We start from the raw sequence: 55869 nt of genomic DNA, 5'->3' as shown, positions 1-55869 counted from the left end.
GGTCCATGGCCTGCAGATGTGCAAAGCCCGGCGCGCGGATCTTGCACTTGTAGGGCTTGTTGGTGCCGTCGGCGACGAGATAGACGCCGAACTCGCCCTTGGGCGCCTCGACCGCAGCATAGACCTCGCCGGCCGGCACGTGGACGCCTTCGGTGTAGAGCTTGAAGTGGTGGATCAGCGCTTCCATCGAGCGCTTCATCTCGCCACGGCGCGGCGGCGCGACCTTGTTGTCTTCGACGACGACCGGGCCCTTGCCGTCAGGCGCGTTCAGCTTCTGGATGCACTGTTTCATGATGTGCACGGACTGGCGCATCTCTTCCATGCGGATCAAATAGCGATCGTAGCAGTCGCCGTTCTTGCCGATCGGAATGTCGAAATCCATCTCGGCGTAGCACTCATAGGGCTGCGACTTGCGCAAGTCCCAGGCCGCGCCCGAGCCGCGCACCATCACACCCGAGAAACCCCATTCCCAGGCTTCCTTGAGCGGCACCACGCCGATGTCGACGTTGCGCTGCTTGAAGATGCGATTGGCGGTGAGCAGACGGTCGAGATCGTCCACAACCTTGAGGAACGGATCGCACCAGGCCTCGATGTCGTCGACCAGCTTCTGCGGCAGGTCCTGGTGCACGCCGCCGATACGGAAATAGGCCGCATGCATGCGGCTGCCCGAGGCGCGCTCGTAGAACACCATCAGCTTCTCGCGCTCTTCGAAGCCCCACAGCGGCGGGGTCAGCGCGCCGACGTCCATCGCCTGCGTGGTGACGTTGAGCAGATGCGAGAGGATGCGGCCGATCTCGCAATAGAGCACGCGGATCAGCTGGCCGCGGCGCGGCACCTCGATGCCGAGCAGCTTCTCGGCGGCGAGGCAGAAGGCATGCTCCTGGTTCATCGGCGCGACGTAGTCGAGCCGGTCGAAATAAGGGATCGCCTGCAGATAAGTCTTCTGCTCGATCAGCTTCTCAGTGCCGCGGTGAAGCAGGCCGATATGCGGATCGACGCGCTCGACCACTTCGCCGTCGAGTTCGAGCACGAGGCGCAAAACGCCGTGCGCCGCCGGGTGCTGCGGTCCGAAATTGATTGTGAAGTTACGGAGATTCTGCGGTTGCTCGTTCATGATCAGACCTTCGGCCCCGCTTTTTCATCGCCCGGAAGCACCGGATAGTCGGCCCCTTCCCAAGGGGATAAAAAGTCGAACTTGCGGAATTCCTGGTTGAGGCGGACCGGCTCGTACACCACCCGCTTCTCCTGGTCGTCGTAGCGGACCTCGACGAAGCCGGTGAGCGGGAAATCCTTGCGCAGCGGATGGCCCTCGAAGCCGTAGTCGGTGAGGATGCGGCGCATGTCGGGATGGCCGACGAAGAACACGCCGTAGAGGTCGTAGGCTTCGCGCTCGAACCAGTCCGCGCCGGGGAAGACGTCGATCAGCGAGGGCACCTGCGTGGTCTCGTCGGCTTGCGCCTTGAGCCGGATGCGCGCGTTCAAGGTCGGCGACAGGAAGTGATAGATGACGTCGAAGCGCTTCTCGCGATCCGGGTAGTCCACCGCCGTGATGTCGGTGATGTTGACGAACCGGCAGTTCGGGTCATCGCGGAGGTACTTGACCACCTCGACGATCCTGGCGGCCTCGACGTCCACGGTGAGCTGGTTGAAGGCCAACGAGTGACCGGTCGCGGCGCCCGGAAGCGCGCTAACGATCGTCTGCCCCAGGGCGTCGAGCTTGGCGTCGTCCATGACGTAAAACCTTAGCGTTCGATGGTGCCGGTGCGCCGGATCTTCTTCTGCAGCAGCAGCACGCCGTAGAGCAGCGCCTCCGCCGTGGGCGGGCAGCCCGGCACGTAGATGTCGATCGGCACGATGCGGTCGCAGCCGCGCACGACCGAGTAGGAATAGTGATAATAGCCGCCGCCATTGGCGCAGGAGCCCATCGAGATGACGTAGCGCGGCTCGGGCATCTGGTCGTAGACCTTGCGCAGCGCCGGCGCCATCTTGTTGGTCAGCGTTCCCGCCACGATCATCACGTCGGACTGACGCGGCGAGGCACGCGGGGCGAAGCCGAAGCGCTCGACGTCGTAGCGCGGCATCGAGACCTGCATCATCTCGACCGCGCAGCAGGCGAGACCGAAGGTCATCCACATCAAAGAGCCGGTACGCGCCCAGGTGATGAGGTCGTCGGTCGCGGCCACGAAGAAGCCCTTGTCGGACAGCTCGGAATTGACCTCGAGGAAGAACGGATCATTGGCCCCGACCGGCTTGCCGGTCGAAGGATCCAGAATGCCCTTCGGGGCCGGTGCGATCACCGGACCTGCGGACTGTGTAGACGGGTTCAATCCCATTCGAGGGCCCCTTTCTTCCATTCATAGGCGAACCCGACCGTCAGCACGGCGAGGAACACCACCATGGACCAGAAGCCGGTCGCGCCAAGCTTGCCAAACGCCACCGCCCAGGGAAACAGAAACGCCACCTCGAGATCGAAGATGATGAAGAGGATGGCGACAAGATAGAAGCGGACGTCGAACTTCATGCGGGCGTCGTCGAAGGCGTTGAAGCCGCACTCATAGGCCGACAGCTTTTCGGGATCCGGCTGCTGGAACGCCACGATGAACGGCGCGATCAGCAGCACGAGGCCGATCAGGCCCGCTACCCCTATAAAGACGACGAGTGGAAGATAGTTCTGCAGAATGCCGCTCATTGGCGAGCCCTTTTCCCGCAGCCTCGGGACAGCCACGGATTCGTCCGATTTGGAATTATTCTGAGCCTTAGCGCAGTGCACCAATGGGCGCAAGACACGCTCTTTTCAGGCCCTTTGCCGCCCCCAGAACGGTGAAAATCCCGGAATCACCCCGCGGCTGGTATGGAGCAGATCGCCCCACCCAGCAAGGGCTGCCACGGTCTCGCAGGTCAGCCGTTCTGAGATTGCGGCGCTCGGGCCGAGCCAGCTATTCGCTGCGCGCTAATCGACCGAATGCTCCGGTTTTTGGTGCGGCAGCGCAGCGCCGCAGGGGCAACTTCCCCCCGTTATCGCGGCGACCGATTTGCCGATCGGCGCGGCCAGGACACCATGCTGGTGCGGCCGCCTCAGGTGCAGGAAAGACCTGTCCACAGCCCAGAGTAATCGGAGGAGCCATGCGTCATCACAGGACCAGGGCTCGTCCGGCGAATGTGCCCGCGATTGGCTCCAAGCCGGTCGCGGGCGCGGCGGCGACCTGCCGGTCGCTCGCGCCGCGCCCGGATGAGCTTTGGGCCGGGGGGCATGGCCCGCGAGCTCATCGTAACCGCAGATCAGCGGACGCCCAGGTGGAGCCGAGCGAACGTCACGATCGGTTGCGCTTCGTCCCAGAGCCTTCCGGCCCTGCCCTCGCCTGTCCTCACCATTTGTAGGAGACGCTGGCGGTGACGCGCCGACGGTCGCCGTAGAAGCAGGACGTGGACGACGCGCAGCTTGCGACATAGATCTTGTCGGTCAGGTTGATCACGTTCAGCGCCGTCCGCCAGTTCTGCCATTCATAGTGGAGCGTGAGATCGCCGAGCACGACCGCGGGAACCTCGAGCGTGTTGGCGGTATCGGCCCAGGACGAGCCGATGTAACGTACGCCGCCGCCGAAGCCGAAGCCCGCGAGCGGTCCGTCCTTGAAGGTGTAGTCGGCCCAGCCGGACACCAGGAGTTCGGGCGTGTTGGTCGGCGTCTTGCCGACGAGCGTCGGATCGAGATCCTTGCTCACAAAGAGATTATAGGCCGTGAAGGCACCGATGAACTTCAGCTCCTTCGTGGCATTGGCCACCGCCTCGAGCTCGATGCCGCGCGAGGTCACCTCGCCAGTCTGGTTCTGCAGGAGCGGAACGCTGCCCGGCACCGTTGTCGGGACATTCTGACGGACAAGGTCGAACGCCGAAACGGTGAAATAGCCGTCGAATCCGACCGGCGCGACCTTCACGCCGATTTCGGCCTGCTTACCGGTCTCCGGCAGGAAAAGCTGGTTCGACGCATTAAGGCCGATGATTGGATTGTAGCTCGTTGAATAGGAGACGTAAGGCGAGATGCCGTTGTCGAAATTGTAGATCAACCCGGCGCGGCCGCTGAACCTGCTGTCGTCGCGGCTGGCGACGGTGGCGCCGGTGTCCCGGGCTTCCTGCGTCGTCTCGACCCAGTCATTGCGGCCGCTCAGCACCAGCGTGAAATTGCCGAGCTTCATCTGGTCCTGAACGTAAGTACCAGCCTGTTTCTGCGTGATGAGGAAGTTGCGGAACGGCGAGCCGGGTAGCGGAACCTCAGCTCCTCCGTAGGCCGGATTGAAGACGTTGATCGAGGGCACACCGAACCCGAAGGCCTGGTAATCGTCGATTTGATAGCCCCGCAGATCGACACCGAACAGCATCGTGTGCCTGACGGCGCCGGTGTTGAAACGATACTCCAGCTGGTTGTCGAGATTGGCCTGGTTCGCGGTGTTTTTCGCATACCAGTTATAGCGGCCCATCGTCGCCGTGTTGATGTTGTCCCAGCCGTTGCCGACATAGCCGCGGTAGCTGATATCGACATGCGCGAAGCGAGCGTTCTGCCGGAACGTCACATCGTCGGTGAGATGACGCTCGAACTGGTAGCCGAGCATCTCCTGCTCGCGCGTGAACTTGTCGACACTGGGATCGCCGACGAAGAAGCTGGTCGGGATCTTGCCGAACGGCGCGCTGGTCACCGTGCCCTGATAGGGCAGGAAGTTGATGCCGCGGGTATCCTGCTTCGAGGCCGACGCCAGCACCGTGAAAGTCGTGTCGGCATCGGGCTTCCACGTGACGGACGGCGCGATGAAGTAGTTGTTGTCAGATATAAAGTTGACCTGCGTGCCGCCGTTCTGGACCTGGCCGACCACGCGCGCGAACAGCTTGCCGTTATCAGGACTGGTCGCAACCGGACCGCCCATGTCGAAGCTGACATAGGCGTTGCCGAAATTGTTGACGCCGGTCTCGATGTAACGGATCGGTTCGGCCGGCGGCATCTTGCTGATGACGTTGACGATGCCGCTCGGGCTCGATCCGCCATACAGCACCGCCGACGGACCGCGCAGCACCTCCACACGCTCCATGTTGGGCGTCTGCAGCTTCCAGCTCGCATAGGACGTGTAGAACAGCTGCATGCCGTCGAGGAACAGCCCAATGTCCTCGGACTTGAAGCCGCGGATCAGCCACCAATCGTTGCGCGTGTCCGTACCGAAAGTCCCTGCCCGCACGCCGGCGGTGTAGCGCAGAACCTCGTCGAGCTTGTTCGGCTTCTGGTCGCGGATCTGCTCGGCACCGATGACGGACACCGCCTGCGGCGTCTCCATGATCGGCGTGTTGGTCTTGGTGCCCGACGAGCTGCGGCCGGCGACATAGCCATTCACCGGCCCGCGCGGCGTCTCGACGAAGCCGACGTCGCGCCGTGGCTGCGGCCTGTTCGAGGCAGGGGTCTGCGCCGAGATCCGCGTCGCGCGGCGCTGAGGCGTCGCCGCGGTGCGGCGGCGCGCTTCCGGCGCCGTGACCGTCACCGGCGGAATGTTCTGCGCGCCACTCTGCGCGGAAGATTGTGCAAGCGATGCCTGAGGCATCAAAACCCAAGCGGATGCGGTCGCCAACACGGCCGACCGCAGCATTCCAAGACTGTTCAACGCGCCACCCCAAAGCTGCATGTTTCGATGCGTCGTGCCGCCTGTCCCCGGAACGGCATGCGCTCGCGACGACGCTTATGTGAGGGCGCGGGAATTCCCTAATTGAATGCTTCTTAGAAAGACTCTTAGAAGCACTCCAACACTTTGGCCGCTTGAGATGAGCTTAGCCTCCGCCGCCTCGGAGACGTCCTCACTGAGGATCGACATGCCGGGCCTCGGAAGGGCGCTACCCCCCGCCCCGGACGAGCCCCGCCAAGCCGGAGATGAAACCATTTTGCGGAACCCGCGAAACCATCCGGAAACAGACGGCGCTTAGAAGATGAGCCCGTAGACGACGGCAAAGCCCGTCGGGAGGCTCAGATGAACCACTCAATTCATTCTGCTGATCGTGCGACCCACCTGAAGATCGTGGTGGTGGCGCTGGTGGCCGGCATTGCCGTGGCCGGCTTCGGGATTGCGGCCCGCACCCATGCCGATTACAGCCAGACCGCCCAGTCCACCCAGGTCATCAAGGCCGGCAAGCCGGTGGTGGTGACCAGCGCGGGCACGTCCGAGATTCGCTGAACAACCGAAAAGATCCGGTTTGATGCCAAACGGCCGCCTTCAGGCGGCCTTTTCGTTCGGTTTCACCCATGCGACGGCGCCGCGGGGGATGTTGCCTCCGCCAGGCGCGAGAGGAGCGCAATAAGATGCCCGCCGGGCACGGCGGGCATCCGTCTTCGAGATCACTCTACCAGGTATAGCGAAGGCCGGCCTGAGTACCCGCGATCGAGGTTCCGAATCCGCCAACCCCAGGCAGCAGGGGGTCCGGCAAGGTGATGCTGCTGCCATGAACTTCGAGGTAGGACGACAGCTGCGGCGTCCAGAGCACGTTGACCTTTGCGGAACCGCGAAGACCATTAGTACCGATCACGCCGGCCGCAACGGGGACCGCACCTCCAACGGCGCCGGCGCCGCTCGCGTCAACGATCCTGTAGTACTGACCCGAGATCGACGGCTGGATCTTAAAGCCCAGCCAGTCCGTCTCGAAGCCGGCGCGCATGCCACCGTGAAATTCGGTTGAATCGCCCGTCTTGCTGCCGAAATTGGCGGTATAGCCCTCCGAATAGGTTACGCCGACCGTGGGCTCGAACCACACGGTGTAGGGGAAGTCGAACCGGTATTGGCCGTTCCAGGTATAGGCGATGCCGCTGCCGTCCGCGGTCGCGGCAAGGGGAAGATTGGATGTGCTGCGAGTCCAGCTCGCGAGCGCGGTGAAGTCAGTCGAGAGACCGCCGTTGAGATACGACAGGGTGCCGGAAGTCGATGGAATTGAACCGTCGGTAGTCAGTCCGCCATTCGTGAAGGTGTGCGCCCACGAGTGCGAGCCAGTCCCGATGAAGGTCAGCGCGTCGGTTGCAGTGAAGATACCGATCTTGGTCACATCGACTGCGCCGGTCACCGTCGCAACGCTGACCTGGACCCCGCTCGATTGCGCACTGTCGCCACTGCCGACGAGGTTCGCGCCGTAAAGCCAGGTCGCCGGGGGCGGCGCTGCAAGTGCCGGAGCCTTGGCGTAGGCCAGGGCACCGAACGGATTGCTGACACCCCTTGCGGCGAACGGATCACGACGGTCGAAATCCGACTCCTCGCCGCTGAAGCGCAGCATTCCAGGAGGAGTAACGACCCTGCGATGCTGAATCTGGTCGCGGACGTTCTGGATGATGTTCTGAACGGTGTTGTTGATGACTTGCTGCGGAACATTGACCTCCTGTGCGGAGACCGGTCGCGTCGCAAACAGACTAAGCAAAAAAGGTACGGCCACGACAAAGCCGCGGCGGAAAATTCCTGCCCTCATAGTATTCGATCAGCCCCCTGCTGGTTCAGCCCCGAGCCTTGGCGGGAGGTAAATTCCCGCAAGCTTCAGGCGCCGAATTTATTTGCAAAGCACCCGCGGCGTCTTCACCTGATTGGCTGAATTGGGGGTTCGGCTCCATCAAGCGCGCCCAGCTGATGCTCATTTGCAACACTTTCCCAGGCCGCGCTGCACGCCGAGCAACACGCCCAGATACGAGAAGCAACCCAACGCAGGGCGCGCGCCGATATCCCACTACTCCACCGTCGAGCGGTTTCGCTTCTTCGTGGCACCACGCTGCGTTGCCGTCTTGCTCAGCTCCGGACTTTTCTTAGGCTTGCCTGCTTCCCGTGCCCGGATGTGCCGCCGCACGTCCTCTCGAACGTTCTGGATGATGGAGTCGCGTGACGACTCGGCCGGATCATTGCAGCGGGCCACGCTGCACAAAGCGACGAGCAGCGGCAGGGCCAAAATCGGCGCACGGGCGAACTTGACTGTCCTGGTCATCCGCAGTCTCCGAAGATGTCGCCGGCCTCGGCCGCCTGCGCCATCAACACCAGCGCAGCGCGACTGGTTTCACCGCTCGCGATGTGCAGCCTCTTGGTCGAAGCATCGCCACTCCCGGTTCACGAAATCCTGAACACGGAGGCCTTTGATGTCGTCATCCAGCATCCCTTGATGTAGAATCCACGAACAAGCCGCCTTAGCCCGTTTCTGCGATTTTTCATTTTCTGAGTTTCTGCCGATGCCTGCCCATTTGGGGATTTTCGTTCTCGCAAGCTCGCGTCCCGTCTTCATGTTGCAGGATCTGGCACGCCGGATCGCCGTTCTCAGCTGCGTAGCATTGTCGATGCTCGTTTCGACAATACTGCAGGCGACCGCCGGAGACAGGATCGCGCTCGTTGTCGGCAACAGCAACTATCGCAAGGTCCCAAAACTCATCAACCCGGCCAACGACGCCGCCGACATGGCGACGTCGCTGGGTCGTCTGGGATATTCCGTCAGACACCTCGCCGACCTCGACTACAATCATTTCCGGCAGGCCCTCATCGAATTCGGCAATGCGGCGAAGACGGCCGACAAGGCGGTGATCTTCTTCGCAGGCCATGGCGTCGAAATGGACGGAAAGAACTGGCTGATTCCGGTCGATGCCGAAATCAAGTCCGAGATCGATGTCTATGCCGAGGCGATCAATCTCGAGACCCTGATCGATATCTCCGTGATGCCGAAGATCATCGGCCTCGTGGTTCTCGACGCCTGCCGCAACGACCCGTTCGAAACGACGAAGGTCGCCGCCGCGGGACGCGCGCTGTCGTCGCGGCCATCCAAGGCGGCCGCGCCAGTGTCCGGCACACCCCGTTCCCCGACGCCTTTCGCGGCCGACACGCGCGGTCTTGCCCCTGTCGAGGTGAGCGACAACGTGCTCGTTGCCTTTGCGGCCGCTGCCGGCACGACGGCGAGCGACGGGGCCGGGCGGAATAGCCCCTACTCCGGCTCGCTCCTGCGCCATGTCGAAACGCCGCAACTCGAGATCAACTATCTCTTCCGGATCGTGCACGACGAAGTCTGGAAGGAGACCGGGACACAAGAGCCGGCAATCTACGGGACGCTGCCGAAGGGCGACATCTATCTCAACGGCGACGCTGTCGTCGCAAACGGCGATGGTGGAGCAGATGCCGAGCAGCTCGCCTGGGAGTTCGTCCGCTCGACCAACGAGATCGCGACCTTGCGCCGTTTCGCCCAGCAATTCCCGGCGAGCGCGCATACGGCCGAGATCGACCAGCGCATTGCGCAGTTGCAGACGGCTGAAACGAACGCCTGGAAGATCGTCGAGCGACAGAAGTCGCTCGCGGCCTACCGCGCCTATCTGGATCTCTATCCGTTTGGCCAGCATGTCGAGAGCGCCCGGGTCGCGCTGGCTTCGCTCGAGAAATCGGCTAAGCCGGGCCAAGCCACCGGGCAGATCGACATGCCCGGTCCGCCACCGGCGAGCTATCAGCTCGCCTCGGCCGAGACGACCACCGGCAATTCGGAGGCAGTCGAGAAGGCATGGGACGTCCTGAAGGAATCACGCGATAAGAGCGTGGTTGGCCGGTTTGCCGAGCGCTATCCGAGCTCGCGCCATAACCGCCTGCCGCCGGGCAGCGACCTTGCCCTGCGACCGGTCAATTCCACCGAACTGATGCTGCAATCAGCGCACGATAGCGACGTGAACGCCTGCTTCGACGGCGATTCCGGGGCGTGCGCCAGATCGATCAAAAAATACCCCGACTACGTCCAGCTTCAATTCCAGCTTTGCCGGACCAAGGGCAACCCCAAGGGATGCATGATCAACGCGGTGAACGAGGCGCGCAGGCGCGGGCTCCTGGTTTCCGCCTACACCCGCTCGGAAGAGGAAAAGGTTCGCAATCGCGAATATCGGCGAGTGGTTGCACGCGTGAACCAGAATGTCGGCAATGTGGTCAGCGGCGTCGTCAGCAACGTCGTCGGCAACGTTGTCAGCAATGCCGTTTCGACTGCGGTCAGCAATGCCGCGTCGAGCGCAGCAAGCCGGGCGGCATCGCAGGCGGCATCAGCCGCAGCGTCGAGCGCTGCCAGCCGATCAGCCTCGAGCGCTGCATCAAGCGCGGCCAGCAGAGCGGCCTCGACTGCCGCTTCGAATGCCGCGAGCCGCGTCACCATTCCATCGGACATCCGCCTCAAGGAGGACATTACGGCACTCGGCTGGACCGATACTGGCCTCCGCCTCTACCGCTATCGATACAAGGGCGATGCGAGGTTCTATGTCGGCGTGATGGCGCAGGAGGTCGCGCGGCAGACTCCCGCGGCGGTGTCGTCTGGAGTGGACGGGTTTCTGCGCGTCGACTATGGTCTGCTCGGCCTCGATTTTCTCACCGACCGCGACTGGATGAGGCGGCAGCTCCGTTCGGGCATCGACTAAGGGACGCGACTCCAACTTGCGCTGGCTGGCACTGTTCATTGCCATCGGGCTTCTCTTCGACGCCGAAGCAGAAGCTTCCAACCGCCGTGTCGCCTTGGTCATTGGAAACGCGAGCTACGCGAACGCGCCGCCGCTCGGCTCTCCCGTCAATGATGCCGAGGACATTGCCGCGGGTCTCGCCGGCCTCGGCTTCGACGTCGATCTGCGCAAGAACACGACCCTCGACGATCTGCACGCGAGGCTCGTCGCCTTCACCGAGAAGTCCGCCGCTGCGGACATCGCGGTCTTCTATTTTGCCGGATACAGTGCAGCTGCCGGTGTCGGCAGTTACCTGATCCCCGTGGATGCGCATCTTGCGACACCTGAGTCGGCCAACGCAGAGACCGTTCCCCTGGCTGCGGTGACCGCTGCCGCAGGGCGGGCTCGCAGGCTGGGTCTGGTGATCCTGGATGCCATGCGGGAGAACCCGTTCCCTGCCATACCGAATGGCCGCCGCAGCAGCTCTTCCCTGACCTCAGGCGGAAGCGCACCGATCCGTAACACGCTCGTGTTCTTTCCAGCGGAGCCGGGGCGGACCGCGGAAGAAGGCGAAGGCCGCAACAGCCCTTTCGCTGCGGCGCTGCTGAAATACCTCCGGCAGGCCGACCTCGAGATCAACTTCGTCTTTCGCAACGTTCGCGACGAGGTTCGGCAGGCAACGCACCGGAAGCAGACGCCCTACATGTATGGTCAGCTTTCCAAGGACAAGGTCTATCTCCATCCCGTCAAGCAAGTCGTCCAGGACGATACCGCCGTCATGCAGCACTGCGACAACGCCGTTGCCGGGCTCGCGGATTTGAGGGGACACGTCGACCAAGGCGAGACGCGCGACAATCTAAAGGCGGCGAGCGCGGTTGCGGCGTGCGCGGAGGCGGTCAAGCGGTGGCCAGGGGCGGACCGCCTGCACTACCAGCTCGGGCGTTCATTCTTCGCCATGCGCGATTACGGAGGAGCGGTGGCGAGCTACAAGGCGGCATCCGAGCTCGGCAACGCACGTGCGCTCTACGAGCTCGGATTGATGTACGAGAACGGCAACGGCGTCGAGAAAGATCCCGCCCGCTCGCGCTTCTACTATGAGATGGCCGCCGAGAAGAAGATTGCGCCAGCACTCGTCAGCCTCGGCCTACAGCAGGAGCGTGGAATCGGCGCGGCCAGCGATCCCGCAAAGGCCTATGCGTTGTACCAGCGGGCCGCCGAGCTCGGCGATGCGACGGCCATCAACAGGATGGGGGAGCTTGCCGAGAAGGGACTGGGAGCCAGGCGAGACCTGAAGTTGGCTCGGGCGCTGTACCAGAGGGGCGCCGCGATGGGCGGACTCGAAGCTCTGGTCAATCTCGCCCGGTGCAACGCCAACGGAATCGGCGGCCGACGGGACCTTGCCGCGGCCAAGCGGCTCCTGGCCAAGGCAGCGCAGGCCGGCAGCACCGACGCACGGCGCATCCTCGCGCATATCGAGGAGTCCAAGCCGAAATAGACGAATTCTGGCGGGGAGGAAGCGATCGGGATGAAACGGCAGTCCAAGCGGCGCTTTTGGCCGAGACAGCAACTATTTGATCTATTTGCCAAAAATGGCGCGAGAGACGGGGCTCGAACCCGCGACCTCCGGCGTGACAGGCCGGCGCTCTAACCAACTGAGCTACTCCCGCGTGACACGCAATGTCTGCGGAACGAGGGGGGACTTAAAGGCCCGATCTGGTGAAGTCAAGGATGTTGCATCCACAGCTCAAACCAGCGGATTCCACTGCTGGCACACACGAACGCGGCCCTCGGTAATGCCGGCGGCGTAGTCAGTCCGGTCCCGAATCGTCTACGCCTCCGGGAACTTGCGGGTCAGGGGCCATCTCCCTCTGGACGACCTGCAAGATCGAGGAGGCCAGACATGGCTAAGAAGGATCCGGCTAAGAAGGATTCGGCGAAGAAGGCGGCCGCGCCCGCCACGATCACGCTCAAGCACCTCGCCGCCGACATTGCCGAGCGCCAGGATGTCTCCAAAAAGCATGCCGAGGCCGTCCTGACCGACATGGTCGATCTGATCACCAAGCACCTCAAGAAGGGCGACCGGGTCCGCATCGTCGGCCTCGGCATCCTCCAGGTCCGCAAGCGCGCCGCCCGCACCGGCCGTAATCCTTCCACCGGCGAAGCGATCCATATCAAGGCCACCAGGAAGGTCGCGTTCCGCCCGGTGAAGGAGCTGAAGGAGGCGATCTGAGGCCCTAAAGCGTGACCCAGAGCCCGTTGCGGCCGCATCACGGCCCGCTTTTCTGATATACCGCCAGCTTCAAGAACACCCGGCGGTTTGACCAGAATGTCCTCCCTCTCCTTTTCGCATACCGTGACCGAGCGCTTCCTGCGCTACGTCACCATCGACACCCAGTCCGATCCGGCATCCCCCAGCTCGCCGTCGACCGAGAAGCAGAAGGATCTCGGCCGCGTGCTCGCTGCCGAGCTGAAGGCCATGGGCGTTGTGGACGCGCATCTCGACGATTACGGCTACGTCTACGGAACGATCCCGGCCAACACCGACAAGAAGGTGCCGGTGATCTGCTTCTGCTCGCACATGGACACCTCGCCCGACGTCACCGGCAAGGACGTCAAGCCGCAAATCGTGAAGAACTATCGCGGCGGCGACATCGTCCTGCCCGGCGACACCAGCCAGGTGATCCGCTTCAATGAGCACCCTGCGCTGAAGAACCAGATCGGCAACGACATCATCACCACCGACGGCACGACGCTATTAGGCGCCGACAACAAGGCCGGCGTCGCCGAGATCATGGATGCCGCGCATTTCTTCATCAACAATCCCGACGTGAAGCACGGCACCATCAAGATCCTGTTCACGCCGGACGAGGAGATCGGCCGCGGCGTCGACAATGTCGACCTGAACAAGCTGGGTGCCGATTTCGGCTACACCATGGACGGCGAGAGCGCCGGCTGCGTCGAGGACGAGACCTTCTCGGCCGACGGCGCCACCATCACCATCAACGGCGTCAGCGCCCATCCCGGCTACGCCAAGGGCAAAATGGAGCACGCCATCAAGATCGCCGCGGCCATCGTCGAGCGTCTGCCGAAGGAGGGCTGCTCGCCCGAGACCACCTCGGGCAAGCAGGGTTTTCTGCATCCGATCGGCATCGACGGCGCGCTCGAACAGGCGACGCTCTCCTTCATCGTCCGCGACTTCACCGAGGAGGGGCTAAAGGAGAAGGAGGCGCTGCTCGAGGGCATCGTCAAGGACGTCATGAAGGATTATCCGCGTTCGACCTACACGTTCGAGGTCAAGGAGCAGTACCGCAACATGAAGCAGGTGATCGACCGTCACCCGCACGTGCTCGAATACGCCATCGAGGCGATCCGCCGCGCCGGCCTGCGCCCGATGCGCACCGCGATCCGCGGCGGCACCGACGGCTCGCGCCTGTCCTTCATGGGCCTGCCCTGCCCCAACATCTTTGCCGGCGAGCACGCGTTCCATTCGCGGCTCGAATGGGTCAGCCGGCAGGACATGGAGAAGGCGGTGCAGACCATCGTGCATCTGGCGATGATCTGGGAAGAGAAGGCCTGACGCTTCCTGAAGAGTCGAATATGGCCGGGCTTGCCCGGCCATTTCCATTTGGTTGAGGGGCCTACGGCACTGGCATTGCGCGCGGGTTGCGGTGGAAGCGGTTGGCGCTCGCCATCCAGTTCGGCAACGGCTCTCCATCGCGATGGCGTCCGCCGGCAACCGCCGCGGCCCAGGCCACTGCGGCGCCGATCAGGGTCGCGGCTGCGACCGAGAACGCCACGATGATCGAGTTGCGCCGCGCGCGGTTGATCGCCGTCTTCGCGTCTGCGATCAGGGCGTCAACGCGCTTTTCGGCGTCGGGGGCCGCCAGTCCCGTGACCGCGGCGACCTGCTGCACGAGGTACGTCCGGTCATCGGCGGCGACGCCGCTGTGGCTGGACGACGTCATCAGGATACGTCCGGCTTCGGCGCGCGCTTCCCTTAGGTCGGTGTTCGGAGCGCGGCGCGGCGCGCGGAACAGCTTGTCGAGCTCATAGCTCAACAGGGGCTCGGCGGCCGAGGTGTTGCTCGCCGAGCTGCGCATCGGGGAACGGTCGATCGCGGCAGCGCCGAGAAGGGCCAGCAGCGCGGCGCCGGCCAGGACTGCCAGCGCCCAGGCGGTCAACCCGTGAAGCCCGTCCCGCCGCTCGCCGTCATCCTCGATCGTTGCGAGCGCGGGCTCGGACCGGGTGGTCCGGCCGGCGACGTAACCGCCAAATCCAAAACTGACGATCGCCTGGATGATCAGATAGAGCCCGGAGAGTAGCGCCAGCGCCGCCGACGCATCGCGCCAGCTCGGCGAGGCCGAACTGACACCGAGGCCGACCGCGACACCAAAACCGATCAGGATGAACGACATTGCACTCGCAGCAAGCGCGCCCGCGAACACCGAGCTCCACTGGATGGTTCGAGGCGCCTCAACTGCCAAGCCGCCTTCCATGACCTCTTCCCGCATCAGAGTCTCGACCGTCATCGCGGCGCTCTCAGCGCAGGCCGAAGAACGACAGGATCGCCATGATGACGACGATCAAGCCGATCAGATAAATCAGTCCGTCCATTGTCCGTCCTCCTCAGTTTCTTCTCTCGCTAATCGCGAGGTATGAGGAACGTTCCAAATTGGACAGATCGTATGGAACGAACTTGGAGGATGCGGGTTGTCTGTCCAAGTCCTAGGGATAGAGATTGTGAGCACATGAGGCCTCAGCCGGCTCGTCCGGCTGGGGCCTTTCCGCGTTGCGGCCGGCAGGTTTCCTCCTGTCGTATGTTAACGACGCCGGATCCGGGATCATCAATGATGCGATCGGGGCGGAACCTCCGGATCAGGAGAGGCGCGTGGACCGCAGAACGGCGTGCCTGCATCAGGCGAATGCATTCCGGGAGAAGGCCCTCGCCGATCCCGAGCACCACGACCAATGGATCGACGAAGCCATCAAATGGCTGGAACGGGCTATGGAAGCGAGCTGTCGGGCGGTCATCACCATGGAAGGTGACAATGGCAGCGACGCTCCGGCCCCCGCGTTCGAAACCATGACGCCGCATCGGCGCGTCATTATCCGCCAGTGAGAGGCGCTGGCAGCGCATGCACTGCTGCGGCAATTGTTCCAGGGACGTAACAATGTTGCGGGTCGACACTGTTCCCGCACCCATGCTAGGCCGGGCACAGACCGCAACCAGAGTGAACTCGTGCTCGCAAACCGTCAGCCCTCAGGATCCCGCCGCTCGCGTTTTCCGCGCGGGCTGCTGTCCGTGCTGATCGCGGCGGTCTATCTGCTCGCGGGCGCTCTGCACGGCGCGCACGACATCGACATCACCACGCCCCGCGGCAGTTCGGAGATCGCCGCGGTCCTCGATCGCGCCTCCGGCCATGGCGACCACAAGACCATCGGCGGACATCATTGCCACGGCTGCTTTTCGCTGACCGTGGCACAGCCGGCACCATCGACCGCGGCGATCGCGCTCGTGTCGGCACCGAGCCCGCAACAGGCCCCCCGCCTCGCCGGAATTGTGCCCGATACCGACTCTCCCCCTCCCAGACCTATTGCCTGAACGGATTGGTCGGGCGCGGCGCGCCCATTAGGTTCATCCTTCACAGGTCGATTTTATGTTTTGCAGGGGAATGGCCGCGCGCCTCGCGTGCGCGGCAGCGTGTCTGATTGCAGCATCGGCGCTTGCACCGGCTCACGCCCAGACTTTAACGATGCGAAGCGCGCTGTCGCGCGCGCTGGCGGCGAGCCCGCGCCTGACGGCAGCCGAGCGCGACGTCGGCATCGCCACGGGCCAGCGTATCCAGGCGGGCGCCCTGCTCAATCCGGAACTGTCCTACGAACAGGACGATTCATTCGGCTCCGGCAGATATCGCGGAACGCGCTCGGCGGAGACCACGCTCCAGATCAGCCAGGCCTTCGAGCTGTTCGGCAAGCGCGAGGCGCGGATTGCCGCAGGCGCAGCCGGCGTCGAGGTCGCCGCGATCCAGCGCAAGGCGATCAGGCTGGAGGTGCTGTCGGAGACCGCGATCGCCTTTCTCAGCGTGCTCGGCGCGCAGCGGCGCATCCAGATCCTCGACGAGCAGATCGCCGCGATCGACCGCCTGACGCCGCTTCTGCGCCGCCGTGTCGAGGCCGGTGCCTCCTCGCCGGCCGAGACCGGCCGCGCCGAGGTCGCCTCCGCCCTGGTGAAGGCGGACCGCGAGCGCTTCAAGGCGACGCTGGCGAGCGCCCGGCGCGAGCTTGCGGTGTTGATGGGCGATCCCGCCGCCAAATTCGGCGAGGTGTCCGGCCGGCTCGACACCACCGGGCGGCCGCCGGCGTTCCAGGCCGTGGTTGCCGCCATCGACGCCAATCCGCAGCTGGTGCGCTGGACCGCAGTCTACGCCCAGCGCAATGCCGAGCTGCTACTGGCGCGGCTCAGGCCCTATCCGGACGTGCGGATCGCGGCTGGCTGGCGCCACTTCAACGAAACGGGCGACGATGCGGCGCGGCTGACCGTCTCCGTGCCGATCCCCGTCTTCGACCAGAACCAGGGTAACATCCTCTCGGCCCAGGAAAGCCTCGCCAAGACCAAAGCCGAGCGCGAGGCCAACCGCAACGCGCTGATCGTGATCGCCGGCCGCGCCTATGACTCGCTGCAAGGCTCGCTGCGCGAGCTCGCGGTGCTGCGCGAGACCGCAATTCCCAAGGCCGTCGAAGCGTCCGAGGCGATTTCGCAAGGCTATGGCCAGGGCCGCTTCACCCTGCTCGAAGTGCTCGACGCCCAGGCCAGCGTCACCCAGGCGCGGCTGCGCGAGCAGGAGGCGCTGCAGAATTTCCACGCCGGCGTGGCCATCATCGAAGGCCTTGTCGGCAATCCCTTTACGCTGGCCCGGGAGAGCGCGCGATGAAGACGTCCTCCACCATCCTTGTAGCCATCGTCGCCGCCGCGCTAGGCGCTTACGGCTATTCCCTGCTCGCAGCAGACAAGCTCGCACACACCGATCATGGCGAGCACGCCGAGCATTCCGAACACAAGAAGCCGAGCGACCATGTCGAGCAGGACGAGCACGGCGCCGACCGCATCCGCATCTCCGACGTCAAGCTGGCGGCCGCGGGCGTCACGCTGGCGGAAGCCGCCAGCGCCACGCTGACCGACACGCTCGCCTTCAACGGCATCCTGCGCGCCAACCAGGAAGCCGTGGTGCAGGTGACGCCGCGCTTTCCGGGCCTCGCCAAATCCATCCAGAAGCGGATCGGCGACAAGGTCGGCAAGGACGACCTGCTCGCCGCGATCGAGAGCAACCAGAGCCTCACCGTCTACGAGCTGAAGGCGCCGATTGCCGGCACCATCATCGAGCGGCAGATCTCGCTCGGCGAATACGCCTCCGAGCAGAAGCCGGCCTTCGTGGTCGCCGACCTCTCCACCATCTGGGTCGACCTGTCGATCTACCGCCAGGACCTCCGCCGCGTCCGCCTCAACGACGAGGTCCTGATCGATCCCGACGACGGCCGCGGCGAGATCAAGGGCACGATCTCCTACATGGCACCGATCGGCTCAAGCGAGACCCAGACCGCGCTGGCGCGCGTGGTGCTGCCAAATCCGGACGGACGGCTGCGGCCCGGCCTGTTCGTCACGGCGCGGCTGATCCTCGCGGCGCGCAATGTCGCGGTTGCCGTGCGCCGCAGCGCGATCCAGACGCTGGAGAACAAGACCATCGTGTTCGTGCGCGAGGACGGCGACAAGATCGAGGCGCGCCCGGTCGAAACAGGCGATTCCGATCCGCGCCATGTCGAGATCAAGGCCGGGCTTTCGGCCGGCGAGCATTACGTCGCGGAGAACAGTTTCGTCGTGAAGGCGGAGATGGGCAAGGGCGAGGCCGAGCATGATTGAGCGTCTCATCGCCGTCTCGCTGCAGCAGCGCTGGCTGGTCCTCGTCCTCGCGCTCGGCGCCGTCGCCTTTGGCGCCTGGAATTTCCAGCGCCTGCCGATCGACGCCGTGCCTGATATTACCAACGTCCAGGTCCAGATCAACACCCGCGCTCCCGGCTATTCGCCGCTCGAGACCGAGCAACGCATCACCTTCCCGGTCGAGACTGCGATGGGCGGCTTGCCAAAGCTCGACTACACCCGCTCGCTGTCGCGCTACGGACTCAGCCAGGTCACGGTCGTCTTCAAGGACGGCACCGACATCTACTTCGCCCGGCAGCTCGTCGGCGAGCGCATCCAGCAGGTGAAAGACCAGCTGCCGGCGGGTGTCGAGGTCGCGATGAGTCCCATCTCGACCGGCCTCGGCGAAATCTTCATGTACACCGTCGAGGCCAAGGCGGGCGCGAAGACGCAGGGCGACCGCGACTATTCGCTGACCGACTTGCGCACCGTGCAGGACTGGATCATCCGACCGCAGCTTCGCAACGTGCCGGGCGTGATCGAAGTCAACACGATCGGCGGCTTCGAGCGGCAATTCCACGTGCTGCCGGATCCCGGCAAGCTGATGGCCTACCGGCTCGGCTTCCGCGACGTGATGACCGCGCTCGCCGCCAACAACGCCAATGTCGGGGCCGGCTATATCGAGCGCAACGGCGAGCAATATCTGGTTCGCTCGCCGGGCCAGGTCGGCACTGTCAGCGAAATCCAGGACATCGTCATCGGCTCGCGCGGCGGCAATCCGGTCAGGATCAGGGACGTCGCTGCTGTCACCGAGGGGCGCGATTTGCGCACGGGCGCTGCGACCTGGAACGGCGAGGAGACCGTGCTCGGCACCGCCATGCTGCTGATCGGCGAGAACAGCCGTACCGTGGCCCGCCGCGTCGCAGCCCGTCTGGAGGACATCGCCAAATCGCTGCCCGAGGGCGTCGTGACGCGGACCGTCTACGACCGCACCGATCTCGTCGAAGCCACCATCCGCACCGTCCGGAACAACCTGCTGGAAGGCGCGGCGCTGGTGGTCGCCGTGCTGTTCCTGATCCTCGGCAACTTCCGCGCCGCGCTGGTCACGGCCTGCGTCATTCCGCTGTCCATGGCGTTGACGATCACCGGCATGGTCGAGACCAAGGTCAGCGCCAACCTGATGAGCTTGGGGGCGATCGACTTCGGCATCATCGTCGACGGCGCCGTGATCATCGTCGAGAACTGCCTGCGCATGCTGGCGATGGCTCAGCGCGAGAAAGGCGGGCTGCTGACGACGCCCGAACGGCTGCGCGCGATCCTGCGCGGGTCGAGCGAGGTGATCAAGCCGAGCCTGTTCGGAACGCTGATCATCGCCGTGGTCTATTTGCCCGTGCTGACGCTGACCGGCGTCGAGGGCAAGATGTTCACGCCGATGGCGCTGACGGTGCTGATGGCGCTGGGCGCGGCCGTGCTGTTCTCCATCACCTTCGTGCCGGCGGCCGTCGCCATCTTTGTCACCGGCAAGGTGTCCGAGCAAGAAAACCTGTTCATGCGCGCGGCGAAGCGCGCCTACCTCCCCCTGCTCCGTTTTGCCATCGATAACCGGCTCGCCGTCGCCCTGTCCGCCGTGCTCATCGTGACCGCGAGCGGCATCGCCGCCTCGCGCATGGGCGGCGAGTTCATTCCGAGTCTCGACGAAGGGGACGTCGCGCTGGCCTCGATCCGGATTCCAGGTACCAGCCTCACGCAGTCGCTGGACCTGCAGAAGGCGCTGGAAAAGCGCATCATGCAGATTCCGGAGGTGAAGGAGTTCTTCACCCGCATCGGCACCGCGGAGATCGCCACCGACCCGATGTCGCCGGCGCAGACCGATGGCTACGTCATGCTGAAGCCGCGCGCCGAATGGCCCGATCCGGGCAAGTCGAAATCGGAGGTGGTCGACGCCATCGAGCATGCTGCAGACGAGATTCCCGGCAGCGCCTACGAAATCTCCCAACCGATCCAGTTCCGCGTCAACGAGCTGATCTCGGGCGTCCGCACCGATGTCGGCGTCAAGATCTTCGGCGACGATCTCGACATCCTGCAAGGCGCCGCCAAGCAGGTGGAGGCCGCGATCCGCGGCATCCGCGGCGCCAGCGACGTCAAGATCGAGCAGGTCTCGGGCTTGCCGATCCTCACCGTGCGCCTCGATCGCCAGGCGCTTGCCCGCTACGGCCTCAGCGTCGCCGAGGTGCAGGGCATCGTCGAGATCGCGGTCGGCGGCAAGTCGGCCGGCAAGCTGTTCGAAGGCGATCGCCGCTTCGACATCGTGGTGCGCCTGCCGGAGCACCTGCGCGGCAATCTCGAGGCGATCCGGGCGATCCCGATCCCGCTGCCGCCCGCCGAGGAGGCGGTAACCGGCAGCGCCGTTCGAACGGCGCTGGCCAGCTCGCCCCTCACCCAGATGCGCTATGTGCCGCTGTCATCGGTCGCCACCGTCGATGCGACGCCGGGGCCGAACCAGATCAGCCGCGAGAACGGCAAGCGGCGCATCGTCGTCACGGCCAATGTCCGTGCGCGCGACCTCGGCTCTTTCGTCGCGGAGGCCGAGGCGGCCGTTGCCGAGAAAGTCAAGCTGCCGCCGGGTTACTGGATCGGCTGGGGCGGCCAGTTCGAGCAGCTGGTCTCGGCCACCAAGCGGCTGACGATCGTGGTTCCGGTGGCGCTGCTCTTGGTGTTCCTGCTGCTGTTCATGGGCATGGGATCGGCGGCGGATGCGGCGCTGGTGTTCTCCGGCGTGCCGCTGGCGCTGACCGGCGGCGTCGCGGCGCTGCTGCTGCGCGACATTCCGCTATCCATCAGCGCCGGCGTCGGCTTCATCGCGCTATCCGGCGTTGCCGTTCTCAATGGCCTCGTCATCATCGCCTTCATCGAGCGTCTGCGCAGCGAGGGACGCTCGGTCGCGGAGGCCGTGCGCGAAGGCGCGCTGACGCGGCTGCGCCCGGTGCTGATGACGGCGCTCGTCGCCTCGCTCGGCTTCGTGCCGATGGCGCTCGCCACCGGCGCCGGTGCCGAGGTGCAGCGGCCGCTCGCAACCGTGGTGATCGGCGGCATTCTCTCCTCGACCGTGCTGACGCTGCTGGTGCTGCCGGCGCTGTACGTGCTGTTCCGCCGTGACGTGGCAGATGAAACGCCTACAATGGCCCCTGATTTGGCGGCGTCTGCGGAGCGCTAGAATTGGGCAGCCACGACCACCACGGTTATCACGACCATGATCATGCGGGCCACTCGCATGCGCATGGCCATACACACGATCATGGTCATGGACACGGCCATGTCCATGCACCCGCCAATTTCGGCAAGGCGTTCGCGCTCGGCATTACGCTCAACATCGCGCTCGTCGTCGCCGAGGCGGTTTACGGCTATGTCGGCAACTCCACCGCCCTGCTCGCCGATGCCGGCCATAATTTGTCGGACGTGCTCGGCCTCGTCATTGCCTGGGGCGCCTCGATCGCAGCCCGCCGCGCGCCCAAAGGCCGCTTTACCTACGGCTTTCGCGCCTCCACCATCCTGGCGGCGCTGGCCAATGCGGTGTTCCTGCTGGTCGCGACCGGCGCGATCGGCTGGGAGGCGATCCTGCGCCTGCGCGAGCCGGAGCCGGTCGCAGGCGTCACCGTGATGGTGGTCGCCGGCATCGGCATCCTCATCAACGGTTTCACCGCCCTGCTGTTCGCTGGCGGACGCAAGGACGACATCAACATCGAAGGCGCGTATCTGCACATGGCCGCCGACGCCGCGGTCTCGCTCGGCGTCGTGGTCTCGGCCGCGCTGATCATCTGGACCGGCTGGCTCTGGCTCGATCCCATCACCAGCCTCATCATCTGCGCCACCATCCTCTGGAGCACGACCAGCCTCTTGCGCGGCTCCATCGACATGTCGATGGCGGCCGCGCCCAAGGGTACCGACCTCGCCGCAATCAGGGCGTTCCTGCTGGCGCGACCGGGCGTCTCGGCGATTCACGATCTCCACGTCTGGCCAATCTCGACCACCGAGACGGCGCTGACCTGCCATCTCGTTATGCCCGCAGGCAGCGACGACGCATTCCTGATGCAGACGACGGAGCTCCTCAAGACATCCTTCCGCATCGGCCACACCACGCTCCAGGTCGAGACGCATCCCGACAACGGCTGCGCGCTCGCGCCGGATGATGTGGTGTGAGGCGACTCTGCCTCCGCATCGTCATTGCGAGGAGCCGTTGCGACGAAGCAATCTAGATTGTCTCCGCGGAGGGATTCTGGATTGCTTCGCTTCGCTCGCAATGACGGTGGAGAGCGCTGCGCCCTACCCCGCCTTCGCCGTCACGATCCAGATCGCGCCCTGGAGCGCCACGCTCTGCTCCTTCAGGAACGGCGCGAGCGCCTCGCGGATCGAAGCCTTGGCAGCTTCATAAGTCTCGGGCGGATGGCCCTGGAGTGCGCGGCTGGCGGGACCGATCTGGAGAGAGCCGTCGACGGCGGCCTCGAGCCCGCCGCCGATAGCAATGTCCATCGCCAGATTGTGCGGCTCCATCGCGACGTCCGCGAATCCTGCGCCTTTCAGGATGCGCATGACGCGCTCTTCCGAAGCAAAGGCGAACGGGCCCGGCTCCTCCGGCCCAACCGGCGGCATCTTGGGCACGTGCTTGTAGACCGCCATCAGCGGCGTCATCGCCCACGGATTTTCCTTCGGCTCCCGCCAGCAGGCGAAGGCGAGCCGGCCGGCCGGCTTCAGCGCGCGACGCAGATTGGCGAAGGACGCGATGGGATCGGCGAAGAACATCACGCCGAAGCGTGAAGCGAGCAGATCGAAGCTCGCCGGCTCGAACGGATAAACGGTCGCATCCGCCAGCACGAAGTCGAGCGGCAGGCCCTTCGGCGCGAGCGCCCGCGCCTGCGCCAGCATCGGCTCGGAGACGTCGAGGCCAAGCGCGAAGCCATCGGGCGCCACCGCCTTTGCGAAGGCAAACGTCGTCGCGCCGGAGCCGCAGCCGACATCCAGAACGCGCTCGCCCGGCTTCGGCTTGGCGCGGTCGATCAACACGTCGGCAATAGGGCCGAGCAGCTTCTCCTGCGCCGCGTGGCGATCGGCCCAGCGCTGCCCGCTCGGCCCGTTCCAATAGGCGATCTGGTCGGCGTTCTCTGCGTGCCCGGCGGGTCGTTCCATTCAAGGCTCCATCATCTATTCTTGCTCTATCATAGAAGCTTGTTCGGTCGAAAAGCGGGCGCCCTAACGTCAGGCACGTGTGAGAGCGCCTTGGAGGTCGCGCGACGGATTGCCGCGTCGGCGCGTACCGGCCCGTCCGGGCCGCGTCCGATCAGAGACTGACTTTCGGAAAGCTGTCGATGTCCGCAGCCCTGGACTGCACGCGTCGAACGTCAGAACCCTCTGCTAGCAAAGAGGTTCTGCTGGACGCCATCCGGTCCCTTCGAAGGGCCAAGGCTCGCACCCTCTGCTCCCACGAGACCGACACCAGAAACGCGGTGTCGCGAAAAGCCCGGCTCGCGGCTGGATATGCACAGGCGAGCCGTACACTTTCCGCGATTGTAGCCTTCCTGCAACAGCATTCTGAATCAAACTTCGTATGTTTGTCCGAGGAGTCGATTGTGGCTTGGCGAGGGGTCGCTTGGCCGCGGTCTGGTGGAATGGGAATGTTTGGAATGAAGCAGGTTGCGCCCGCCCTCGTGGCATTGGTGACGTTTTCCGGATCAGCATTGGCAGCCGACCTTCCGCGCAAATACGCCAAGCCACCGGCTGTCGCCGCAGCTTTCGTCAACTGGACCGGCTGCTATGTCGCGGGCGGCGGCGGCTACGGCATGTGGAATCAGGAAAATTCGACTTTTGTCGACGGTCCGCCCCGCTTTCAGAATGCCGATACGATCACCACCGGTGGCCGCGGGTACTTCGGGACGGTACAGGCGGGATGCGACTATCAGTTTGCGGCGGCCAGCGAGCGCTTCGTGATCGGCGCCTTCGGTGATTATGATTTCGCCAGTCTAACCGGGCGGCTCACTCCCTCCGGCTTCTCGATGGTTGGCGACGAGAAAATGAGCTCGGCCTGGGCGGTCGGCGGCCGTCTCGGCTGGCTGGCGACGCCTAGCCTGCTGACCTATGTCTCGGCGGGTTACACCGAAGCGACTTTCGACCGCACGAACTTCAATCTGAACTTTCCGCCCTTCGGAGTTGCGGCCGGCCTCTATCAGGACAAGCGAACCTACGATGGCTGGTTCATCGGCTCAGGCGCCGAATATGCGCTGGGCTTCCTGCCGGGTCTCTTCTGGAAAACGGAATACCGCTTCTCCGACTTCAATGTCGGCACAAATCCGATCCGGGATACGGCGAGCGGATTGCCGATCGGCTTTTCCGAGGATTCGAAGAAGTACATCCACACTGTCCGCAGCGAGTTGGTCTACCGCTTCAATTCGAGCGGCCCCGCCGCCGATGTGACGTCTCCTGCCTATCTGAAGGCGCCTCCGGCCCCCACGCCGCTCACGAATTGGACCGGCTGCCACGTCGGCGGCGGCGGAGGCTATGGGCTCTGGAATCAGGACAACACGACCTACATCGATGGTCCCACCAGAACCCGCTTCAGCGATACAGCGACGACGGGAGGCCGCGGCTTCTTCGGGACTGTGCAGGGCGGCTGCGACTACCAGTTTGCGGCAGCGGGCGCGGCCTTCGTCGTCGGCGCATTCGGCGACTACGATATCGGCAGCCTCAAGGGCCAGCTCAGCCCGCCTCGCTTCGGGATCGTGGGCGAAGAGAAGATGAGCTCGGCCTGGGCGGGCGGCGGCCGGCTCGGCTGGCTGGCGACCCCGAGCCTCCTAACCTATTTCTCAGTCGGCTATACCGAAGCCAGCTTTGACCGTACCGATTTCACCCTCAACGCTGCGCCGTTCGGAAGACCAAGCGGCGTGTTCATGGACAAGCGTACCTACAGGGGCTGGTTCATCGGCGCCGGCGAAGAACACGCGCTGAAGATCGTGCCGGGCTTGTTCTGGAAGACCGAATATCGGTTCTCTGAATTCGACACCGCAACGAACGCCGTCCGCGACACGGCAACGGGTCTGTCCGTTGGAGCGTCGATCGATTCCGAGAAATGGGTTCACGCCGTTCGCAGCCAGCTGGTCTATCGCTTCAACTGGGGCGGAGGCCCCGTCGTGGCGAAGTACTGATCACCCCACTGCTGGTCGTCGCTAAGGCAAAGCTCCGGTTCGTCCGGGGGTTTTGCTTTCTGCATTCGGTCAATATGAAAGTCTGGAACAGAGTTGCGCTTTGGGCTCCGGACCCGACGCAAGCGTCTCATCCGCGCGCATTGCGGCCGCATTGTTTCACCGAACGGCCACATCGGAATCAGATGCCAACCAGATTTCCGCGCTAGGTTCGCGCTTCCTCAAACTGGAAAAGGCATGACCATGCGCAGCTTCACGGCATCCGTCCTCGTTGCAGCTCTCTCGCTGGGAACACCTGCCCTGGTGCAGGCACAGGGCGCATCGTCGCAATCCGACACGGAGCAATCGTCCACGCAATCCAGCACTGTGATCCGGAGCATACAGGTTGTGGACGTCAAGGAACTGCAGCCGGCCGTGCGCACGAAGGTCGATGAACTCGTGGCGCATACGAGCGAGACGGACATCCAGTCGCTTCGGCAGTCCATCGACGCCACACCGCAGGCCGCCTCCGTGCTCAAGGCCAAGGGCTTGAGCTCGGCACAAGTCGTCGCGATCAACATCGTCGACGGTGTCCTGACGATGTTCACCAAGACAGCCTGACACCCGCAGCATGATCGCTGGCTCCTCGGCCTTACGTCGAGATCGCGCTGCGAGAAAGATTGCCCTGCAGCGGACCTGCTGCAGGGTTGGCCGTGTCCGGCATGAAAGCTCTCACCGGGCCGGCAATTGCAGCCGGGTCGGGCGCGCTCGGCCCTTGCTTCGGCCCCCGCCGGGGCGCTAAAGAGGCGCCATTGGGCGGTTAGCTCAGCTGGTTAGAGCATCTCGTTTACACCGAGAGGGTCCGCGGTTCGAATCCGTGACCGCCCACCAGCCTTCGCTCGCTTCGCGAGCTACGGCTCGGCAAGCCAGCACAGCAAGGTCGTAAGCGCGAAGCGATCGAAGGTTGCCGCGCCGAAGCCCAACGGCGAAGGCGGGCTCGGCCAGCCAACTTCAATCCCTGGGCCGCCCGGGCAGCAGCGGCACGGCGTCGATCCACACCGCTGCCGATTGGCACCAGATCTGCCTCACCGGCCGCAGCGCATGGCGCTGGCGGATCGAGCCCCAACGGATGCCCCAATCGTCGGCCTGGTCGCCCTCGCCGCTGGTGAACAGCGGGGAACCGCAATCGGCACAGAAATGCTGAAAGCGCATCCGGCCGTTGTCGCCGCGCTTGCCGTAGATCTTGGGCGAGCCACGGGTCAGGCGGACATCGGCCTTGGTGCAGATGGCCGTCACGCGGAACGGCGAGCCGGTCAGCGTCTGGCAATCGGTGCAGTGACAGACCGAGACTGCCTCCGGATCGACCTCGGCCTCGAACGCGACCTTCCCGCAATGGCATTGCCCATCGACGTGCATTGCCTCCTCCCCTTCCCCAAACAAAAACGGCGCCCGAAGGCGCCGTTTTATCATCATTTTTCGAGCTGCGATCTCAGTGAGCGGTCAGGCCGCCGGCGGCTTCATCGCCGTCCGGCTTCACCGTCACCTTGGTGTCCTCTTCCCAGACGATCGGCGTAGGCTTCTTCACCAGCGCCTTGGCGACGACGTCATCGAGGCGCGAGACCGGGATGATCTCCATGCCGCCCTTGATCGCATCGGAAATCTCCGTGAGATCCTTGGCGTTGTCCTCGGGGATCAGCACCGTCTTGATGCCGCCGCGGGCCGCAGCCAGCAGCTTCTCCTTGAGGCCGCCGATCGGCAGCACGCGGCCGCGCAGCGTGATCTCGCCGGTCATCGCGACATCATGGCGGACCGGGATGCCGGTCATGACCGAGATGATCGCGGTGGCCATCGCAACGCCCGCGGACGGGCCATCCTTCGGCGTCGCGCCTTCCGGCACGTGCACGTGGATGTCGCGCTTGTCGAACAGCGGCGGCTCGACGCCGTAGTTGATCGCGCGCGAGCGGACGTAGGACGCCGCCGCGGAGATCGACTCCTTCATGACGTCGCGCAGATTGCCCGTGACCGTCATCTTGCCCTTGCCGGGCATCATGACGCCTTCGATCGTCAGCAGCTCGCCGCCGACATCGGTCCAGGCAAGCCCGGTGACGATACCGACCTGCGGCTCGCTCTCGATCTCGCCGAAGCGGTACTTCGGCACGCCGAGCAACTCTTCCAGAGTCTTCTCGGTGACCTTGACCGACTTCTTCTTGGAGATCATCAGCTCCTTCACCGCCTTGCGGGCCAGTGTGGAGAGCTCACGCTCCAGGTTACGCACGCCCGCTTCGCGGGTGTAGCGGCGGATCAGAAGCAGCAGCGCCTCGTCGTCGATCGAGAACTCCTTGGAGTCCAGGCCGTGCTTGGACACCGCGTTCGGGATCAGGTGCTTGCGCGAGATCTCGACCTTCTCGTTCTCGGTGTAGCCCGCGATCCGGATGATCTCCATGCGGTCCATCAGGGGCCCCGGAATATTGAGCGTATTCGCGGTGGTGATGAACATCACGTTGGACAGATCGTAGTCGACCTCGAGATAGTGGTCGTTGAAGGTCCCGTTCTGCTCGGGGTCGAGTACCTCGAGCAGCGCCGAGGACGGATCGCCGCGGAAATCGGCGCCCATCTTGTCGATCTCGTCCAAGAGGAACAGCGGATTGGACGACTTCGCCTTGCGCATCGACTGGATGATCTTGCCGGGCATCGAGCCGATATAGGTGCGGCGGTGACCGCGGATCTCGGCCTCGTCGCGCACGCCGCCGAGCGAGACGCGCACGAACTCGCGCCCCGTCGCCTTCGCGATCGACTTGCCGAGCGAGGTCTTGCCGACGCCGGGAGGCCCGACCAGGCACAGGATCGGCCCCGTCAGCTTGTTGGCGCGCGACTGCACCGCGAGGTACTCGACGATACGCTCCTTGACCTTCTCCAGCCCATAGTGATCGGAGTCCAGGATGGCTTGCGCCTGCTCCAGGTCCTTCTTCACCTTGGACTTCTTGTTCCACGGGATCGACAGCAGCCAATCCAGATAGTTGCGCACGACGGTCGCTTCCGCGGACATCGGCGACATCTGGCGCAGCTTCTTCAATTCATGCTGCGCCTTCTCGCGCGCTTCCTTGGAGAGCTTGGTCTTCGAGATCTTCTCTTCGAGATCGGCGAGCTCGTCGCGACCGTCGTCGTCGCCGAGTTCCTTCTGGATCGCCTTCATCTGCTCGTTGAGATAGTACTCGCGCTGGGTCTTCTCCATCTGGCGCTTGACGCGGGACCGGATGCGCTTTTCGACCTGCAGCACCGAGATCTCGCTCTCCATCAGGCCCAGCACCTTCTCCAGGCGCGTGGTGACGGACAGCGTCTCCAGGATGCCCTGGCGATCGGCGATCTTGACGGCGAGATGCGAGGCGACCGTATCGGCCAGCTTGGCGAAATCGGTGATCGCCTGCACGACGCCGACGACCTCGGCCGAGATCTTCTTGTTGAGCTTCACATAGCTCTCGAAGTCGGACACGACCGAGCGCGCCAGCGCTTCCGCCTCGACCGATTTCGCATCGGTGTCGGCGAGCGCGACGGCGGTCGCCTCATAATAGTCGGCGCGGTCGGTGTACTTCGCCACGCGCGCACGCTCGAGCCCTTCGACCAGCACCTTCACGGTGCCATCGGGAAGCTTCAGGAGCTGCAGCACGCTGGCAAGCGTACCGGTCTCGTAAATCGCATCGGGCGCCGGATCATCGTCGGACGCGTTCTTCTGCGTCGCGAGCATGATCAGCGCGTCGTTCTTCATCACCTCTTCGAGTGCGCGGATCGACTTCTCTCGACCGACGAAGAGCGGAACGATCATGTGCGGGAAGACGACGATGTCGCGCAGCGGCAGCACGGGATAGGCGTGTGCTTCGCCATGAACGATTGTTGGCCGGGGTTTTGGATTGGTCATGGCCTTTTCCTTTTGCTTTGCCCCCTTGCACGCAGCCCGCGATTATGCGCAACCGCCACAAGGTGCCGAGGTGATCCGCAGAACCGGTCGGTCCTCTACAAGTTGGACCGGCTCGCCGGAACGGAACTGAGGCGAATCTTGAAGAGAATTTTCGCTCGCCGCCGACATTAGGTGGCTATCGACCCGGGGGGTGTCAAGTCATTGAAAAACGCGCGCCATCAGGCGCTTACGCAACGCGGCAAGCGACGCAACACCGGCTGCGGAACCACGGCTCCGCAGCCAACTCGAGGAGACGATTGGAGCTTTCCAGCGCCGTCAGATCAGGCGCTGGCGTTCTCGACGGCACGATCGGACCGATCGGCATAGATGTAGAGCGGACGCGCCGTGCCTTCCACGACTTCGCGGGAAATCACGACTTCTTCCACACCTTCCAGGCCCGGCAGGTCGAACATGGTCTCGAGCAGGATCGCCTCGAGGATCGAACGCAGGCCTCGCGCGCCGGTCTTGCGCTCGATCGCCTTGCGGGCGACCGCGCCAAGCGCCTCGTCGGCGAAAGTCAGCTCGATGTTCTCCATCTCGAACAGCCGCTGGTACTGTTTCACCAGCGCGTTCTTCGGCTCGGTCAGGATCTTCTTCAGCGAGGTCTCGTCGAGATCCTCGAGCGTCGCCACGACCGGCAGACGACCGACGAACTCGGGGATCAGGCCGTACTTCAGGAGGTCCTCAGGCTCGACGTGACGGAAGATCTCGCCGGTCCGGCGATCCTCCGGCGCGAGCACCTGGGCGCCGAAGCCGATCGAGGTCGACCGACCGCGCGCCGAGATGATCTTCTCGAGGCCGGCAAAGGCGCCGCCGCAGATGAACAGGATGTTGGTGGTGTCCACCTGCAGGAACTCCTGCTGCGGATGCTTGCGGCCGCCCTGCGGCGGGACCGAAGCCACCGTGCCTTCCATGATCTTGAGCAGCGCCTGCTGCACGCCCTCACCCGACACGTCGCGCGTGATCGAGGGGTTGTCGGACTTGCGGCTGATCTTGTCGATTTCGTCGATGTAGACGATGCCGCGCTGGGCGCGCTCGACGTTGTAGTCGGCGGCCTGGAGCAGCTTCAGGATGATGTTCTCGACGTCCTCGCCGACATAGCCGGCTTCGGTCAGCGTCGTCGCATCGGCCATCGTGAACGGCACGTCCAGGATGCGGGCGAGCGTCTGCGCGAGCAGCGTCTTGCCCGAGCCGGTCGGACCGATCAGCAGGATGTTCGACTTCGCGAGCTCGACGTCGTTGTGCTTGGTCTGATGGTTGAGGCGCTTGTAGTGGTTGTGCACCGCGACCGACAGGACCTTCTTCGCATGGCTTTGGCCGATGACGTAATCGTCCAGCACCTTGCAGATTTCCTTCGGCGTCGGAATACCGTCGCGCGACTTGACCAGCGAGGATTTGTTCTCCTCGCGGATGATGTCCATGCAGAGCTCGACGCACTCGTCGCAGATGAAGACCGTGGGACCCGCGATCAGTTTGCGGACTTCGTGCTGGCTCTTGCCGCAGAACGAGCAATATAGCGTGTTCTTGGAGTCGCTCGTGCCGACCTTACTCATTCATGTCTCCGTCCGCGGTTCGATCCCGTTCCGCTCGATCGCTCCATTCCGACACGATGGTCGGCATGAAGCTTAAGTAGAGCAAATTCCGTACCAAAAAAGACCCTACGCTTTACTACATTCCGTGCGAATCACGGTGGCTCGATTCTCCCGCGATCATAGCCGATCAATCGTAGCCAACCATGCTGTCACCCGACTATCAAGAATTCGCTAATCGGGGGTCGCCGCCTACCCGTGACAATACCGTGATTTCCGGTCTTGGCACGGGCGAAGTGATGGAAAACACCCCGGCGTTGCTGGATTGCCACGAAAAACAAGCACGAAAGCGGAACTTTCTGCTTGTCGCAGGGCGCAAAACCGCATTTTGCGCCGCGCGCACGCGCACCTAACGTGAACGCCGCCCTGACGGGTCAACGGCAAACCGAGGGCTCGTCGTGACGCCTCAGTAGTGCTACGGGGCCTTCGCCGGCGCCGGCTCCTCGGCGCGCTTGTCGATCACCTTGTCGACTAGGCCGAACTCCTTGGCGTCGTTCGCAGTGAGGAACTTATCGCGTTCCAGCGCATCCTCGATCGACTTGTAGGTCTGGCCGGTGTGCTTGACGTAGATCTCGTTGAGCCGCTTCTTCAGGTTCAGGATCTCCTGGGCGTGCAGCATGATGTCGGTTGCCTGGCCCTGGAAGCCGCCGGAGGGCTGGTGCACCATGATGCGCGCGTTCGGCAGCGAGAAGCGCATGTCCTTCTCGCCGGCGCAAAGCAGCAGCGAGCCCATCGAAGCCGCCTGACCGGTGCACAGGGTCGAGACCGGCGGGCGGATGAACTGCATGGTGTCGTAGATCGCAAGGCCCGACGTCACCACGCCGCCCGGCGAGTTGATGTACATCGAGATTTCCTTCTTCGGATTTTCCGCCTCGAGGAACAAGAGCTGCGCGACGATCAGCGTCGACATGCCGTCCTCGACCGGGCCGGTCACGAAGATGATGCGCTCCTTCAAGAGGCGCGAGAAAATGTCGTAGGCGCGCTCGCCACGGTTGGTCTGCTCGACCACCATGGGCACGAGGTTCATGTAGGTTTCAACCGGATCGCGCATGAGTCACCTAGGGTTTCGGAGACGGACATCGCCGGGCTGGCTTGCCAGCTTGGCTGGATTTGCCGGAAGGCGAATGGACGTCCTGTGATGCAGGAACTTGGGTAAGAAGTAGAAAGGCGTAGCGACAGATATAGCCCATTTCGCTTCTGACAAGTGCGCAGCGCATTAAGGCTTAATCCGTGGGGCAGTTGAAGCTGATTCGCACAAAGAGGCCCAGCCGGCCACCTGGCTAGCTGGGCCTCTTCGCTCATCATCCTTAATAGCGGGCTATCTCAAACCCTTCAGGCCGCGGTCTTTTCCGCGTCGTCGTCCTTGTAGAGGTCCTCGCGCGAAACCTTCTTCTCGGTCACGTTGGCGAGCTCGAGGATGAAGTCGACCACCTTGTCCTCGTAGATCGGCGCACGAAGCTGGGCCAACGCCTGGGCGTTGTTGCGGTAGAAGTCCCAGACCTCCTTTTCGCGGCCGGGCATCGAGCGCGCGCGCTCGATCACGGCGCGGCCGACCTCGTCGTCGGTCACCGTGATCTTGTTCTTCTCGCCGATCTCGGAGAGCACCAGGCCAAGCCGCACGCGGCGATCGGCGATCTTGCGATACTCCTCCTTTGCCTTGTCCTCGGTGGTGTCCTCGTCGGCAAAGGTCTTGCCGGCGGAGTCCATCTCGGCCTTGACTGAGTTCCACATCAGATTGAACTCCTCGTCCACCAGCGAGGGCGGCGCCTCGAAGCGATGCGCCTCGTCGAGGCGGTCGAGCAGCGCGCGCTTGACGCGCTGGCGCGTGGCGGTGGCGAACTCGGCAACGAGGCGCTCGCGCGCGGCCTCTTTGAGCTTGTCCAGCGATTCCAGGCCGAGCGACTTGGCGAACTCGTCGTCGATCGCAAGGTCCTGCGGCGCCTCGATCAGGGTCGCGGTGGTCTCGAACTCGGCCGGCTGCCCGGCGAGCTTGTCGTTCATGTAGTTCTTCGGGAACGACACCTTCAGCGTGCGCGTCTCACCCGCGCCGATGCCGATGAGCTGCTCCTCGAAGCCCGGAATGAAGGTGTTGGAGCCGATCAGGACCTGGATGCCCTCGCCGGTGCCGCCTTCGAAGATTTCGCCGTTGATGCGGCCCGTGAAGTTGATGGTAACGCGGTCGCCCGACTCAGCCTTGGTGCCCTCGCCCTTGGCGGCATAGGTGCGGTTGGAATCGGCGATGCGCTTGATCGCCTCGTCGACATCGGCGTCGGTGACATCAGCAACTGGCTTCTCGACCTGGAAACTCTTGAAGTCGGCGAGCGCGATCGCCGGCACTACTTCGATGGCGACCGTGTAGGTCAAATCCGTCTTGCCGCTCAGCAGCTCCTCGACCTCGGCCTGTTCGCTCGGCATGGTGATTTTCGGCTCGGTCGCAAGGCGAAAGCCGCGCTCGGAGAACAGCTGCGTGTTGGTGTCGCGGATGGTCTGGTCGATGGTCTCGGCCATGACCGAGCGACCATAGACCTTCTTCAGATGCGAGACCGGCACCTTGCCCGGACGGAAGCCGTTGATACGGACCTTGTCCTTGAGGTCGACGAGCTTGGCGCCGGCCTTGGCGTCGAGATCAGACGCGGGAACGCTGATCTTGAACTCGTGCTTCAAACCTTCCGAGAGGGTTTCTGTGACCTGCATGGCGTCCAATCTTCTTTTCGTTCGGCCCCGGCACGTCGCGCGTCGGGACGCTGTCGTTAATCGATCCGGCGCGAGGCAAACGCCTTCACGCCGGTGGTTCATCGGACCCGCTCCAGGCGGATGATCATCCGCGCGGAAGCAGGCCTCGTAATCCGTGCAAACGCGATAAGCGCTTGGTGCGGGCGGAGGGACTCGAACCCCCACAACTTTCGTCACTGGAACCTAAATCCAGCGCGTCTACCAGTTCCGCCACGCCCGCGTGAATTCGCATCAAGACCGGCCGCGATGCCGCGGGCGGCCGGGCTTATAGCATGTGCCTGACTGTTCGCAGCAAAAAAATGGCCTGATGGAGGCAAGCTTCAAGTAGGCACTGCGGCTGGACTTATCCAGCACGGCGTGGTCCGGATCGTGCCATGACAACGCGGATCCATGCTCCCCATCGGCGCGAGGTTTTGGCCGGCTTAGGGGCCTCGGCAGCCGGGCTGATCGTGGGCGGTGCGGGCCAATCCGTCACGGCCCAGCTCGCGCTGCAGGCGAGACCGGCAACGCTGGCTTTGAGACCGGGTCAGCCGGCTACACCAATCTGGGAGCTGGCCGCCGTAAGCCACCTCAGAGACGTGCGTCTCAAGCGTTTCGACCGCTGCCAACTGGTCTTCAGCAACAACCTCCCTGTGCCGATTGCGCCAGTCTGGTACAGCCTCCACGCGCCGATGGCCGCCGACCCGCTTCGCGGCCGCGCCCCGGCAGCGCCGAATGCGACAGAAACATCAATTATTTCAGTGCCTAATGCAGGCACCCTGCTGGCCGACTTCCGCCTCTTCGAGCACCGTCTGCAGCAGCCCGCACGCGCGCTTCCGATCATCGTGGCCGAAACCGGCCCGGTCGCCGTCGATCGTGATGAGCTCCTGCTGATCCAGGAATGGCGCCTGCGGCCGGATGGCACCGCGGTCCCGCCGGGCCAGGACCCGAAGGACACGACGCCGCTTTACACAATCAACGGCAAGACTTCATTCGAACTCTCAGCTTCGGCGGGCGAGCGGCTGCGGCTACGCTTCATCAACGGCTCGCAACGCTCTGTTCTCGCAATCAAATTGGAAAACCACGAAGTCCGTGTGATGGCCCTCGACGGCCAGCCGGCCGAGCCGTTCCCCGCGCGCAACGGCGCGTTGGTGCTGGCCCCGGGTGCGCGGACCGACGGTTTCGTGGATGCGGCCAGTTCGGCCCCGTTTATGCTGCATGACGGCAAGGCGGTGCGCCAGGTCGGACACCTGACTGTCTCCGGGAAGCTGGAGCGCGCTCCGCTGCCGCCGCCGCAGCCGCTCCCACCGAATGATCTGCCCGAGAAGCTCGATCTACGAGCCGCCCTGCGGTTCGATGTCGCGCTCGGTACGGCCGATGCCGGCTGGGCACGGCCCGCGACCTTCTCCACCGCCTCCGCCCCTGCCTTCCGCGCCAAGACCGGCCGCACCGTGGTGCTGGCGCTGCAGAACCCCGCCCCGGTCACCACCGTGTTTCACCTGCACGGCAACCATTTCCGGCTGCTCGACAAGCTCGACGACGGCTGGAAGCCCTATTGGCTCGACACGCTCGCGATCGAGCCTGGCCAGACCCAGCGCATCGCGTTCGCCGCGACCTCGCCCGGACGCTGGCTGATCGAATCCGTCGTGACCGACTGGGCCGCGCCGCGGCTGGTGCGCTGGTACGGGGTGGAGTGAACGTTCAGTATTCGATGCCCAGCGCGTCATAGATCCGCCGGTGCACGGCCGGCAGCGTCTCGGTCAGATCCTCCGCGATCAGGCCCGGCCCAGCTTCGCTTCCCGCCTCGCCGTGCATCCAGACGCCGATGCTGGCGGCCTCGAACGCCGGCACGCCTTGCGCCAGGAGCCCGGCGATGATCCCGGACAGCACGTCGCCGGCGCCGGCAGTGGCGAGCCAGGGTGGCGCATTGGCGGCGATGGTGGCGCGGCCGTCGGGGGCGGCGATTGTGGTGTCCGGGCCCTTCAGCAGCACGACGGCGCCGCAGCGCTCGGCGGCGGCGCGGACGCGCTCGAGCTTGGAGCGGCCGGGATGCTTGTTGCTGAGGTCGGAGAACAGGCGCGGAAACTCGCCTTCGTGCGGGGTCAGCACCACCGCATTGTCCTGCGAGGACTTGATCGATTCGAACAGGCGCTCGGGGGTTGCGGCAAAGCTGGTCAGCGCATCCGCATCGAGCACCAGATGCCGCTGCGCGGTAAGCGCGGTGTGGACGAGATCGCAGGTGCGCTCACCGATGCCCGCACCGGGGCCGATGATGCAGGTGTTGTAGCGTTTGTCGCCGAGCAGCTCGCCGAACTCGACCGCGGTATCGACGGGGCGCACCATCACCGCGGTGAGCGCGGCAGCATTGATCGCGAGCGCATCGCGCGGGCTCGCCAGCGTCACGAGGCCCGCGCCGGCGCGCAGCGCGCCGCGCGCGGCGAGCCGTGCCGCGCCGGTCGCGGCTGCGTCGCCCGAGACCGCGAGCACGTGACCGCGCGCATATTTGTGGCCGTCGATGCGCGGCACCGGAAAGGCCGCGCCCCAGAGATCCGGATCGTTCTCGAAGGTCTGCGGCGCGATCTCCTCCAGCACCTGCGCATCGATGCCGATGTCGGCAACGCGCACGCGGCCGCAATGCATGCGCCCGGGCAACAGCAGATGCGCCGGCTTCTTGCGGAAGAAGGTGACGGTCTCGGTGGCGTTCACCGCTGCGCCCATCACGGCCGCGCTGGTGCCGTTGATGCCGCTCGGCAGGTCGACCGCCAGCACCGGGGCACCGTTGGCGTTGATCGCCTCGATTATGGCGCGCGCTTCGCCATCCACGGTGCGGCTGAGGCCGGCGCCGAACAGCGCATCGATGATCAGCGCAGGCCTGCCGATCGCCTGCGGGTTGAACGGCAGCACCGGGTGCTTCCAGCCGCGCGCGGCCGAGGCGGCATCGCCCTGGAGCTGGTCCCGCTCGCACATCAGGATCACCGAGACCTCGCGCCCCTGCGCGGCGAGCTCGGCCGCGGCCACGAAACCGTCCCCGCCATTGTTGCCGGGGCCGGCCACGATCAGGATCGGCCCCTCCTCCACCAAGCCCTGGGCGGCCTCGGCGACCGCTTGGCCGGCGCTGAGCATCAGCTTGAAACCGGGTGTGCCGGCCGCGATGGCGAGCTGGTCGGCGCGCTGCATTTCGGCGTTGGTCAGAACTTCCATGCCACTTCCTAGTACAAACGCCTCTTGAACAGGCATCTTTTGCGCCGATCCGGCGGTGGGAACGTCGAAATGCACATATATTGAACCGTTTGCCTATTTTACGGTCTTCGGTATTTTGTGCAGGTCGGCACCATCACTCAGAGATGCTCGTTAAAAGGCTGATAACGCTCCGATAATCAGGGCATTTGCAACTTGGCATAGACCCTGCTTTCGAGGAAGCCGCTTCGGTTCGTCGTGCTCACTGACATCTTGAAGGGCGTGGCCGGCCGTTGTTGCCGGACGGGTCAGGGATCCCGGCACAGAGAAGACAAGATCGTGCGTTGAGAAATGCGCGTCCTGACGAAGACGTTGCTATTGGATCGAAAGGCCGGGAGTCGCGCAGTGAAGAAAATCGAAGCCATCATCAAGCCATTCAAGCTCGACGAGGTGAAGGAAGCGCTTCAAGAAGTCGGTCTGCAGGGCATCACCGTCACCGAGGCCAAGGGCTTTGGCCGGCAGAAGGGTCACGCCGAACTTTACCGCGGCGCAGAATACATCGTCGACTTCCTGCCGAAGGTCAAAATCGAGATCGTGATCGGCGACGATCTGGTCGAGCGCGCCATCGACGCGATCCGCCGCGCCGCGCAGACCGGCCGCATCGGCGACGGCAAGATTTTCGTCTCCAACATCGAAGAGGCGATCCGCATCCGAACCGGCGAATCCGGGCTGGACGCTATCTGAACCGAGTGCTATCCCGCATTTTGCGACACTCTGACAGGAAATAAGGCTGCTTCGGCGGCCTGATTTCGTTTGTGCGGTCGCGCGCGAACTCGCCAAAAGCGAGAACAATCTTGCTCACCTGGAAACCGACCCGCAGAGCCATAAGGGGTATGCATGAAGACCGCCAAAGACGTCCTGAAATCGATCAAGGACAACGACGTGAAGTACGTCGACCTGCGCTTCACCGATCCGCGCGGCAAGTGGCAGCACGTCACGTTCGACGTCAGCATGATCGATGAAGACATCTTCGCCGAAGGGACGATGTTCGACGGCTCCTCGATTGCCGGCTGGAAGGCGATCAACGAGTCCGACATGTGCCTGATGCCCGATCCGGTGACCGCGACGATCGACCCGTTCTTCGCCGAGACCACCATGGTCATCACCTGCGACGTGCTCGAGCCGACCACCGGCGAGCCCTATAACCGCGACCCCCGCGGCATCGCCAAGAAGGCCGAGGCGATGGTGAAGTCGATGGGCGTGGGCGACGCCGTGTTCGTCGGCCCCGAAGCCGAGTTCTTCGTGTTCGACGACGTGCGCTTCTCCTCCACCCCCTACAACACCGGTTTCCGCCTCGACTCCTCGGAGCTGCCGACCAACTCCGACACCGAATATGAAGGCGGCAATCTCGGCCACCGCGTCCGCACCAAGGGCGGCTATTTCCCGGTGCCGCCGCAGGACTCGGTGCAGGACATGCGCTCGGAGATGCTGGGCGCCATGGCCAAGATGGGCGTCAAGGTCGAGAAGCATCACCACGAGGTCGCTTCCGCCCAGCACGAGCTCGGCATGAAGTTCGACACGCTGACGCTGATGGCCGACCACATCCAGATCTACAAATACTGCATCCACCAGGTCGCGCACATCTACGGCAAGACCGCCACCTTCATGCCGAAGCCGGTCTACGGCGACAACGGCTCGGGCATGCACGTGCACCAGTCGATCTGGAAGGACGGCAAGCCGGTGTTTGCCGGCAACAAATACGCCGACCTGTCGGAGACCTGCCTCCACTATATCGGCGGCATCATCAAGCACGCCAAGGCGATCAACGCCTTCACTAACCCGTCGACCAACTCCTACAAGCGTCTGGTCCCGGGCTATGAGGCCCCCGTGCTGCTCGCCTATTCCGCGCGCAACCGCTCGGCGTCGTGCCGCATCCCCTACACCGCCTCGCCGAAGGCCAAGCGCGTCGAGGTGCGCTTCCCCGATCCGCTCGCCAATCCCTATCTCGGCTTCGCCGCGATGCTGATGGCCGGCCTCGACGGCATCAAGAACAAGATGGATCCGGGTCCGGCCATGGACAAGGACCTCTACGATCTGCCGAAGGAAGAGCTGAAGCAGATCCCGACCGTGTGCGGCTCGCTTCGCGAGGCGCTCGAAAACCTCGACAAGGACCGCGCCTTCCTCAAGGCCGGCGGCGTGTTCGACGACGACTTCATCGACGCCTATATCGAGCTGAAGATGACCGAGGTCGAGCGCTTCGAGATGACCCCGCACCCGGTCGAGTTCGACATGTACTATTCGGGCTAAGCGGTCCGAACTATCCGCGACAAGCAAAAGGCGCTTCCGGAAGGAGGCGCCTTTTCGTTTGAGGAGGCTCGACAGCTACCACGTCGCCGTGAACGCCCGCTGCAGCTCGGCCGGAGCCGTGGCGCCCGCTCGCGATCAGCACCTCGCCGCCTTCTGTTACGGGTTGTTTGGTCGCGGCATCAAATGGTCGAGCAGGCCGGTGGGGAGCGGAAACACCACGGTTGACGAGCGTTCACCGGCGATGTCGTGCAGAGCTGCGAAGTAACGCAGCTGCATTGCCTGAGGCTCTTGCGCCAGGATCCGGCCGGCTTCGACGAGCTTTTCGGCGGCCTGCTGCTCGCCCATCGCATTGATCACCTTGGCTCGCCGCAAGCGCTCCGCCTCGGCCTGTTTGGCGATCGCGCGAACCATGGTTTCGTTGATATCGACGTCCTTGATCTCTATGCCGGTGACCTTGATGCCCCAGACGTCAGTCTGCTTGTCGAGAATCTCCTGGATATCGGCGTTCAACCTGTCGCGCTCGGCAAGCATCTCGTCGAGCTCATGCTTGCCGAGCACCGAACGCAACGTGGTCTGGGCGAGCTCGCTGGTCGCCGCCATGAAGTCGCCGACCTTGATGATGGCGCGCTCGGGGTCGACGATGCGGAAGTACAGGACGGCGTTGACCTTGACGGAGACGTTGTCCCGCGAAATCACGTCCTGCGGCGGCACCACCTGCACCATCACCCGCAAATCGACCTTGACGAGTTGCTGCACGATCGGGATGAGGAGTATCAGGCCCGGGCCCTTCACACCGGTAAAGCGGCCGAGCGTGAAGACGACGCCGCGCTCGTATTCGCGCAGGATCCGAATAGCCTGGGATAGAAACACGATGACAAGCAGCGCAAGCGCCGCATACGTCAGATATTCCAGCGTCATGATGTACCTCCCTCGCCTGTCCGGGCGGGTGTGCGGCGTATCAGCAGCGTCAGGTCGACGACATTGGCGACCTCCACCGTCTCTCCGGGCTTGAAGGTTTCGGCGCCGCGCGCCTGCCAGCGCTCACCATGGGCGAAGACATGACCTTCGTTCCCGTTCCAGTCGAGAACCTCGGCGGGCAAACCGCGCATGGCCTGTGCGCCGACCAGCGCAGGAGCTTTGCGGACGCGCCGAAGCGAGCCGAGCACGATCAGAGCAAAGCCGCTGAACACGACCGCAGTGGTGCCGATCACCCACCAGGACAGTTGGTATCCAGGCGCCTCGCTCCTGAAGAGCATCATTGCTCCCAGCACGAAAGCGATGATCCCGCCGAAGCCGACCACCACGGTCGGGTTGAAGGCTTCGACGGTGAGAAGCACGAGTCCCACCAGCATCAGGGCGAGGCCGGCATAGTTGATCGGCAGCAAATTGAGCGCGTAGAGGCCGATCAGCAGGCAGATCGCGCCGATAACTCCGGGGGCGACGGCTCCGGGAGACATGAACTCGAAGATCAGGCCGTAGATGCCGACCATCAGGAGAATGAACGCCACGTTCGGGTTGGTGATGACCGCCAGGAACCGGGATATCTGTCCGGGCTCGATGGCTTCGACGACAGCATCCTTTGTTGCGAGGCGTTGCGTCTTGCCGCCTGCGAGCTCCACCACACGGCCATCAACCTGCCGCAGCAATTCAGCCTGATCGCGCGCGACGAGATCGATGGCATGTGCCTCCAGCGCGCCGTTGGCGGAGAGTGTTGCGGCCTCGCGGACCGCCCTCTCCGCCCACTCCGCATTGCGGTTGCGCAGCTCGGCGAGGCTTCGGATGAAGGCGACGGCATCGTTCGTGGCCTTCGCCGTCATCGCGTCCTTCGGCTCATCCTTCTTGTCTTTGCCATCCTTGTCGGGTGTGCCGCTCGGCAGGCCCGGCAGCGGTCCGCCAATCTGGACCGGCGTCGCCGCACCGATGTTGGTACCTGGTGCCATCGCCGCGATGTGGGTCGCGTAAAGGATATAGGTCCCCGCACTCGCCGCGTGGGCCCCGGAGGGAGCGACGTAGCCAATGACCGGGACGTGCGAGGCGAGCACATCCGCGATGATCTCGCGCATGCTGGAATTGAGCCCGCCGGGCGTGTTCATCCTCAGAAGCACGACCTCGGCGCGCCGTTCGCTCGCCGTGGCCAAAGCCTCCCGGACGTAGCTGGCTGACGCCGGGCCAATCGCCCCGTCGATCGAAACAACAAGGGCTACGCGCTTGCTCTCCTCCGCTGAGCTGGGAAGGAGGCAGCAGATCAAAGCCACGACGGTGATCGCCGCAACGAGGGCCGCCTTCATGGTCTGCACGGCACGGGCTCCCTTGCAGAGCATATGGTAATTCTTCTCATGAACCTCAATGCTGCGCGTGGAGATCAACGTTGCGATTGTGCAACGCAATGGGAATGCCCATGCAGGATTGCCGATGCGCTCGGCCTCGGCGAGCGTACGTTGAACCGAAAATTCCAGGACTCACGCACGAGCCGCCGCAATCCTTCATCATGCGCAGCCGTGTCGAGCACGCGCGCACCCTGCTGGAATCGACGACGCAGCCGATCAAGACGATCGCGCGCGCTGCCGGCTATGAGGATGAGAGCAGCTTCCGCAAGCTGACACTGATGTCACGCAATCCTATCGTGCGCGACGGATGGAGCGGGCGGTGTGAGGCTGGTGCCGTTGGCATGACCGATGGACGCAGTCCGGTCGCGGCGCTCTCGCTGGGCACAGCCTGAGCGCATCTACGATTCAACACGGTAGAGAAATCCTGCGCCAAGGAGCGGCCATCAGCTTTCGTTCTGCATCTGACTCCAATTCGTTCTCAAAGAACAAATCAGAGCCGCAAAAACCAGGACGGAGCAATTCCTACTGATTGGTTTACTCCGTCGGAAATTCGGGATGCACCTTGGATAAACAGTCCTCGTAGGGCGGATTAGCCGAAGGCGTAATCCGCCTACTGCGTGCGACGCTCACGCACGTTCGCCAAAGTTACCATCCGCGTTGCTATCTCCTGCCCAATCCGCCGGAAACAGTCCGGCCTCGACATCTCGGTGAAATGACGAATGCGGCCAATCCAACACGCGGGTCACATATCCTTGCTTGACTGGGTTGATGTAGCAATACTCGATATGGCGTGCATGGTCGGTTTCGTCGCGGATGAGGTGCTCCCAGAACCGGTTCTGCCATACGCCACGCTCCCGTCTTGCGATCTGTACAGCGGTTAAAGGCTCTGTCTTCGGCAGGGACTTCGCGAAGCGCATTTTGATCAATCTCCACCGCATCGAAAAGTCGGCATCGCCGCGGGGAAGCGTCCAGACCGCATGAAGGTGGTCCGGAAGCACGACAAACGCATCGATAGTGAACGAATAGTCCCGACGGGTCGCCGCAACGGCCGCGCGCAGCGCTGCGATGTGCTCGACGAGCAGCCGCTGCCTACGATCATGAAGATTGACCGTGAAGAACCAGCAGCCACCTGGAACAAATGCACGGCGGTAGTTCGGCATTGCAGCTGCCCCATGAACTAAAGATGGCGGATTACGCCTTCGGCTAATCCGCCCTACTCAGTCCAAGCTGAGTGCGCAACGTGGCAGAAGCTGGATTCCCGGCTCTGCGCCGCAACGCTCCGCGTTGCAGCTGGTCCGGGACACGACCGCGGCTACGCCTCCGCCTTCTGCCTTGTCACCAGCGCCTCGCCGAAGGCCTCGAACAGCTTGCGGTTGATCGGATTGTGCTGCGGGTCGTACTCCGCGTGCCATTGCACGCCGAGGGCAAAGCTCGGGGCTTCCGCGATGCGGATCGCCTCGATGGTGCCGTCCTCGGCGATGCCTTCGATCAGCACGCGCTTGCCGGGATCGAGAATGCCCTGTCCATGCAGCGAATTGACCCGGATCTTCTCGCAGCCGAGGATCGTGGCGAAGGCGCCGCCGGGCGTCAGCTCGACGTCGTGACGGTCGGCGAACACCACGGTCGGATCGGGATGGATCTCGCCGTTCTCGAGCCGGGGCATGCGGTGGTTCATGCGGCCGGGAATCTCGCGGATCTCGGGATGCAGCGAGCCGCCGAAGGCGACGTTCATCTCCTGCAGGCCGCGGCAAATGCCGAACAGCGGAATGCCGCGAGCGACGCAGGCGACCGAAAGGGCCAGCGCGACCTCGTCGCGGTGGATGTCGTAGGGCTCGTGCTTCTCGCAGGGATCGACGTTGAAGCGGGTCGGGTGAACGTTGGCCCGGGCCCCTGTGAGGATGATGCCGTCGACGGTATCGAGCAGCGCCGGGATATCCGTGATGTCGGGGGCTCCAGCGAACATCAACGGCAAGCCGCCGGAGACTTCGGCCACGGCGCGCAGGTTTCGCTCGCCAACCATCTGGACCTGAAATCGATTCTCGACGCGATAGGAATTCCCGATCACGCCGACGACCGGCTTTCTCATCTGTCGTTCCGCGCCTCCCGATAAGAAGATTCCCCAAAGATGCCCCTCCGATGGAACAAATTCAACAGAGGGGATCGCGGGACGGCAATGCTATTTTCGCGCAAATGCCTCCCGGGCGTCCAACCCGCCCTCCACGGGCAGACCCGCGGCCCTCAGCGCAATTGCCGCTGTCTCGCCCGGCGCGGTCAGCCAGGGAAGCTTGGCCTCGATTCCGCGCGTCACGGGCTCCCCGAGCACGCCTCCGAAGTCGATCGGCCAGAACCCGTTGGGCACCACCTCGGCGGAGAAGCCGCGGATCGCATAGCCCTCGCCCAGGATTGCCTCTGCCTTGTCGCTGGCGACAAGGCGCGCGGTGTTGGGATCCCTGAGATCGCCAAAGCTCACGAGCACGGGGATGAGCTCTCCTTGCACCGGGACAATGCCGGTCTGCCGGCTCATGTCCTTGAACGACACCCGGCTGCCGCGCGCGGCGCCATAGGCGCGGAGCGCCACATAGTTGATGTCGTCGAGGTCGAGCTTGGCGCCCTGCTGGTGCGCCAGCAAGACCACGATGTTCTTGCCTTGGCCGAGATCGACGAACACGGCCTCCCCGCGCGTCGTGGTGCGGCCGCTGCGGTTATAGTTGCGATCGGGCACGACAGCGAGAATGGCCGACCCGGTCTTGATCCCGGCGGGCGTCGTCACCTCGACCGTCAGGCGGTATTTGTGGTCCGGCCGGTTGATCCGGATCTGGTCGCCGCCTACGAGCAAAGCCAACAGCCCGAGCAGACCGGCCCACTTGCTGATAACGCCCAAGCGCCCCTCACTTCCTTTTCGCCACCGCTCTGCACCGTTCGCGCGGCAGCGTCAAACCGGCGCGTTGCCGCTCTTGATCGGAAGCGTGTTTGTCGAAAGAGTGCCCCATTGCAGCCACCAAAGACAGGATACGATGTGACCTTTCCCGCAGATGAACGATCCCGCTCCCGTGCCGACCTCGCGCGGGATCAGGCCTGGGCGATCGCGGCCGGAGGCATCGGCGTCGTTCTGTTCACCGCGCTGCTCGCCTTCACCTGGTATTTTGCCGCCACCCTGCTGCTGATCTTCACCGGCATGCTGCTCGGCCTCGGTCTCAACGCTCTGGTCAATGCGCTCGGCCGCCGGGTCCAGCTGCCTCACACGATCCGGCTTGCAATCGTCTGCGTTGCGCTCGCTTTGCTGCTCGCGGGCGTCGCCTATCTCGGCGGCGCCACCATTGCCGAACAGGCCTCGCTGCTGAGCAAGACCATCAAGTCGCAGATCACCAATGTCAGGTCCCTGCTCGAGAGCCACGGCATCGACACCAGCTTCTTCGACCTCGGCAACGCTGCCTCGGACCCCGCCGCCAACACCTCCTCGGAGGCAACGCCCGCGCCGGCAACGCCTTCGCGCGCTCCGCTGCCCAGTGCCGGCACGCTCGCCTCCAGCGGCGGGGCGATCGTGAGCCAGACCCTCAAGCTGCTGCTCGGCACCATTCACGGCGTCGGCAACATCTTCATCGTGCTGTTCCTGGGCCTGGCCTTCGCCGCCCAGCCCAGCGTCTATCATGACGGCCTGCTGTTCCTGGCACCGGCGCGGCACCGTACCCGTTTCGCCATCGTCATCGACCGTATCGCTGAAACGCTCGAGCGCTGGCTGATCGCCCAGATCATCGTCATGATCGCGGTCGGTGTCGTAACCTGGATCGGACTTGCCGTCATCGGCATCCCCGGCGCGTTCATCCTAGGAATCCAGGCGGGCCTGCTCGCCTTCATCCCCACGGTGGGAGCCATCATCGCCGGCGTCATCGTGGTGTTGGCGAGCCTCGCCTCCGGCTGGATCCCCGCTTTGTCGGCATTTCTGCTGTTCATGGGCGTGCACGCCATGGAAAGCTACGTGCTGACGCCGATCCTGCAGCGCCAGGCACTCGACATCCCGCCGGCCACGCTGTTCGCGTTCCAGATCCTGCTGGGCGTCGTGTTCGGCATCTGGGGCCTGGCGCTGGCGCTCCCGCTGGTCGCGATCGCCAAGGTCATGATCGACCATGTCAAGACCTACGAGGCGTCGCCTCTCGCGGAGGCGGCCTAGAGCATGATCCGGACCCGGAGGACCGCGTTAGCGGAAAGTGTGGAGCGGTTTTCCGATAAGATCATGCTCCCGAGATAAAGCCTCAGGTCGTCAGCACGGTCTCGGTGTGCTCGACCTCGGGAGGCGCGGCAAAATACTGGCCGACCAGGCCGCGCCATTCGGTGAAATTCTCCGAGCCGCGGAAGTCCACAGTGTGGTTCTCCAGCGTCGCCCATTTCACCATCAGCCGGTAACGCTGCGGCTTCTCGATCGACTTGTGCAGCTCGAAGCCGTGAAAGCCCTTGGAGCGGCCGAAAGCGGCCTTGGCCTTGGCAACGGCGGCCTCAAAATCCTTCTCGCTGCCCGGCTTGACGTCAATTTGCGCGATCTCGGTGATCATCGGCTTTCCACCCTTTTTGTTGATGGCCGTGTCTACCGCAGATGGCGACAAAGAAAAAGGCGCTGAAGCGGCGCCCTGCCCGGTCTGGAAATGCAGGCCTGTCAGGCGAACAGCAGGACCGTGCCCGCGACGATCAGCGCACAACCCGCGAACAACACGAACGGCCAGTAGCTGCGTTGCTGCGTGTAGCGGCCTTGCGCACGACGCTCGGTGATCAGCGCGCTCTCGTATTCGTCCGCAGTGGAGAACAGACAGGCGAAACCGCCGCGGGCCGAGGCAGCTTCGGCTTCGAGCGACATCAGGGCGGCTTGCGGATTCCGTCGACGGATCGATTCCATGACCACGATGGTAGGGATCGAATGGTAAACAGAGATTTACCGCAAGCCCGCCCTGCATGCTCACGCGGTGACCGGACGCGCCTGCGATGCGCCGGTCCGCGCCGCGCTCTGGCGGCGCCAGTTCTCCAGCGACAGCGGCAGCTCCTCGGCTGCCTCGACGCGGTTGCGGCCGCCGCGCTTGGCCTGGTAGAGCGCGGTGTCCGCCGAGGCCAGCAGCACCTCCAGCTCGGTGCCGGCCGGACCTCCGGCAACGCCGATGCTGACGGTGGTATCGACCGGACCTTCGTCGACCACGACGCCGGAGGTCTCGAACGCCTCGCGCACGCGCTCGGCGACCAGCACGCCCTCCTCCAGTGAGCATGGCAATAGCGCGGCGAACTCCTCGCCGCCGATGCGGCCCGACAGGTCGGAGATGCGCAAATTGCTGACCACGACGGTGGAGAACAGCTTCAGCATCTCGTCGCCGGCGGGATGGCCGAAGCGGTCGTTGATCGATTTGAAATGGTCGATGTCGAAGATCATCACGGTCACCGGCCGCCCGGCCTTGGCCTCGCGCTCGATCACGCGCGCACAAGCCTCCGAGAAGCCGCGCCGGTTGAGCATGCCGGTCAAGGGATCGGTCGATGCCGCCGTCCGGTGCGCGGTGACGGTGCGTTCCGACACCAGCATGAAGATCACGAACACGGTACCGACGGCATAGAGTATGAGCTCGACCGCGAACACGGTGACCCAGATGCTCGAGGAGAAGCCGGCATCATGCGGGCGCAGGAAGCTGCCGATCAGGATCGGCAGCATCAACACGCAGCCGTGCATCACCGGCATCACGAAGGCGAGCCAGCGCCGTTGCACGCTCTTGCGCCGTTCGGTCCAGAGCTCGCTCGCGGTCAACGCCGCGTACACCGAGACGATGCCGGCACCGACGAGCATGCGCAGCATCGATGCCGTGGGATCGAGCAGCGTCGCAGCAGCGACCCAGGCGAGCGCGCCGAGCACGAGCCCCGGCCAGTTCGGGTTGCGGCCGTGGAAGACGCGCGCCGCGTTCCAGACCATGCCGCAGGCGACGAAACCGACCGCGTTCAATGCAAGGTAAATGTGCGGCCCCAGCCTGTCGCCCGCCGCGGTCCATAGTGCGACGGAGGCGGCACCGAGCAGATAGGCGGTGCCCCACCATTTCAGCGCCGGGCTGTTCTCCTGCTTGCCGAAAAATACCATCATGGCGCCGAGCAATGCGGCGACCATGGTGGCGACCAAATAGAGCGTGATGCTATCGAGCGACATCATGTCGGCCCCCTCTAGAACATAGCAGTTACGCGATCGGCCCAGCCGATTTGCGCGCCCTTCCGAAGGCGACGCTAGGTCTCGCGGGTTCCATTCAGGTTTTCGCCGGTCCCTAAGTTTTCGGGAAACACGCCATCAATTTGCATACAAACGAACAACAAAAAGGGCGCTGAAATCAGCGCCCTTTTGCATCTCATTGAAGCCGCTTTCGCGGCGAATGCGACAAAAGCGATTAACGCTTCGAGAACTGGAAGGACCGGCGGGCCTTGGCCTTGCCGTACTTCTTGCGCTCGACCACGCGCGAGTCGCGGGTGAGGAAGCCGCCCTTCTTGAGCACGGAGCGCAGCTCCGGCTCGAAATAGGTGAGCGCCTTGGAGATGCCGTGACGGACCGCGCCGGCCTGGCCGGACAGGCCGCCGCCGGCGACGGTGCAGATCACGTCGTACTGGCCCGAACGCTGGGCCACGGAGAACGGCTGCTCGATCATCATGCGCAGCACGGGACGGGCGAAATAGACCTCGACCTCGCGCGAGTTGACGGTGACCTTGCCGGCGCCCGGCTTGATCCAGACGCGGGCGACCGCGTCCTTGCGCTTGCCGGTGGCGTAAGCGCGGTTGAACTTGTCGACCTTCTTCTCGTGCTTGGGCGCCTCGGGCGCGGCCGCCGTCTTGAGCTGCGAGAGCTGGTCGAGCGACTGAATGGATTCGGCCATGTTATGCGGCCCTCGTGTTCTTGCGGTTCAACTTGGCGATATCGATCTTCTCGGGCTGCTGCGCCTCGTGCGGATGATCGGCGCCGCCGTAGACACGGAGGTTACCCATCTGCACGCGGCCGAGCGGACCACGCGGGATCATGCGCTCGACGGCCTTCTCGAGCACGCGCTCGGGATGACGCCCTTCGAGGATCTGGCGCGCGGTGCGCTCCTTGACGTGGCCGACATAGCCGGTGTGCTTGTAGTAGGTCTTCTGCTCGCGCTTGCGACCGGTGAGGACCGCATGCTGCGCGTTGATGATGATGACGTTGTCGCCGCAATCGACGTGCGGGGTGTAGGTCGGGAGGTGCTTGCCGCGCAGGCGCATGGCGATGATGGTGGCGAGGCGGCCGACGACCAGACCCTTGGCGTCGATCAGCACCCACTTCTTCGTCACCTCAGCCGGCTTTGCCGAAAAGGTTTTCATGTCGGAGTTTCCGTGGACGGGAGATATCGGCGCGAACACCGCACCAGACTGCGCGCGGTTCTAGAGAAGAGCGGCGCAACGGTCAATGCCCCAGAGATGAAATTAGTTACGTAAAATCAAAGCCTTAAAAATATGGTACGATAATACCCGCGAAAACCTCAAACATTTGGAATGGAATAGGTCGAGGTGACATGAGCGATCGGATCCGGCGAGGTGCCGGACAGCAGCTTCACCTCCCCGACCGCCAACCGTTTGCCGAGCTTGAGCAGTCGCGCCTCCGCCAGCACGTCCTGGCCGGGCTGGCCCTTGCGCAGGAAGTTGATGTTGAGATTGGTGGTCACGGCGAGCCCGATCGGCCCGATGGCAGACAGCAGCACCACGTACATGGCGAAATCGGCCAAGGCCATCAGCGTCGGGCCGGACACGGTGCCGCCCGGTCGCAGCATCTTTTCGCTGTAGCGCTGCCGCAGAAGGCAGGTCTGTCCGTCCGCGCTTTCGATCGTGATGTCGTCGCCGCTGAAGGCCTGGGGAAACTCGTGGCGGAGGAACTGCTCGAGCTCCGTCACGCTCATTTTCGCTGCCGCCATGCTGTTCCCACCCTCGCTTCACTTGCCCTGTTACATTAAGTTAGCTGCGTCATTCAAATGCAATAATCCAACGGAAACGCTTCGATGTCCGTTCAGGCCGCCCGCGCCCCCTCCCCGCAACCGCCGATCCTGCTGCGCGAGATCGTCGGCAGCGTCGCCGTGCTCACGCTGAACCGACCAGCCGCGCGCAACAGCCTTTCCGAGGCGATGATCGGACAGCTGCATGCGAGCCTAAACGCAATCGCGGAAGACAAGCACATCCGCGCGGCCGTCATCGCGGCCAACGGCCCCGCTTTTTCCGCCGGCCACGACATAAAGGAACTGACCGCGCGCCGCACCGATCCGGATCGGGGTCGGGCTTATTTTGCGCAGATCATGACGGCCTGCAGCGCGATGATGCAGGCGGTCGTGCATCTGCCGAAGCCCGTGGTCGCGGCCGTCCAGGGCATCGCAACCGCCGCCGGCTGCCAGCTCGTCGCCAGCTGCGATCTTGCGATCGCATCGCACGAGGCGAAGTTCGCCACACCCGGCGTCGATATCGGCCTGTTCTGCTCGACCCCGATGGTGGCGCTGTCGCGCAACGTGCCGCGCAAACAGGCCATGGAGATGCTGCTGACGGGCGAGCCTGTCACGGCCGAGCGCGCCCGCGACATCGGGCTCGTTAACCGTGTCGTTCCCGCCGGCACCGAACTCGGCGCCGCGATCGAGCTCGCGCAACAGGTCGCGTTGAAATCCGCCTACACGATCAAGCTCGGCAAGGAGGCCTTCTACCGCCAGGCCGAGATGAGCCTTGCAGACGCCTATCGCTATGCCGCAGAGGTGATGACCGAGAACATGATGGCGCGCGACGCCGAGGAAGGCATCGGCGCCTTCATCGAGAAGCGCACGCCGACATGGCGGGATGAATGAAATTCGTCATTGCGAGCGAAGCGAAGCAATCCAGGAATCCCTCCGCGGAAACAGCCTGGATTGCTTCGTCGCTTTGCTCCTCGCAATGACAAGAAAGAAGAACGACCAATGAACCACGACGCCTATCCCGACAATTACATCCGCGGCATCCTCAACAGCGTGAAATCCATCGCGATGGTCGGGGCCTCGCCGGTCAATGTGCGGCCGAGCTATTTCGCGTTCAAATACCTGATGCAGCGCGGCTACGACATGATCCCGGTCAATCCCGGCCATGTCGGCAAGGAGCTGCTCGGCAAGCCGTTCGTCGCATCACTGTCGGATATCGGCCGCCCCGTCGACATGGTCGACATCTTCCGCAACTCCAGCCACATCATGCCCGTCGTCGAGGAGGCGCTCACGCTCGACCCGCTGCCGAAGGTGATCTGGATGCAGCTCGGCGCGCGCGACGATGCGGCGGCCGCGAAAGCGGAATCAGTCGGGATCAAGGTGGTCATGAACCGCTGCCCCAAGATCGAATATGGCCGCCTGTCGTCAGAAATCTCCTGGATGGGCGTGAATTCGCGCACGCTCAGCTCCAAGCGCGCGCCGGCGCCGACGCAGGGCATGAGGCTGTCCCTCAATCGGATGAGTGTCGGCGGTGGCGACACCGCCGCATCGGATCGCGCTGCGAAGAACAAGAGCGAGCAAAGCTGACGCGATTGCGAAGGCTTCGTTTCGCAAACGCGACAATGCGCAGCACGATCGTTCCCAAAATGATTCCGATGTGACGCCGCGCCTTGACGGCGGGCACGGCGCCGATCAGCATGCCGCGCGAATTTCAGGCCACAAGAACAGGACGCCCAAATGAGCGATCGCCTTCCGGGATTTTCAACGCTCGCCGTGCATGCCGGTGCACAGCCCGACCCCACCACCGGCGCGCGCGCGACTCCGATTTATCAAACGACCTCTTTCGTCTTCAACGATGCCGATCACGCCGCCTCGCTGTTCGGCCTGCAGGCGTTCGGCAACATCTATACCCGCATCGGCAATCCCACCAATGCGGTGCTGGAAGAGCGCGTCGCCGCACTCGAAGGCGGCACGGCCGCGCTCGCGGTCGCTTCCGGCCATGCCGCGCAGGTCGTGGTGCTGCAGCAGCTGCTTCAGCCCGGCGACGAATTCATCGCCGCGCGAAAGCTCTATGGCGGCTCGATCAACCAGTTCACGCACGCCTTCAAGAGCTTTGGCTGGAACGTGGTGTGGGCCGATCCCGACGATATCGCGAGCTTCGAGCGTGCGGTGACGCCGCGCACGAAAGCGATCTTCATCGAGTCCATCGCCAACCCCGCCGGCAGCATCACCGACATCGAGGCGATCTCGACCGTGGCACGCAAGGCGGGCGTGCCGCTGATCGTCGACAACACGCTGGCTTCGCCCTATCTGATCCGTCCGATCGATCATGGCGCTGACATCGTCGTGCACTCGCTGACGAAATTCCTGGGCGGCCACGGCAACTCGCTCGGCGGCATCATCGTCGATGCCGGCACCTTTGACTGGTCCACGGGCGGCAAGTACCCCATGCTCTCGGAGCCGCGCCCGGAATATCACGGCATCCGGCTGCAGGAGACCTTCGGCAATTTCGCCTTCGCGATCGCCTGCCGCGTGCTGGGCCTGCGCGACCTCGGACCGGCGTTGTCGCCCTTCAACGCCTTCATGATCCTGACCGGCATCGAGACTCTGCCGCTGCGCATGCAGAAGCACTGCGACAATGCCAAAGCCGTTGCCGAATACCTCGCGGGACATCCGGCGGTGGCCTCGGTGAGCTATGCCGGGCTGCCGAGCGACAAGTACAATCAGCTCGCGCGCAAATACGCACCAAAGGGCGCCGGCGCGGTGTTCACCTTCAGCCTGAAGGGCGGCTATGACGCCGGCGTCAGCCTGGTGTCGAAGCTGCAGTTGTTCTCGCACCTCGCCAATGTCGGCGACACCCGCTCGCTGGTGATCCATCCGGCCTCGACCACGCACAGCCAGCTCGACGACGCCGCCAAGATCAAGTCCGGCGCCGGCCCGGACGTGGTCCGGATCTCGGTCGGCATCGAGGACAAGGAAGACCTGATCGCGGATCTGGAACAGGCGCTGGGGACGTAGCGCCTGGGAACGACAGCGGCCGTTTTGGCCGCCGTCGGTTAACCCTCATTAACCATATCTGCCTCATACATCGTGCTTGGATCGCCCCTTTGATTCGGAGCCGACGATGCTGCGCTGGATGGTGCCCGCTCTGGCTGTGATGCTGACGGCCTCGGCGGCCATTGCCGCCGATCTGCCGGCGACGCCGAAGCGGCGCGCGGCCGGGCCGCCGCAGGACCCACCTCAGGTCTATGTCGAGACCGATCCGGATGCGCTGATCTCGCCGGCCTACGGCATCGGCAGCTACATCCGCAACCTGCCGGGCACGCCGCTGCTGCCGGGCTCCCACACCTTGCCTGGCTATTACGGCCGCCCCTGGAGCTACGATTATCAGGGCGCCTATTACGGCGGGAAACAGGTCGATTATTTCTGGCGCCTGCCCTATGCGTGCGGCGTCTACGGCTATTGCTGATCAGCCGGGCTGATGGTGATCAGCCGGGCTGACCCACGGGGACCGCGCGCGGCTGCGCCTGCACAGACTGCCGTGACGCCAGCCGCTCCACCTGCATCACTGCCAGCGTCAACACCACGATCGCAACCGCCTGGTGGGTCAGCGCGAGATCGATCGGCACCTGGTTGAGCAGCGTGAGGATGCCGAGCACCGCCTGCACGCTCACCGCTGCGAACAGCCACAACGCGCCGCTCGCGGCCGCACCTGCACGCGAGCGCACCGCGTCGATCGCATGCAGCAGCGCCAGCACGATCAACACGTAGGCGGTCATGCGGTGCTCGAACTGCACCGTCAGCACATTGTCGAACATGTTGCGCCACCACGGCGTCTCGAACCACAGCCGTTCCGCCGAGGGGATGAGCGCCCCATCGATCTCAGGCCAGGTGTTGTAGGCCCGCCCGGCACGCAAGCCCGCGACCAGCGCACCGAAATAGATCTGCACGAAGGTCACCGCGAGCAGCACCGCGCTCGTGAACCGCAGCCGAGCCGGCGCCGCGATCTGCGGCCGCTGCTCGAGCCGCCGCACCGTCCAGACGATCCCCGCGAAAATCAGGAGCGCGAGCGAAAGATGCGTCGCCAGCCGATATTGCGACACCTCGGTGCGTTCCGTCAGGCCCGAGGCCACCATCCACCAGCCGACCGCCCCCTGGAGGCCGCCGAGCGCAAACAGCAGCCACAGCCTGCGCTTCAGCTCACCCGACAGTCCGCCGCGCCAGAGGAAGAACAGGAACGGCAGCAGATAGGCGACGCCGATGAAGCGGCCGAGCAGCCGGTGGCTCCACTCCCACCAGAAGATCGTCTTGAACTCGGACAGGCTCATGCCTGAATTCAGCTCGCGATATTGCGGGATCTTCTTGTAGGCCTCGAACGCCTCGGCCCATGCCGCTTCCGACAGCGGCGGAACACTGCCCGTGACCGGCTTCCATTCGACGATCGATAGGCCCGATTCCGTCAGCCGTGTCGCACCGCCAACCAGCACCATCAGTGCGATCAGCGCGGCCACACAGATCAGCCACCAGCGCACGGCGCGATGCGGCTCGGATGGGGCGGAATTCGTCGTCATTTCAAGGACAAAACCAAGCCTGTGGCGAAGAGACTTGAACCCGGTTGAGTGCCCCTTATAGTCCCCCGCTCCCGCAGCGCAAGTAACGCGAAAGCCTTAAAGTTCCCGCCATGACGATCCGCACCCGCAAGTTCCTCGGCGCCATCCTGCTCCTGGTGCTGGCCACCGTTTGGGCCCTGCTCGGCATGGCGGCGGCGCAGATGCCGTGGATCGCCGAATCCGGCTGGCGGCAGGCGATCTACTACGTCGTGGTCGGCATGGGCTGGGTGCTGCCGGCGATGCCGATCGTGAGCTGGATGCAGCGGCCCGATCGCCTCAGGTCTGGCTCGTAGCGCTCCCGGTCGGCCGCACCGGCGCAAAAGCGGCGCCCGACACCAGCACGCGCAGCATCCGCAGCGAGCGCACCCGCCCGTCCCAGGAGATCCGCGGCAGCGCGCGCAAGTTCGTCCGTCCCTCCGCCTCCACGATGCCCGGGATCGTCGAGGCCGCGCTGGCGAAGCCCGCCTGCTCCGCCATCACGACGTGGCTGCGCCGGAACGAAGCGCGGTCGCCGAACGGATAGGCGAAATGCCTGATCTCGCGGTTGAAAGCCGATTCCGCCACGGCCTTGCCCATCGTCATCTCGCGCAGTGCGGCCGCGTCCTTCATGTTGGCCAGCATCGGATAGTTCACCGTTGCGCTGCCGATCGTCACGAGCGGATCGCCGGCGAGCCTGGCGAGGTCCTCCCAATCCATCGACGCCTCGCGCGAGAGCGCGGCGAGGTCGATCCGGTAGCGCGTACAGAGATCGGCGATCGCGGCCGACAGATCCGCCGGCGGCAGCGAGCGTAGCCAGCTCTCCAGATGCGAGAACAGCGCCTGCTTCCCGGCCTTGTCGGCGACCGTGAAGCGCTGCTCCTTGTCGCCCATCATCAGGTCGATGCGGCTCTCGCGCGCGATCACCTGCTCCAGGGCGAGCCACCAGGCCTCGCCGACGCCGTCGGGAAAAGCGGTCGGCACATAGATCGTAAAAGGCACGGCGTGACGCGCCAGCACCGGATAGGCGAAGGTGATGAGATCCTTGCCGGCGCCATCGAAGGTCAGCGCCACGAAGCGACGTTTCTCCGGCAGCATCACCGCGCGCCGGCAGACCTCGTCCATACCGAGAAAATCGTAGTTCCACCGCTTCAGCGCGCGGATGGCGCGATCGAGGAATTGCGGCGTAATTTCGTGCTCGCGCAGCGGCTGAAATCCGCGCCGCCGAGGTCGCACGTAGCGGAAGCGCAGGATGGCGCCGGCACCGCGACTGCGCAGCATGGCCTGGCCGGTGAACCAGGCCAGCTCGAGGCGCAGCCGTTCCAACCATCTGTCGTCGGAAGCCAAAATCCCACCCTTCGCGCGCGCCGGCGGTCAGTTCCCTCGCCCCAGTCATTACCCTTTGTTGACCTTTGTTTGCAAAGGTCGGCCACGGGCCGAAATACGTATTTTCGATTTCTCGACAGGTTTCGCGAATGACCATGGCTGCGGCGATGCAAAGCCGGACGGCAGAAGCGCCAGCGCGGTCGAGAGCGAGCCGTATCGCGCGAGTGGAGATCGTCACGGATCTCGCCGAGGCCGAGGCGGTCTGGCGCGGCTTCGAGGCGAGCGGCCATCTCTTCACGCCCTACCAGCGCTTCGACCTGCTCGATCCGTGGCAGCGGCTGGTCGGCGCCCGTGAAGGTGCCCGGCCGTTCATTGTGATCGCCCGCGACGCCGATCGGCGCCCGCTCCTGCTGCTGCCGCTCTCGCTGCGGCAGGGCCACGGC

Annotated in this window: 53 protein-coding genes and 3 tRNA genes (2 of these 56 running past the window's edge); 26 read left to right on the top strand and 30 right to left on the bottom strand. The window is 64.2% G+C overall.

The features are described from left to right. From I6F31_RS20860 to I6F31_RS20840, 5 genes are all read right to left on the bottom strand, one after another. Positions 1-1114 carry the 5' portion of an NADH-quinone oxidoreductase subunit D gene (locus I6F31_RS20860; RefSeq protein WP_036025346.1) on the bottom strand. 83 nt of this gene lie to the left of the window's left edge, so only the first 1114 of its 1197 coding nucleotides appear in the window; its start codon is at positions 1112-1114; the stop codon falls past the left edge of the window. Between the two features lie 2 nt (positions 1115-1116). Beyond that, positions 1117-1731, bottom strand: a complete 615-nt coding sequence (locus tag I6F31_RS20855; protein ID WP_057029443.1) for an NADH-quinone oxidoreductase subunit C — start codon at positions 1729-1731, stop codon at positions 1117-1119. Between the two features lie 11 nt (positions 1732-1742). Then, the gene (locus tag I6F31_RS20850) at positions 1743-2327 is read right to left on the bottom strand and encodes an NADH-quinone oxidoreductase subunit B (RefSeq protein WP_225143511.1); all 585 of its coding nucleotides are present in this window, start codon (positions 2325-2327) and stop codon (positions 1743-1745) included. Next, a complete protein-coding gene (locus I6F31_RS20845) occupies positions 2324-2689 on the bottom strand; it encodes an NADH-quinone oxidoreductase subunit A (RefSeq protein WP_008136158.1) in 366 nt (121 codons plus the stop codon). The genes I6F31_RS20850 and I6F31_RS20845 overlap by 4 nt, the downstream gene beginning before the upstream one ends. Before the next feature lie 676 nt (positions 2690-3365). Next, positions 3366-5621 carry a TonB-dependent siderophore receptor gene (locus I6F31_RS20840; RefSeq protein WP_225186044.1) on the bottom strand — a complete coding sequence of 752 codons (2256 nt, stop codon included), beginning with the start codon at positions 5619-5621 and terminating at the stop codon, positions 3366-3368. A gap of 375 nt (positions 5622-5996) precedes the next feature. Between I6F31_RS20840 and I6F31_RS20835 the strand changes: the two genes are divergently transcribed. Further along, on the top strand, positions 5997-6200 hold the full coding sequence (locus I6F31_RS20835; RefSeq protein WP_036010204.1) for a hypothetical protein: 204 nt from the start codon (positions 5997-5999) through the stop codon (positions 6198-6200). A gap of 166 nt (positions 6201-6366) precedes the next feature. Here I6F31_RS20835 and I6F31_RS20830 read toward each other — a convergent pair whose 3' ends face one another. After that, positions 6367-7473 (bottom strand): autotransporter outer membrane beta-barrel domain-containing protein, encoded by a 1107-nt coding sequence (locus I6F31_RS20830; RefSeq protein ID WP_225186043.1) that lies wholly within the window; start codon positions 7471-7473, stop codon positions 6367-6369. A 252-nt stretch (positions 7474-7725) separates the two neighbouring features. Further along, positions 7726-7977: a hypothetical protein gene (locus I6F31_RS20825; protein ID WP_036025350.1), complete on the bottom strand. Its 252-nt coding sequence runs from the start codon at positions 7975-7977 to the stop codon at positions 7726-7728. A gap of 343 nt (positions 7978-8320) precedes the next feature. On the opposite strand from I6F31_RS20825, the gene I6F31_RS20820 reads away from it, so the two are divergent. Both I6F31_RS20820 and I6F31_RS20815 read left to right on the top strand, forming a co-directional pair. Continuing rightward, a complete protein-coding gene (locus I6F31_RS20820) occupies positions 8321-10411 on the top strand; it encodes a caspase family protein (RefSeq protein WP_225186042.1) in 2091 nt (696 codons plus the stop codon). A 16-nt stretch (positions 10412-10427) separates the two neighbouring features. Next, entirely contained in the window at positions 10428-11924 is a 1497-nt protein-coding gene (locus tag I6F31_RS20815) for a caspase family protein (protein WP_050995944.1), read from the top strand. 95 nt (positions 11925-12019) lie between these two features. Here the strand turns inward: I6F31_RS20815 and I6F31_RS20810 are convergent. Further along, positions 12020-12096, bottom strand: a tRNA-Asp gene (locus I6F31_RS20810). A 233-nt stretch (positions 12097-12329) separates the two neighbouring features. On the opposite strand from I6F31_RS20810, the gene I6F31_RS20805 reads away from it, so the two are divergent. Beyond that, positions 12330-12659, top strand: coding sequence for an HU family DNA-binding protein (locus I6F31_RS20805; protein ID WP_036010212.1), 330 nt, complete (start codon positions 12330-12332; stop codon positions 12657-12659). Between the two features lie 96 nt (positions 12660-12755). After that, positions 12756-14006 carry a peptidase T gene (pepT, locus tag I6F31_RS20800; RefSeq protein ID WP_036025351.1) on the top strand — a complete coding sequence of 417 codons (1251 nt, stop codon included), beginning with the start codon at positions 12756-12758 and terminating at the stop codon, positions 14004-14006. A gap of 61 nt (positions 14007-14067) precedes the next feature. Here the strand turns inward: pepT and I6F31_RS20795 are convergent, their stop codons facing one another. Continuing rightward, the gene (locus tag I6F31_RS20795) at positions 14068-14958 is read right to left on the bottom strand and encodes a hypothetical protein (protein ID WP_036010217.1); all 891 of its coding nucleotides are present in this window, start codon (positions 14956-14958) and stop codon (positions 14068-14070) included. Between the two features lie 359 nt (positions 14959-15317). On the opposite strand from I6F31_RS20795, the gene I6F31_RS20790 reads away from it, so the two are divergent. The 6 genes from I6F31_RS20790 to I6F31_RS20765 all read left to right on the top strand — a co-directional run bounded on the left by I6F31_RS20790 (position 15318) and on the right by I6F31_RS20765 (position 22538). After that, the gene (locus I6F31_RS20790; RefSeq protein WP_225113095.1) at positions 15318-15548 is read left to right on the top strand and encodes a hypothetical protein; all 231 of its coding nucleotides are present in this window, start codon (positions 15318-15320) and stop codon (positions 15546-15548) included. Between the two features lie 120 nt (positions 15549-15668). Continuing rightward, a complete protein-coding gene (locus I6F31_RS20785; RefSeq protein WP_225113094.1) occupies positions 15669-16031 on the top strand; it encodes a hypothetical protein in 363 nt (120 codons plus the stop codon). A 55-nt stretch (positions 16032-16086) separates the two neighbouring features. Next, a complete protein-coding gene (gene ihpA / locus I6F31_RS20780; RefSeq protein WP_036010223.1) occupies positions 16087-17361 on the top strand; it encodes a divalent metal ion exporter subunit IhpA in 1275 nt (424 codons plus the stop codon). Further along, the gene (ihpB, locus tag I6F31_RS20775) at positions 17358-18344 is read left to right on the top strand and encodes a divalent metal ion exporter adaptor subunit IhpB (protein WP_225147174.1); all 987 of its coding nucleotides are present in this window, start codon (positions 17358-17360) and stop codon (positions 18342-18344) included. The genes ihpA and ihpB overlap by 4 nt, the downstream gene beginning before the upstream one ends. Continuing rightward, a complete protein-coding gene (locus I6F31_RS20770; protein ID WP_225186041.1) occupies positions 18337-21555 on the top strand; it encodes a CusA/CzcA family heavy metal efflux RND transporter in 3219 nt (1072 codons plus the stop codon). Before ihpB ends, I6F31_RS20770 begins: the two co-directional genes overlap by 8 nt. 2 nt (positions 21556-21557) lie before the next feature. After that, complete coding sequence (locus I6F31_RS20765) at positions 21558-22538, top strand: cation diffusion facilitator family transporter (protein ID WP_109143569.1); 981 nt, start codon at positions 21558-21560, stop codon at positions 22536-22538. Between the two features lie 123 nt (positions 22539-22661). On the opposite strand, the gene I6F31_RS20760 is transcribed toward I6F31_RS20765, so the two are convergent. Then, entirely contained in the window at positions 22662-23522 is an 861-nt protein-coding gene (locus tag I6F31_RS20760) for a methyltransferase domain-containing protein (protein ID WP_225147176.1), read from the bottom strand. Positions 23523-23701: 179 nt separating this feature from the next. Between I6F31_RS20760 and I6F31_RS20755 the strand changes: the two genes are divergently transcribed. From I6F31_RS20755 to I6F31_RS20745, 3 genes are all read left to right on the top strand, one after another. Then, a complete protein-coding gene (locus I6F31_RS20755) occupies positions 23702-25531 on the top strand; it encodes an autotransporter domain-containing protein (RefSeq protein ID WP_225186040.1) in 1830 nt (609 codons plus the stop codon). 234 nt (positions 25532-25765) lie between these two features. Continuing rightward, positions 25766-26128: a hypothetical protein gene (locus tag I6F31_RS20750; protein WP_225186039.1), complete on the top strand. Its 363-nt coding sequence runs from the start codon at positions 25766-25768 to the stop codon at positions 26126-26128. 193 nt (positions 26129-26321) lie between these two features. Beyond that, positions 26322-26398: transfer RNA gene (locus tag I6F31_RS20745), tRNA-Val, on the top strand. Positions 26399-26518: 120 nt separating this feature from the next. Here the strand turns inward: I6F31_RS20745 and I6F31_RS20740 are convergent. From I6F31_RS20740 to clpX, 3 genes are all read right to left on the bottom strand, one after another. Further along, a complete protein-coding gene (locus tag I6F31_RS20740; protein ID WP_225186038.1) occupies positions 26519-26923 on the bottom strand; it encodes a GFA family protein in 405 nt (134 codons plus the stop codon). Between the two features lie 73 nt (positions 26924-26996). Then, entirely contained in the window at positions 26997-29420 is a 2424-nt protein-coding gene (gene lon, locus I6F31_RS20735) for an endopeptidase La (RefSeq protein ID WP_036010279.1), read from the bottom strand. A gap of 320 nt (positions 29421-29740) precedes the next feature. Next, complete coding sequence (gene clpX / locus I6F31_RS20730) at positions 29741-31012, bottom strand: ATP-dependent Clp protease ATP-binding subunit ClpX (protein ID WP_008547851.1); 1272 nt, start codon at positions 31010-31012, stop codon at positions 29741-29743. 182 nt (positions 31013-31194) lie between these two features. Here clpX and I6F31_RS20725 point away from each other — a divergent pair, with 182 nt between their 5' ends. Then, positions 31195-31401 (top strand): hypothetical protein, encoded by a 207-nt coding sequence (locus tag I6F31_RS20725; RefSeq protein WP_225186037.1) that lies wholly within the window; start codon positions 31195-31197, stop codon positions 31399-31401. A gap of 62 nt (positions 31402-31463) precedes the next feature. Here I6F31_RS20725 and I6F31_RS20720 read toward each other — a convergent pair whose 3' ends face one another. From I6F31_RS20720 to I6F31_RS20710, 3 genes are all read right to left on the bottom strand, one after another. Beyond that, positions 31464-32099 carry an ATP-dependent Clp protease proteolytic subunit gene (locus I6F31_RS20720; RefSeq protein ID WP_025036638.1) on the bottom strand — a complete coding sequence of 212 codons (636 nt, stop codon included), beginning with the start codon at positions 32097-32099 and terminating at the stop codon, positions 31464-31466. Between the two features lie 281 nt (positions 32100-32380). Next, positions 32381-33742, bottom strand: a complete 1362-nt coding sequence (tig, locus tag I6F31_RS20715; protein ID WP_225186036.1) for a trigger factor — start codon at positions 33740-33742, stop codon at positions 32381-32383. A 174-nt stretch (positions 33743-33916) separates the two neighbouring features. Then, positions 33917-34001 (bottom strand) — tRNA-Leu (locus I6F31_RS20710). A gap of 154 nt (positions 34002-34155) precedes the next feature. Between I6F31_RS20710 and I6F31_RS20705 the strand changes: the two genes are divergently transcribed. Next, on the top strand, positions 34156-35457 hold the full coding sequence (locus I6F31_RS20705; RefSeq protein ID WP_225186035.1) for a multicopper oxidase domain-containing protein: 1302 nt from the start codon (positions 34156-34158) through the stop codon (positions 35455-35457). 4 nt (positions 35458-35461) lie between these two features. On the opposite strand, the gene I6F31_RS20700 is transcribed toward I6F31_RS20705, so the two are convergent. Then, the gene (locus tag I6F31_RS20700; RefSeq protein ID WP_225186034.1) at positions 35462-36961 is read right to left on the bottom strand and encodes an NAD(P)H-hydrate dehydratase; all 1500 of its coding nucleotides are present in this window, start codon (positions 36959-36961) and stop codon (positions 35462-35464) included. Between the two features lie 381 nt (positions 36962-37342). Between I6F31_RS20700 and I6F31_RS20695 the strand changes: the two genes are divergently transcribed. Both I6F31_RS20695 and glnA read left to right on the top strand, forming a co-directional pair. Further along, positions 37343-37681 (top strand): P-II family nitrogen regulator, encoded by a 339-nt coding sequence (locus tag I6F31_RS20695; protein WP_007603495.1) that lies wholly within the window; start codon positions 37343-37345, stop codon positions 37679-37681. 153 nt (positions 37682-37834) lie between these two features. Next, positions 37835-39244 carry a type I glutamate--ammonia ligase gene (gene glnA, locus I6F31_RS20690; protein ID WP_036010292.1) on the top strand — a complete coding sequence of 470 codons (1410 nt, stop codon included), beginning with the start codon at positions 37835-37837 and terminating at the stop codon, positions 39242-39244. A 156-nt stretch (positions 39245-39400) separates the two neighbouring features. Here glnA and I6F31_RS20685 read toward each other — a convergent pair whose 3' ends face one another. Both I6F31_RS20685 and I6F31_RS20680 read right to left on the bottom strand, forming a co-directional pair. Further along, on the bottom strand, positions 39401-40162 hold the full coding sequence (locus I6F31_RS20685; RefSeq protein WP_225186033.1) for a slipin family protein: 762 nt from the start codon (positions 40160-40162) through the stop codon (positions 39401-39403). Further along, on the bottom strand, positions 40159-41541 hold the full coding sequence (locus I6F31_RS20680) for a nodulation protein NfeD (RefSeq protein ID WP_225147184.1): 1383 nt from the start codon (positions 41539-41541) through the stop codon (positions 40159-40161). The genes I6F31_RS20685 and I6F31_RS20680 overlap by 4 nt, the downstream gene beginning before the upstream one ends. Positions 41542-41732: 191 nt before the next feature. Between I6F31_RS20680 and I6F31_RS20675 the strand changes: the two genes are divergently transcribed. After that, complete coding sequence (locus I6F31_RS20675; protein ID WP_249786448.1) at positions 41733-41963, top strand: hypothetical protein; 231 nt, start codon at positions 41733-41735, stop codon at positions 41961-41963. Positions 41964-42197: 234 nt separating this feature from the next. On the opposite strand, the gene I6F31_RS20670 is transcribed toward I6F31_RS20675, so the two are convergent. The 3 genes from I6F31_RS20670 to I6F31_RS20660 form a co-directional block, all read right to left on the bottom strand. Beyond that, on the bottom strand, positions 42198-42731 hold the full coding sequence (locus tag I6F31_RS20670; protein ID WP_225186032.1) for a transposase: 534 nt from the start codon (positions 42729-42731) through the stop codon (positions 42198-42200). A 152-nt stretch (positions 42732-42883) separates the two neighbouring features. After that, positions 42884-43657, bottom strand: a complete 774-nt coding sequence (locus tag I6F31_RS20665; RefSeq protein WP_036025392.1) for a gamma-glutamyl-gamma-aminobutyrate hydrolase family protein — start codon at positions 43655-43657, stop codon at positions 42884-42886. A 90-nt stretch (positions 43658-43747) separates the two neighbouring features. Then, entirely contained in the window at positions 43748-44452 is a 705-nt protein-coding gene (locus I6F31_RS20660) for a hypothetical protein (RefSeq protein WP_109143560.1), read from the bottom strand. Positions 44453-44587: 135 nt separating this feature from the next. Between I6F31_RS20660 and I6F31_RS20655 the strand changes: the two genes are divergently transcribed. Then, positions 44588-45739 carry an AI-2E family transporter gene (locus I6F31_RS20655; protein ID WP_036010309.1) on the top strand — a complete coding sequence of 384 codons (1152 nt, stop codon included), beginning with the start codon at positions 44588-44590 and terminating at the stop codon, positions 45737-45739. An 82-nt stretch (positions 45740-45821) separates the two neighbouring features. Here I6F31_RS20655 and I6F31_RS20650 read toward each other — a convergent pair whose 3' ends face one another. From I6F31_RS20650 to I6F31_RS20625, 6 genes are all read right to left on the bottom strand, one after another. Continuing rightward, positions 45822-46118: an antibiotic biosynthesis monooxygenase family protein gene (locus I6F31_RS20650; RefSeq protein ID WP_025036647.1), complete on the bottom strand. Its 297-nt coding sequence runs from the start codon at positions 46116-46118 to the stop codon at positions 45822-45824. Positions 46119-46219: 101 nt separating this feature from the next. Further along, positions 46220-46456, bottom strand: a complete 237-nt coding sequence (locus I6F31_RS20645) for a hypothetical protein (RefSeq protein WP_036010312.1) — start codon at positions 46454-46456, stop codon at positions 46220-46222. A gap of 60 nt (positions 46457-46516) precedes the next feature. Then, complete coding sequence (locus I6F31_RS20640) at positions 46517-47737, bottom strand: GGDEF domain-containing protein (RefSeq protein ID WP_225147186.1); 1221 nt, start codon at positions 47735-47737, stop codon at positions 46517-46519. A gap of 229 nt (positions 47738-47966) precedes the next feature. Beyond that, positions 47967-48446 (bottom strand): 30S ribosomal protein S9, encoded by a 480-nt coding sequence (gene rpsI / locus I6F31_RS20635; RefSeq protein WP_018642439.1) that lies wholly within the window; start codon positions 48444-48446, stop codon positions 47967-47969. 1 nt (position 48447) lies between these two features. Continuing rightward, positions 48448-48912 carry a 50S ribosomal protein L13 gene (rplM, locus tag I6F31_RS20630; protein WP_225186031.1) on the bottom strand — a complete coding sequence of 155 codons (465 nt, stop codon included), beginning with the start codon at positions 48910-48912 and terminating at the stop codon, positions 48448-48450. A 158-nt stretch (positions 48913-49070) separates the two neighbouring features. Beyond that, positions 49071-49499, bottom strand: a complete 429-nt coding sequence (locus I6F31_RS20625) for a PaaI family thioesterase (RefSeq protein WP_225186030.1) — start codon at positions 49497-49499, stop codon at positions 49071-49073. An 84-nt stretch (positions 49500-49583) separates the two neighbouring features. Here I6F31_RS20625 and I6F31_RS20620 point away from each other — a divergent pair, with 84 nt between their 5' ends. The 4 genes from I6F31_RS20620 (at position 49584) to I6F31_RS20605 (ending at position 52983) form a co-directional block, all read left to right on the top strand. Beyond that, complete coding sequence (locus tag I6F31_RS20620) at positions 49584-50408, top strand: enoyl-CoA hydratase (RefSeq protein ID WP_225186029.1); 825 nt, start codon at positions 49584-49586, stop codon at positions 50406-50408. 108 nt (positions 50409-50516) lie between these two features. Continuing rightward, positions 50517-51101 carry a CoA-binding protein gene (locus I6F31_RS20615; RefSeq protein ID WP_036010322.1) on the top strand — a complete coding sequence of 195 codons (585 nt, stop codon included), beginning with the start codon at positions 50517-50519 and terminating at the stop codon, positions 51099-51101. Positions 51102-51251: 150 nt separating this feature from the next. After that, positions 51252-52532 carry an O-acetylhomoserine aminocarboxypropyltransferase gene (locus tag I6F31_RS20610; protein WP_036010324.1) on the top strand — a complete coding sequence of 427 codons (1281 nt, stop codon included), beginning with the start codon at positions 51252-51254 and terminating at the stop codon, positions 52530-52532. Between the two features lie 106 nt (positions 52533-52638). After that, positions 52639-52983 (top strand): hypothetical protein, encoded by a 345-nt coding sequence (locus I6F31_RS20605; protein ID WP_036025406.1) that lies wholly within the window; start codon positions 52639-52641, stop codon positions 52981-52983. 19 nt (positions 52984-53002) lie between these two features. Here I6F31_RS20605 and I6F31_RS20600 read toward each other — a convergent pair whose 3' ends face one another. Further along, a complete protein-coding gene (locus tag I6F31_RS20600) occupies positions 53003-54085 on the bottom strand; it encodes a COX15/CtaA family protein (RefSeq protein WP_109143558.1) in 1083 nt (360 codons plus the stop codon). A 110-nt stretch (positions 54086-54195) separates the two neighbouring features. Here I6F31_RS20600 and I6F31_RS20595 point away from each other — a divergent pair, with 110 nt between their 5' ends. Beyond that, on the top strand, positions 54196-54417 hold the full coding sequence (locus I6F31_RS20595) for a DUF2842 domain-containing protein (protein WP_036010340.1): 222 nt from the start codon (positions 54196-54198) through the stop codon (positions 54415-54417). On the opposite strand, the gene I6F31_RS20590 is transcribed toward I6F31_RS20595, so the two are convergent. Next, positions 54401-55447 (bottom strand): polysaccharide deacetylase family protein, encoded by a 1047-nt coding sequence (locus I6F31_RS20590; RefSeq protein WP_225113083.1) that lies wholly within the window; start codon positions 55445-55447, stop codon positions 54401-54403. The genes I6F31_RS20595 and I6F31_RS20590 overlap by 17 nt on opposite strands. A 128-nt stretch (positions 55448-55575) precedes the next feature. Here I6F31_RS20590 and I6F31_RS20585 point away from each other — a divergent pair, with 128 nt between their 5' ends. Next, a protein-coding gene (locus I6F31_RS20585) for a GNAT family N-acetyltransferase (protein WP_225186028.1) crosses the window boundary here: on the top strand, positions 55576-55869 show its 5' end (the start). 888 nt of this gene lie beyond the right edge of the window; 294 of the gene's 1182 nt are visible here — the first part of the coding sequence; it begins with the start codon at positions 55576-55578; the stop codon falls past the right edge of the window.

Source organism: Bradyrhizobium sp. NBAIM01 (assembly GCF_020194115.1).
GTDB lineage: Bacteria > Pseudomonadota > Alphaproteobacteria > Rhizobiales > Xanthobacteraceae > Bradyrhizobium > Bradyrhizobium yuanmingense.
This window is presented reverse-complemented; position numbering and strand designations above follow the sequence as displayed.

What these genes read in the sequence shown, in the direction of transcription:
- I6F31_RS20835 (WP_036010204.1), top strand. Translation starts at nt 5,997, where the DNA reads ATGAACCACTCAATTCATTCTGCTGATCGTGCGACCCACCTGAAGATC.
- I6F31_RS20750 (WP_225186039.1), top strand. Translation starts at nt 25,766, where the DNA reads ATGACCATGCGCAGCTTCACGGCATCCGTCCTCGTTGCAGCTCTCTCG.
- lon (WP_036010279.1), bottom strand. Translation starts at nt 29,420, where the DNA reads ATGACCAATCCAAAACCCCGGCCAACAATCGTTCATGGCGAAGCACAC.
- I6F31_RS20685 (WP_225186033.1), bottom strand. Translation starts at nt 40,162, where the DNA reads ATGACGCTGGAATATCTGACGTATGCGGCGCTTGCGCTGCTTGTCATC.
- I6F31_RS20645 (WP_036010312.1), bottom strand. Translation starts at nt 46,456, where the DNA reads ATGGAATCGATCCGTCGACGGAATCCGCAAGCCGCCCTGATGTCGCTC.
- ihpA (WP_036010223.1), top strand. Translation starts at nt 16,087, where the DNA reads ATGTTTTGCAGGGGAATGGCCGCGCGCCTCGCGTGCGCGGCAGCGTGT.
- I6F31_RS20595 (WP_036010340.1), top strand. Translation starts at nt 54,196, where the DNA reads ATGACGATCCGCACCCGCAAGTTCCTCGGCGCCATCCTGCTCCTGGTG.
- glnA (WP_036010292.1), top strand. Translation starts at nt 37,835, where the DNA reads ATGAAGACCGCCAAAGACGTCCTGAAATCGATCAAGGACAACGACGTG.
- I6F31_RS20820 (WP_225186042.1), top strand. Translation starts at nt 8,321, where the DNA reads ATGCTCGTTTCGACAATACTGCAGGCGACCGCCGGAGACAGGATCGCG.
- rplM (WP_225186031.1), bottom strand. Translation starts at nt 48,912, where the DNA reads ATGAAAACCTTTTCGGCAAAGCCGGCTGAGGTGACGAAGAAGTGGGTG.
- pepT (WP_036025351.1), top strand. Translation starts at nt 12,756, where the DNA reads ATGTCCTCCCTCTCCTTTTCGCATACCGTGACCGAGCGCTTCCTGCGC.
- I6F31_RS20640 (WP_225147186.1), bottom strand. Translation starts at nt 47,737, where the DNA reads ATGATGTCGCTCGATAGCATCACGCTCTATTTGGTCGCCACCATGGTC.
- I6F31_RS20665 (WP_036025392.1), bottom strand. Translation starts at nt 43,657, where the DNA reads ATGAGAAAGCCGGTCGTCGGCGTGATCGGGAATTCCTATCGCGTCGAG.
- I6F31_RS20845 (WP_008136158.1), bottom strand. Translation starts at nt 2,689, where the DNA reads ATGAGCGGCATTCTGCAGAACTATCTTCCACTCGTCGTCTTTATAGGG.
- I6F31_RS20805 (WP_036010212.1), top strand. Translation starts at nt 12,330, where the DNA reads ATGGCTAAGAAGGATCCGGCTAAGAAGGATTCGGCGAAGAAGGCGGCC.
- clpX (WP_008547851.1), bottom strand. Translation starts at nt 31,012, where the DNA reads ATGAGTAAGGTCGGCACGAGCGACTCCAAGAACACGCTATATTGCTCG.
- I6F31_RS20650 (WP_025036647.1), bottom strand. Translation starts at nt 46,118, where the DNA reads ATGATCACCGAGATCGCGCAAATTGACGTCAAGCCGGGCAGCGAGAAG.
- I6F31_RS20620 (WP_225186029.1), top strand. Translation starts at nt 49,584, where the DNA reads ATGTCCGTTCAGGCCGCCCGCGCCCCCTCCCCGCAACCGCCGATCCTG.
- I6F31_RS20670 (WP_225186032.1), bottom strand. Translation starts at nt 42,731, where the DNA reads ATGCCGAACTACCGCCGTGCATTTGTTCCAGGTGGCTGCTGGTTCTTC.
- I6F31_RS20740 (WP_225186038.1), bottom strand. Translation starts at nt 26,923, where the DNA reads ATGCACGTCGATGGGCAATGCCATTGCGGGAAGGTCGCGTTCGAGGCC.
- I6F31_RS20700 (WP_225186034.1), bottom strand. Translation starts at nt 36,961, where the DNA reads ATGGAAGTTCTGACCAACGCCGAAATGCAGCGCGCCGACCAGCTCGCC.
- I6F31_RS20615 (WP_036010322.1), top strand. Translation starts at nt 50,517, where the DNA reads ATGAACCACGACGCCTATCCCGACAATTACATCCGCGGCATCCTCAAC.
- I6F31_RS20840 (WP_225186044.1), bottom strand. Translation starts at nt 5,621, where the DNA reads ATGCTGCGGTCGGCCGTGTTGGCGACCGCATCCGCTTGGGTTTTGATG.
- I6F31_RS20605 (WP_036025406.1), top strand. Translation starts at nt 52,639, where the DNA reads ATGCTGCGCTGGATGGTGCCCGCTCTGGCTGTGATGCTGACGGCCTCG.
- I6F31_RS20625 (WP_225186030.1), bottom strand. Translation starts at nt 49,499, where the DNA reads ATGGCGGCAGCGAAAATGAGCGTGACGGAGCTCGAGCAGTTCCTCCGC.
- I6F31_RS20720 (WP_025036638.1), bottom strand. Translation starts at nt 32,099, where the DNA reads ATGCGCGATCCGGTTGAAACCTACATGAACCTCGTGCCCATGGTGGTC.
- I6F31_RS20610 (WP_036010324.1), top strand. Translation starts at nt 51,252, where the DNA reads ATGAGCGATCGCCTTCCGGGATTTTCAACGCTCGCCGTGCATGCCGGT.
- I6F31_RS20755 (WP_225186040.1), top strand. Translation starts at nt 23,702, where the DNA reads ATGTCCGCAGCCCTGGACTGCACGCGTCGAACGTCAGAACCCTCTGCT.
- ihpB (WP_225147174.1), top strand. Translation starts at nt 17,358, where the DNA reads ATGAAGACGTCCTCCACCATCCTTGTAGCCATCGTCGCCGCCGCGCTA.
- I6F31_RS20795 (WP_036010217.1), bottom strand. Translation starts at nt 14,958, where the DNA reads ATGACGGTCGAGACTCTGATGCGGGAAGAGGTCATGGAAGGCGGCTTG.
- I6F31_RS20600 (WP_109143558.1), bottom strand. Translation starts at nt 54,085, where the DNA reads ATGACGACGAATTCCGCCCCATCCGAGCCGCATCGCGCCGTGCGCTGG.
- I6F31_RS20770 (WP_225186041.1), top strand. Translation starts at nt 18,337, where the DNA reads ATGATTGAGCGTCTCATCGCCGTCTCGCTGCAGCAGCGCTGGCTGGTC.
- I6F31_RS20725 (WP_225186037.1), top strand. Translation starts at nt 31,195, where the DNA reads ATGCTGTCACCCGACTATCAAGAATTCGCTAATCGGGGGTCGCCGCCT.
- I6F31_RS20675 (WP_249786448.1), top strand. Translation starts at nt 41,733, where the DNA reads ATGCGCAGCCGTGTCGAGCACGCGCGCACCCTGCTGGAATCGACGACG.
- rpsI (WP_018642439.1), bottom strand. Translation starts at nt 48,446, where the DNA reads ATGGCCGAATCCATTCAGTCGCTCGACCAGCTCTCGCAGCTCAAGACG.
- I6F31_RS20760 (WP_225147176.1), bottom strand. Translation starts at nt 23,522, where the DNA reads ATGGAACGACCCGCCGGGCACGCAGAGAACGCCGACCAGATCGCCTAT.
- tig (WP_225186036.1), bottom strand. Translation starts at nt 33,742, where the DNA reads ATGCAGGTCACAGAAACCCTCTCGGAAGGTTTGAAGCACGAGTTCAAG.
- I6F31_RS20855 (WP_057029443.1), bottom strand. Translation starts at nt 1,731, where the DNA reads ATGGACGACGCCAAGCTCGACGCCCTGGGGCAGACGATCGTTAGCGCG.
- I6F31_RS20705 (WP_225186035.1), top strand. Translation starts at nt 34,156, where the DNA reads ATGACAACGCGGATCCATGCTCCCCATCGGCGCGAGGTTTTGGCCGGC.
- I6F31_RS20830 (WP_225186043.1), bottom strand. Translation starts at nt 7,473, where the DNA reads ATGAGGGCAGGAATTTTCCGCCGCGGCTTTGTCGTGGCCGTACCTTTT.
- I6F31_RS20825 (WP_036025350.1), bottom strand. Translation starts at nt 7,977, where the DNA reads ATGACCAGGACAGTCAAGTTCGCCCGTGCGCCGATTTTGGCCCTGCCG.